This is a genomic window from Peribacillus muralis (assembly GCF_001645685.2).
In the GTDB taxonomy this organism is placed as follows: domain Bacteria; phylum Bacillota; class Bacilli; order Bacillales; family DSM-1321; genus Peribacillus; species Peribacillus muralis_A.
Map to the genome: position 1 here is coordinate 1,338,087 of NZ_CP017080.1, position 57,671 is coordinate 1,395,757.

General features: G+C 42.4%; 59 protein-coding genes and 2 riboswitches (2 of these 61 cut by a window edge). Of the genes, 44 read left to right on the plus strand and 15 right to left on the minus strand.

The genetic code is table 11. The features are described 5' to 3' along the window. On the minus strand, positions 1-89 hold the 5' portion of the coding sequence (locus ABE28_RS06430; RefSeq protein ID WP_156775698.1) for a LacI family DNA-binding transcriptional regulator. The gene continues 922 nt to the left of window position 1, outside the view; only the first 89 of its 1,011 coding nucleotides appear in the window; its start codon is at positions 87-89; its stop codon lies beyond the left edge, outside the window. 342 nt (positions 90-431) lie between these two features. On the opposite strand from ABE28_RS06430, the gene ABE28_RS06435 reads away from it, so the two are divergent. The 23 genes from ABE28_RS06435 to ABE28_RS06545 all read left to right on the plus strand — a co-directional run bounded on the left by ABE28_RS06435 (position 432) and on the right by ABE28_RS06545 (position 27,312). Beyond that, positions 432-2,117, plus strand: a complete 1,686-nt coding sequence (locus ABE28_RS06435; protein WP_064466533.1) for an alpha-amylase family glycosyl hydrolase — start codon at positions 432-434, stop codon at positions 2,115-2,117. An 8-nt stretch (positions 2,118-2,125) separates the two neighbouring features. Then, positions 2,126-3,433 (plus strand): ABC transporter substrate-binding protein, encoded by a 1,308-nt coding sequence (locus ABE28_RS06440; RefSeq protein ID WP_064466532.1) that lies wholly within the window; start codon positions 2,126-2,128, stop codon positions 3,431-3,433. A 145-nt stretch (positions 3,434-3,578) separates the two neighbouring features. Further along, positions 3,579-4,454, plus strand: coding sequence for a carbohydrate ABC transporter permease (locus ABE28_RS06445; protein ID WP_064466531.1), 876 nt, complete (start codon positions 3,579-3,581; stop codon positions 4,452-4,454). Next, positions 4,447-5,295 (plus strand): carbohydrate ABC transporter permease, encoded by an 849-nt coding sequence (locus tag ABE28_RS06450; RefSeq protein ID WP_064466901.1) that lies wholly within the window; start codon positions 4,447-4,449, stop codon positions 5,293-5,295. The genes ABE28_RS06445 and ABE28_RS06450 overlap by 8 nt, the downstream gene beginning before the upstream one ends. Before the next feature lie 37 nt (positions 5,296-5,332). Next, positions 5,333-6,391, plus strand: coding sequence for a zinc-dependent alcohol dehydrogenase (locus tag ABE28_RS06455; RefSeq protein ID WP_064466530.1), 1,059 nt, complete (start codon positions 5,333-5,335; stop codon positions 6,389-6,391). A gap of 54 nt (positions 6,392-6,445) precedes the next feature. Continuing rightward, positions 6,446-7,240 (plus strand): sugar phosphate isomerase/epimerase family protein, encoded by a 795-nt coding sequence (locus ABE28_RS06460; RefSeq protein WP_064466529.1) that lies wholly within the window; start codon positions 6,446-6,448, stop codon positions 7,238-7,240. Positions 7,241-7,255: 15 nt separating this feature from the next. Next, positions 7,256-8,290, plus strand: a complete 1,035-nt coding sequence (locus ABE28_RS06465) for a Gfo/Idh/MocA family protein (protein WP_064466528.1) — start codon at positions 7,256-7,258, stop codon at positions 8,288-8,290. Then, positions 8,287-10,515 (plus strand): glycoside hydrolase family 65 protein, encoded by a 2,229-nt coding sequence (locus tag ABE28_RS06470; RefSeq protein ID WP_064466527.1) that lies wholly within the window; start codon positions 8,287-8,289, stop codon positions 10,513-10,515. Before ABE28_RS06465 ends, ABE28_RS06470 begins: the two co-directional genes overlap by 4 nt. Positions 10,516-10,583: 68 nt before the next feature. Further along, complete coding sequence (locus tag ABE28_RS06475; protein ID WP_064466526.1) at positions 10,584-11,729, plus strand: glycerate kinase; 1,146 nt, start codon at positions 10,584-10,586, stop codon at positions 11,727-11,729. After that, complete coding sequence (pgmB, locus tag ABE28_RS06480) at positions 11,722-12,420, plus strand: beta-phosphoglucomutase (protein WP_257390729.1); 699 nt, start codon at positions 11,722-11,724, stop codon at positions 12,418-12,420. The genes ABE28_RS06475 and pgmB overlap by 8 nt, the downstream gene beginning before the upstream one ends. Before the next feature lie 498 nt (positions 12,421-12,918). Beyond that, a complete protein-coding gene (locus ABE28_RS06485; protein WP_064466899.1) occupies positions 12,919-14,556 on the plus strand; it encodes a SulP family inorganic anion transporter in 1,638 nt (545 codons plus the stop codon). Between the two features lie 83 nt (positions 14,557-14,639). Further along, on the plus strand, positions 14,640-15,062 hold the full coding sequence (locus ABE28_RS06490) for a MerR family transcriptional regulator (protein ID WP_167353386.1): 423 nt from the start codon (positions 14,640-14,642) through the stop codon (positions 15,060-15,062). A gap of 161 nt (positions 15,063-15,223) precedes the next feature. Next, positions 15,224-16,720: a carboxylesterase/lipase family protein gene (locus ABE28_RS06495; RefSeq protein ID WP_064466525.1), complete on the plus strand. Its 1,497-nt coding sequence runs from the start codon at positions 15,224-15,226 to the stop codon at positions 16,718-16,720. A gap of 141 nt (positions 16,721-16,861) precedes the next feature. Continuing rightward, complete coding sequence (locus tag ABE28_RS06500) at positions 16,862-18,211, plus strand: amino acid permease (RefSeq protein WP_064466524.1); 1,350 nt, start codon at positions 16,862-16,864, stop codon at positions 18,209-18,211. A gap of 68 nt (positions 18,212-18,279) precedes the next feature. Next, positions 18,280-18,933 (plus strand): nicotinate (nicotinamide) nucleotide adenylyltransferase, encoded by a 654-nt coding sequence (nadD, locus tag ABE28_RS06505; protein ID WP_064466523.1) that lies wholly within the window; start codon positions 18,280-18,282, stop codon positions 18,931-18,933. 477 nt (positions 18,934-19,410) lie between these two features. Beyond that, positions 19,411-20,442 (plus strand): sulfate ABC transporter substrate-binding protein, encoded by a 1,032-nt coding sequence (locus ABE28_RS06510; RefSeq protein ID WP_180319981.1) that lies wholly within the window; start codon positions 19,411-19,413, stop codon positions 20,440-20,442. 65 nt (positions 20,443-20,507) lie between these two features. Continuing rightward, positions 20,508-21,347: a sulfate ABC transporter permease subunit CysT gene (gene cysT / locus ABE28_RS06515; RefSeq protein WP_064466521.1), complete on the plus strand. Its 840-nt coding sequence runs from the start codon at positions 20,508-20,510 to the stop codon at positions 21,345-21,347. Between the two features lie 11 nt (positions 21,348-21,358). Continuing rightward, positions 21,359-22,243, plus strand: a complete 885-nt coding sequence (gene cysW, locus ABE28_RS06520; protein WP_064466520.1) for a sulfate ABC transporter permease subunit CysW — start codon at positions 21,359-21,361, stop codon at positions 22,241-22,243. Between the two features lie 11 nt (positions 22,244-22,254). Beyond that, positions 22,255-23,319 (plus strand): sulfate/molybdate ABC transporter ATP-binding protein, encoded by a 1,065-nt coding sequence (locus ABE28_RS06525; RefSeq protein ID WP_064466519.1) that lies wholly within the window; start codon positions 22,255-22,257, stop codon positions 23,317-23,319. A gap of 475 nt (positions 23,320-23,794) precedes the next feature. Next, positions 23,795-25,192 (plus strand): C40 family peptidase, encoded by a 1,398-nt coding sequence (locus tag ABE28_RS06530; RefSeq protein ID WP_064466897.1) that lies wholly within the window; start codon positions 23,795-23,797, stop codon positions 25,190-25,192. Positions 25,193-25,399: 207 nt separating this feature from the next. After that, entirely contained in the window at positions 25,400-25,846 is a 447-nt protein-coding gene (locus tag ABE28_RS06535; protein ID WP_064466896.1) for a hypothetical protein, read from the plus strand. Continuing rightward, positions 25,834-26,133, plus strand: coding sequence for a YxcD family protein (locus tag ABE28_RS06540; protein ID WP_064466518.1), 300 nt, complete (start codon positions 25,834-25,836; stop codon positions 26,131-26,133). Before ABE28_RS06535 ends, ABE28_RS06540 begins: the two co-directional genes overlap by 13 nt. Before the next feature lie 201 nt (positions 26,134-26,334). Then, on the plus strand, positions 26,335-27,312 hold the full coding sequence (locus tag ABE28_RS06545; protein WP_064466517.1) for an aldose 1-epimerase: 978 nt from the start codon (positions 26,335-26,337) through the stop codon (positions 27,310-27,312). Between the two features lie 35 nt (positions 27,313-27,347). On the opposite strand, the gene ABE28_RS06550 is transcribed toward ABE28_RS06545, so the two are convergent. After that, the gene (locus ABE28_RS06550; protein ID WP_064466516.1) at positions 27,348-28,736 is read right to left on the minus strand and encodes an amino acid permease; all 1,389 of its coding nucleotides are present in this window, start codon (positions 28,734-28,736) and stop codon (positions 27,348-27,350) included. A gap of 470 nt (positions 28,737-29,206) precedes the next feature. On the opposite strand from ABE28_RS06550, the gene ABE28_RS06555 reads away from it, so the two are divergent. The 3 genes from ABE28_RS06555 (at position 29,207) to ABE28_RS06565 (ending at position 31,060) form a co-directional block, all read left to right on the plus strand. Further along, positions 29,207-29,374: a YezD family protein gene (locus tag ABE28_RS06555; RefSeq protein WP_064505162.1), complete on the plus strand. Its 168-nt coding sequence runs from the start codon at positions 29,207-29,209 to the stop codon at positions 29,372-29,374. A gap of 170 nt (positions 29,375-29,544) precedes the next feature. Further along, entirely contained in the window at positions 29,545-30,330 is a 786-nt protein-coding gene (locus ABE28_RS06560) for a serine hydrolase (RefSeq protein ID WP_064466515.1), read from the plus strand. A 112-nt stretch (positions 30,331-30,442) separates the two neighbouring features. Beyond that, positions 30,443-31,060, plus strand: a complete 618-nt coding sequence (locus tag ABE28_RS06565; RefSeq protein ID WP_064466514.1) for a YdcF family protein — start codon at positions 30,443-30,445, stop codon at positions 31,058-31,060. Between the two features lie 62 nt (positions 31,061-31,122). On the opposite strand, the gene ABE28_RS06570 is transcribed toward ABE28_RS06565, so the two are convergent. Then, entirely contained in the window at positions 31,123-31,383 is a 261-nt protein-coding gene (locus ABE28_RS06570; RefSeq protein ID WP_064466513.1) for a hypothetical protein, read from the minus strand. A 289-nt stretch (positions 31,384-31,672) separates the two neighbouring features. Between ABE28_RS06570 and cspC the strand changes: the two genes are divergently transcribed. Beyond that, positions 31,673-31,873 carry a cold shock protein CspC gene (cspC, locus tag ABE28_RS06575; RefSeq protein WP_010331195.1) on the plus strand — a complete coding sequence of 67 codons (201 nt, stop codon included), beginning with the start codon at positions 31,673-31,675 and terminating at the stop codon, positions 31,871-31,873. A gap of 125 nt (positions 31,874-31,998) precedes the next feature. Here the strand turns inward: cspC and ABE28_RS25440 are convergent, their stop codons facing one another. Continuing rightward, entirely contained in the window at positions 31,999-32,166 is a 168-nt protein-coding gene (locus ABE28_RS25440; protein WP_167353387.1) for a hypothetical protein, read from the minus strand. A gap of 521 nt (positions 32,167-32,687) precedes the next feature. On the opposite strand from ABE28_RS25440, the gene ABE28_RS06580 reads away from it, so the two are divergent. After that, positions 32,688-33,536 (plus strand): DUF1835 domain-containing protein, encoded by an 849-nt coding sequence (locus ABE28_RS06580; protein WP_257390730.1) that lies wholly within the window; start codon positions 32,688-32,690, stop codon positions 33,534-33,536. Between the two features lie 194 nt (positions 33,537-33,730). On the opposite strand, the gene ABE28_RS06585 is transcribed toward ABE28_RS06580, so the two are convergent. Together ABE28_RS06585 and ABE28_RS06590 are read right to left on the minus strand one after the other, a co-directional pair. After that, entirely contained in the window at positions 33,731-34,963 is a 1,233-nt protein-coding gene (locus ABE28_RS06585) for an aminopeptidase (protein WP_064466511.1), read from the minus strand. A 348-nt stretch (positions 34,964-35,311) separates the two neighbouring features. Continuing rightward, a complete protein-coding gene (locus tag ABE28_RS06590; RefSeq protein WP_064466510.1) occupies positions 35,312-36,799 on the minus strand; it encodes an aldehyde dehydrogenase family protein in 1,488 nt (495 codons plus the stop codon). A gap of 229 nt (positions 36,800-37,028) precedes the next feature. Here ABE28_RS06590 and ABE28_RS06595 point away from each other — a divergent pair, with 229 nt between their 5' ends. Further along, complete coding sequence (locus ABE28_RS06595; protein ID WP_064466509.1) at positions 37,029-38,234, plus strand: MFS transporter; 1,206 nt, start codon at positions 37,029-37,031, stop codon at positions 38,232-38,234. 40 nt (positions 38,235-38,274) lie between these two features. Here the strand turns inward: ABE28_RS06595 and thiE are convergent, their stop codons facing one another. From thiE to tenA, 5 genes are read right to left on the minus strand one after another with little or no spacing between them, the layout of a single operon-like run. Continuing rightward, positions 38,275-38,907 (minus strand): thiamine phosphate synthase, encoded by a 633-nt coding sequence (thiE, locus tag ABE28_RS06600; RefSeq protein WP_064466508.1) that lies wholly within the window; start codon positions 38,905-38,907, stop codon positions 38,275-38,277. Continuing rightward, positions 38,888-39,703 (minus strand): hydroxyethylthiazole kinase, encoded by an 816-nt coding sequence (thiM, locus tag ABE28_RS06605; protein ID WP_064466507.1) that lies wholly within the window; start codon positions 39,701-39,703, stop codon positions 38,888-38,890. Before thiM ends, thiE begins: the two co-directional genes overlap by 20 nt. After that, a complete protein-coding gene (gene thiD / locus ABE28_RS06610) occupies positions 39,700-40,506 on the minus strand; it encodes a bifunctional hydroxymethylpyrimidine kinase/phosphomethylpyrimidine kinase (protein WP_064466506.1) in 807 nt (268 codons plus the stop codon). Before thiD ends, thiM begins: the two co-directional genes overlap by 4 nt. Next, the gene (gene thiW / locus ABE28_RS06615) at positions 40,475-41,002 is read right to left on the minus strand and encodes an energy coupling factor transporter S component ThiW (RefSeq protein ID WP_257390731.1); all 528 of its coding nucleotides are present in this window, start codon (positions 41,000-41,002) and stop codon (positions 40,475-40,477) included. The genes thiD and thiW overlap by 32 nt, the downstream gene beginning before the upstream one ends. 9 nt (positions 41,003-41,011) lie before the next feature. After that, positions 41,012-41,701 (minus strand): thiaminase II, encoded by a 690-nt coding sequence (tenA, locus tag ABE28_RS06620; protein WP_083231971.1) that lies wholly within the window; start codon positions 41,699-41,701, stop codon positions 41,012-41,014. A 91-nt stretch (positions 41,702-41,792) separates the two neighbouring features. Beyond that, a riboswitch (TPP riboswitch) is annotated at positions 41,793-41,896 on the minus strand. Positions 41,897-42,045: 149 nt separating this feature from the next. Further along, positions 42,046-42,150, plus strand: a riboswitch (SAM riboswitch). A 161-nt stretch (positions 42,151-42,311) separates the two neighbouring features. On the opposite strand from tenA, the gene ABE28_RS06625 reads away from it, so the two are divergent. Together ABE28_RS06625 and ABE28_RS06630 are read left to right on the plus strand one after the other, a co-directional pair. Continuing rightward, positions 42,312-42,500: a Fur-regulated basic protein FbpA gene (locus ABE28_RS06625; RefSeq protein ID WP_064466503.1), complete on the plus strand. Its 189-nt coding sequence runs from the start codon at positions 42,312-42,314 to the stop codon at positions 42,498-42,500. 261 nt (positions 42,501-42,761) lie between these two features. After that, the gene (locus tag ABE28_RS06630; protein ID WP_257390732.1) at positions 42,762-42,956 is read left to right on the plus strand and encodes an aspartyl-phosphate phosphatase Spo0E family protein; all 195 of its coding nucleotides are present in this window, start codon (positions 42,762-42,764) and stop codon (positions 42,954-42,956) included. An 83-nt stretch (positions 42,957-43,039) separates the two neighbouring features. Here the strand turns inward: ABE28_RS06630 and ABE28_RS06635 are convergent, their stop codons facing one another. Further along, positions 43,040-43,546 (minus strand): GNAT family N-acetyltransferase, encoded by a 507-nt coding sequence (locus tag ABE28_RS06635; RefSeq protein ID WP_064466501.1) that lies wholly within the window; start codon positions 43,544-43,546, stop codon positions 43,040-43,042. 217 nt (positions 43,547-43,763) lie between these two features. On the opposite strand from ABE28_RS06635, the gene ABE28_RS06640 reads away from it, so the two are divergent. Beyond that, entirely contained in the window at positions 43,764-44,465 is a 702-nt protein-coding gene (locus ABE28_RS06640; RefSeq protein ID WP_064466500.1) for a DUF459 domain-containing protein, read from the plus strand. Positions 44,466-44,514: 49 nt separating this feature from the next. On the opposite strand, the gene ABE28_RS06645 is transcribed toward ABE28_RS06640, so the two are convergent. Beyond that, the gene (locus tag ABE28_RS06645) at positions 44,515-46,326 is read right to left on the minus strand and encodes an ABC transporter ATP-binding protein (protein WP_064466499.1); all 1,812 of its coding nucleotides are present in this window, start codon (positions 46,324-46,326) and stop codon (positions 44,515-44,517) included. Positions 46,327-46,514: 188 nt separating this feature from the next. Here ABE28_RS06645 and ABE28_RS06650 point away from each other — a divergent pair, with 188 nt between their 5' ends. From ABE28_RS06650 to ABE28_RS06660, 3 genes are all read left to right on the plus strand, one after another. Next, complete coding sequence (locus ABE28_RS06650) at positions 46,515-46,997, plus strand: DinB family protein (RefSeq protein ID WP_064466498.1); 483 nt, start codon at positions 46,515-46,517, stop codon at positions 46,995-46,997. A 64-nt stretch (positions 46,998-47,061) separates the two neighbouring features. Continuing rightward, entirely contained in the window at positions 47,062-47,601 is a 540-nt protein-coding gene (locus tag ABE28_RS06655) for a M15 family metallopeptidase (RefSeq protein ID WP_064466497.1), read from the plus strand. Positions 47,602-47,738: 137 nt separating this feature from the next. Next, positions 47,739-48,296, plus strand: a complete 558-nt coding sequence (locus tag ABE28_RS06660; RefSeq protein WP_064466496.1) for an acyl-CoA thioesterase — start codon at positions 47,739-47,741, stop codon at positions 48,294-48,296. Positions 48,297-48,551: 255 nt separating this feature from the next. On the opposite strand, the gene ABE28_RS06665 is transcribed toward ABE28_RS06660, so the two are convergent. Then, on the minus strand, positions 48,552-49,187 hold the full coding sequence (locus ABE28_RS06665) for a Bax inhibitor-1/YccA family protein (RefSeq protein WP_064466495.1): 636 nt from the start codon (positions 49,185-49,187) through the stop codon (positions 48,552-48,554). Positions 49,188-49,675: 488 nt separating this feature from the next. Between ABE28_RS06665 and ABE28_RS06670 the strand changes: the two genes are divergently transcribed. The 8 genes from ABE28_RS06670 to ABE28_RS06700 all read left to right on the plus strand — a co-directional run bounded on the left by ABE28_RS06670 (position 49,676) and on the right by ABE28_RS06700 (position 56,900). Continuing rightward, positions 49,676-50,701, plus strand: coding sequence for an ABC transporter ATP-binding protein (locus ABE28_RS06670; RefSeq protein ID WP_064466494.1), 1,026 nt, complete (start codon positions 49,676-49,678; stop codon positions 50,699-50,701). After that, positions 50,679-51,605 carry an ABC transporter ATP-binding protein gene (locus tag ABE28_RS06675; RefSeq protein WP_064466493.1) on the plus strand — a complete coding sequence of 309 codons (927 nt, stop codon included), beginning with the start codon at positions 50,679-50,681 and terminating at the stop codon, positions 51,603-51,605. The genes ABE28_RS06670 and ABE28_RS06675 overlap by 23 nt, the downstream gene beginning before the upstream one ends. Positions 51,606-51,620: 15 nt before the next feature. After that, a complete protein-coding gene (opp4B, locus tag ABE28_RS06680) occupies positions 51,621-52,586 on the plus strand; it encodes an oligopeptide ABC transporter permease (RefSeq protein ID WP_064466492.1) in 966 nt (321 codons plus the stop codon). A 22-nt stretch (positions 52,587-52,608) separates the two neighbouring features. Beyond that, complete coding sequence (locus ABE28_RS06685; RefSeq protein WP_064466895.1) at positions 52,609-53,508, plus strand: ABC transporter permease; 900 nt, start codon at positions 52,609-52,611, stop codon at positions 53,506-53,508. Between the two features lie 20 nt (positions 53,509-53,528). After that, positions 53,529-55,292, plus strand: a complete 1,764-nt coding sequence (opp4A, locus tag ABE28_RS06690) for an oligopeptide ABC transporter substrate-binding protein (protein ID WP_064466894.1) — start codon at positions 53,529-53,531, stop codon at positions 55,290-55,292. 112 nt (positions 55,293-55,404) lie between these two features. Beyond that, entirely contained in the window at positions 55,405-55,593 is a 189-nt protein-coding gene (locus ABE28_RS06695) for a hypothetical protein (RefSeq protein WP_034314269.1), read from the plus strand. A 34-nt stretch (positions 55,594-55,627) separates the two neighbouring features. Next, positions 55,628-55,762 carry a hypothetical protein gene (locus tag ABE28_RS25675; RefSeq protein WP_257390733.1) on the plus strand — a complete coding sequence of 45 codons (135 nt, stop codon included), beginning with the start codon at positions 55,628-55,630 and terminating at the stop codon, positions 55,760-55,762. A 97-nt stretch (positions 55,763-55,859) separates the two neighbouring features. Then, entirely contained in the window at positions 55,860-56,900 is a 1,041-nt protein-coding gene (locus tag ABE28_RS06700) for a M42 family metallopeptidase (RefSeq protein WP_064466893.1), read from the plus strand. 80 nt (positions 56,901-56,980) lie between these two features. Here ABE28_RS06700 and ABE28_RS06705 read toward each other — a convergent pair whose 3' ends face one another. Then, complete coding sequence (locus ABE28_RS06705; RefSeq protein WP_064466491.1) at positions 56,981-57,403, minus strand: pyridoxamine 5'-phosphate oxidase family protein; 423 nt, start codon at positions 57,401-57,403, stop codon at positions 56,981-56,983. Between the two features lie 170 nt (positions 57,404-57,573). Between ABE28_RS06705 and ABE28_RS06710 the strand changes: the two genes are divergently transcribed. Next, on the plus strand, positions 57,574-57,671 hold the 5' end (the start) of the coding sequence (locus tag ABE28_RS06710; protein ID WP_064466490.1) for a cyanophycinase. It continues 718 nt past the right edge of the window; only the first 98 of its 816 coding nucleotides appear in the window; its start codon is at positions 57,574-57,576; the stop codon falls past the right edge of the window.

Here is a 57,671-nt window from a genome sequence, read left to right on the forward strand (position 1 = left end):
GAGATATTGCTTTGATTGTTGAGTACTCGTGATACGGTGGATTTTGAAACCATTGCAACACGGGCGATATCGTAAATGGTGTGTCCCAATAATGTTCCCCCCCTCCTGGTATGGTTCTGTATGATCTTTTCTTCTTGATTTTTAAGGTTCATAGTACATTTGGTTCATGAACGTGAAAGAGAGCGGTTTCATAGGGTAAATTATATGGGTGAAACGTGATGCTGGCAATAGTAATTTTATAACCGATAGGCAAGCGGGCGAAGAAAGCTGATTTAGCTTGTATGCGAAACTCATAAATAAAGCAGGAATTGCTGCTTTGGTTTTCGTTGACAGAAAGCGCTTACTGTATTATATTTTGTTTGTGGGAGCGGTACCACGAACAAAATATCAATCTATCAATTTATGGAAACGGTTCCAAGGAGGAGGCGTATATGGAATATATCAAACAAAGGCTGTCTGCAATATATGGGGAATCTGAAGCACAAAAGATATGGACTGGCCTGAGAGGGAAGCTTCTAAAAGCAAAACAAACACATCATAAAGAACGAAAACAAAGATGGGATGAAAAAGATGTTGTATTAATTACTTATTCGGATCAATTTCAAGAGGAAGGAAAGCCTACATTGGCGACTTTTGAGAAGGTATTCGATCGTTATTTGGCAGACAATTTCGAAATTGTCCATCTTCTTCCTTTTTATCCCTATTCGTCAGACGATGGTTTTTCGGTCATGGATTATAAAAAGGTCAATCCGATAGCAGGAGATTGGGGAGATATAGAAAAACTATCCAAGAAAACGAGAATCATGTTTGATTATGTGTGCAATCATATTTCGGCAAAGAGTGATTGGTTTAAAGAATACATAAAAGGCAACCCCGAATATGCTGACTTTTTTACGGAGATGGACCAGGATACAGATCTGAGTGCAGTAACGAGACCAAGACCCACTCCAGTCCTCACCAAGTTTAAACTGGAGGATGGTACAGAAAAATATATTTGGACAACGTTCAGTGAAGACCAAATAGATTTGAACTTCAAAAATCCATTTGTATTATTGAAAATGATCGATGTCCTATTATTCTATGTTGAGCATGGTGCGGAATACATCAGGCTAGATGCGGTCGGATTCATGTGGAAGGAAGTTGGAAGTACGTGCATCCATCTTGAAAAAACACACCAAATCATCAAACTATTCCGTGATATTGTTGAGGAAGTAGCTAAAGGAACGGTCATCATCACGGAAACAAATGTACCTCATGAAGACAATATTTCATATTTCGGCAATGGAAGCGATGAAGCACATATGGTTTATCAATTTCCCCTACCGCCGCTTGTGCTATATACGATCAATCGCGGCAATGGGAGCGCTCTTACGCAGTGGGCAAGAAACATACAGCCAGCGGGCGATGAAACAACCTTCTTCAATTTCCTTGCATCCCACGATGGGATTGGCTTGAATCCTATTCGCGGCATCATCCCGGAAGAAGAAATTCTTGCACTGGTATCTGAACTAAAAGAAGAAGGGGCTAAGGTGAACTATAAAAAAAATCCGGATAACACACAAAGTCCATATGAGATAAATGTGACATACTTGGACGCATTGAATAAACGGTCGGATGATGATGACTTAAGGATGAAACGGTTTTTATCGGCACATTCCATTTTATTATCACTTCAGGGAGTACCAGCGATATACATCCAAAGTATATTGGGGTCCAGAAATGATTATGATGGTGTGGCCAAAACAGGAATGAACCGTTCCATTAACCGTCAAAAGTATAGATTGGAAGAAATTGAAGCTGAGCTGACAAAACCTAGTACGTTGCGAAGCAAGATATATCGGGAATTAACGAACATCATTCAGATAAGAAAAGCGGAACACCTATTCCACCCGGATGTGCCAATGGAAGTGTTGGAAAAAGGAGAAAAGATATTTGCGCTAACGAGGGGCACTGACTCCCGTGAAAGCCTTACCATTATTCATAATATTGCAAATGAACCGGTTGATGTCGAATTATCGGGGGAATTTATCAATTTAATGACTGGGGAAGACCTGATTTTCATCAATACTGTAACACTGGATCCTTATCAATTCCTATGGTTGAAATCAAGTAACTAGGAGGCAAAATGATGAAATTCAAAATCATGGGTGTAGCGTTGATCTTTGGTTTAAGCATTGCGTTATCAGCCTGCAGCGGCGGAAGCGACAAGGCAGGCACAGATGAGAACATAACAATCGAGTTCATGCATTCCTCCGTTGAACAGGAGCGCCTGGCGGTGATCAACAAGCTGGTCGATAAATTCGAGAAAGAAAACCCGGCTATTAAAATTAAGCAAGTTCCAGTTCAGGAAGATTCATATAATACGAAGATCATCACGTTAGCAAGCGCAGGAAAACTTCCTGCAGTCCTTGAAGTTGGACAGGATTATGCAAAGGTAATGGATAAGGAGCAGCTCATTGATAAAGAGGCCGTCACCAAAACGCTTGAGAAATCGGGTAAAACGGACTTCTATGACGGCGCTTTAAAATTAGTGACTCCAGAAGATGGAAAGGGTTATACCGGAATTCCGATAAGTGGCTGGGTGCAAGGAATTTGGTTCAATAAAGAAATGCTGGCCTCCAAAGGTTTTGAAGAGCCAAAAACCTGGGATGACGTATTGAAGGTCGCAAAGGCATTTACGGACAGTGGCAGTAAAAAGTACGGCATCGCTTTGCCAACCGTTGAAGGTGGATTCTCCGAGCAAGCATTCTCTCAATTTGCGCTATCGAACGATGCAAATGTACTTGATGGCAAAGGAAAGCTGGATATGAATAAAAAATCGATGAAAGAAGCGCTAACTTATTATAAAGAACTAGCGCGATACACGATGCCAGGTTCAAATGATACCACCGAGGTTAAAGATGCTTTCATGAATGGAACGACGCCGATGGCTGTATATTCGACTTATATCCTGCCTTCCGTTCATGCGGAAGGTGATGCAGACAATATCGGTTTTGCTATTCCGCAACAAAAAACAAAAGCGGTGTATGGAACGGTTTCTGCAATCACCATTTCATCGGGTTTGGAAGATGCACAAAAAGAAGCGGCAGAGAAATTCACGGCGTTTTTGTCTGAGCCGGAAAATATGACAAATTGGGTATTGATGTCGCCAGGCGGTGCACAGCCAGTTAATAAAGCGGTTACAGAAAACGCTGCCTATCAAGAAAATGAAGTGGTGAAATCCTTTGGGGATTTATCGACGGAAATTGCGACATCTTTTAACGACATCCAAGTCTTCGGTCTGGCAGGTGGGAAAAACTACTTGAAGATGGGTGATATTACGAGCTCAGGCGCCATTTCCACATTAGTGAATGATATTACAGTTGGCGGGAAAAGCGTTGATGGAGAACTAAAAACCGCTGAAAAGAAAATCAAAGATGTCTTAAGCAAATGAGGTTCAAGGAAAGTTAACATACGGCAAGACCCTCTATTTCATTTATTAAGTCCAAGGCCAGGAAGATTCCATGATCCCTCATGGGTCATATGGTTTTGGGGCATCTCATAGGGGAAAAAAGGTATGTATTCAGGGGGGCGTGAACATGAAAAACAGAGGGAAATCGGATTTGAAGCTGGCATGGGTACTGCTTTTTCCAAGTGTCTTTTTAGTGCTTTTGCTTGTGGCATATCCAATGATATCCAATATAAAGATTAGTTTTTTTGATCTACCAATCAATCCAAGGCTAGATGCAACCTTTGTCGGGTTGAAAAACTATACGGACATACTGACAGATGTCGAATTCATTAAATCATTAGGAATTACCGTTTTATACATGATCCTGGCAGTGGCAGGGAGTACGGCATTGGGATTGGCCGTGGCAATCTTCTTTAACCGCCCCTTCAAATTCCGCAAAGCAGCCCGGTCATTAATTATCCTGTCTTATGTAACCCCTTCGATTTCCTTGGTTTTTGCCTGGAAGTACATGTTCAATAACGGATATGGCGTCATAAATCATTTAGGGGTGGACGTTTTTCATTTATTTGATAAGGCGCCCCTATGGTTTGACAATCCTGTCAGCAGCTTCATACTAGTCGTGCTTTTTGCAATATGGAGATACTTCCCATATGCATTCATCTCGTTCCTGGCAATCCTGCAGACAGTGGATTCCAGTTTATATGAAGCAGCGGAGATCGATGGGGCTTCGACCTGGGAGAAGTTCAAGAATGTGACCATCCCGGCGATCATGCCTGTACTGATAACGATAATAACACTTCGTTCCATCTGGTTATTCTATATGTTCACAGATGTATATCTGTTGACGAACAAAGTGAACATCATCGGCATTTACTTGTACGAAACGGCATTTGCCTTTAATGATCTTGGCAAGGCCGCATCCATCTCTGTCATTCTTTTCATTATCCTTTCCATCGTAATAATAGCATCAAGAAAGCGGGTGAAATTCAATGGCAATGGCTAGCAGTAAGAAGAATAAAGCAGCAAGGAAGATCGGGTTTTATACCGGGCTGATCGCCTTATTGGTCGTTTCCTTATTTCCATTTTTCATCATGTTGATGACTTCCTTCAAGAACTCCAAGGAAGCGGTTGCCACTGACCCAACTTTTTTTCCGAAGGATTGGACATTTCAGCATTATTTAGATATTTTCAATCCGGATATCTTTCCTTTCCTAGCTTATTTTAAAAATAGTTTAACAGTGGCCCTCACAGCGGCGTTGCTGTCAGTTTTAATTGGCATTTTCGGGGCCTACGCCCTTTCGAAACTGAATTTTATCGGAAAAACGACCATTAATGCAAGTTTCTATACCGTGTATATGCTGTCTGGGATTTTGCTTGTCGTGCCTCTATTCAAGATCATATCCGGTCTCGGTTTGTATGATACGAAAACAGCGTTGATCATCACAATGATCGTCCAAACGCTTCCGACTTCAATTTTCATGTTGAAAAGTTATTTTGACACCATTCCGGATGACTTGGAGGAAGCCGCGATGATCGATGGGTTGAACCGTGTCCAGATCATTTTCTATATCATCATCCCTCTAGCTCTATCAGGGATCATATCCGTTTTTGTCTATTCATTCATGGTCGCCTGGAATGATTACTTGTTCGCATCAATATTCCTGTCGGATTCTGTCAACTTCACGCTCCCAATCGGCTTGAATGCCTTGTTCAGTACACCAGATTATATATGGGGAAGAATGATGGCAGCCTCACTTATAACCGCACTTCCTGTTGTAGCAATGTATGCAATCTCTGAGCACTTCATAAAAGGAAACATGACCGAGGGCGGAGTGAAGGGATAATCGAAAACAATCAAATAAACGAGAGAAGGTATACATGATGAAAAAACTAGTTGCGATAAAACCAAGGGTTGCAGCATTGATCAGTTATGAAGAAAGTGCCGTCAAGCCGAATGAAGTGAAAATAGATGTGCAGTTCGCCTCACCTAAACATGGCACTGAAGTCATCGACTTTCGCGGAATGACACCTTTCATGGATGAGGATTTTTCTGAAGAGTGGCGGATGTTCATGCCGAGGGAAGAAGGCTCGACTAAAGGGATCGTATTTGGGGAATTCCAGCTTGGGAATATGGTTGTAGGTCGAATCATCGAAATGGGAACGGATGTAACGGAATACCAGTTGGGAGATACGGTTTGTACATATGGACCCATCATGGAGACGGTCATTGTGAATGCGGTGGATAACCACCGATTACGCAAAATGCCAGAGGGGGCAAAATGGCAAAATGCGGTTTGCTATGACCCTGCACAATTTGCCATGAGCGGTGTACGCGATGCCAATGTACGCGCAGGTGATTACGTCGTTGTGGTTGGGCTTGGTGCAATCGGCCAATTGGCAATCCAGCTGGCAAAAAAAGCGGGTGCGAGTATCGTTGTCGGTGTTGATCCCTTGAATCAACGCAGGGAAATCGCTCGGCGTAACGGGGCGGATGTTTGTTTTGATCCGACCAATGATGATATAGGGCTTGAAGTGAAAAAGCTGACTAATAAAATAGGGGCGGATTCCATCATTGAGACAAGTGGAAATGCGGCAGCGCTTCAAGCAGCTCTGAAGGGCATTGCGTATGGCGGCACCATTTCCTACGTGGCCTTTGGGAAGGCCTTTCCTGCAGGTTTGAATTTTGGGAGGGAGGCCCATTTCAATAATGCGAAAATTGTGTTCTCCCGCGCAGCAAGCGAGCCTAATCCAGATTATCCACGCTGGAACAGAAAGCGCATTGAAGAAACCTGCTGGGAGCTGCTGATGAATGGCTATTTAAATTGTGAGGATATCATCGAACCAATCGTTACATTTGACCAGAGTGCAGAAGCTTACATGGAATATATCGATCAGCACCCGGAATTAAGTATCAAAATGGGAATTGACTATAAAAAATGAATCTTTATCGGGTGAAGATCCATGTTGGAATACTTGTGAATGGGGGATATGTTAATGAAAATCGGTACACAGGATCAGGCGTTTTTTCCGAGGGATTTGAAAGAAAAATTCCGTTACTTAAAAGAGGCAGGCTTTGAAGGATTTGAAATCGATGGCAAACTACTTGTCGATAATGTGGAAGAAGTGAAGGACGCCGTTGCGGAGACAGGGATTCCAGTAACGACTGCCTGCGGGGGCTACACTGGCTGGATCGGTGACTTCAACGAGGAACGCAGGCTCAACGGATTGGCTGAAATCAAAAAAATTCTTGAGGCGCTCAAAGAAGTGGGAGGGAAGGGGATTGTCGTTCCAGCTGCCTGGGGCATGTTCACATACCGCTTGCCGCCAATGCATTCTCCTAGAAGCATGGAGGCAGATAGGAGGGCCGTAACAGATTCCCTGATTTACTTGGAAAGAATCGCGAAAGAAACCGGGACAACGATATTCCTTGAACCTTTGAATCGCTATCAAGATCATATGATCAATACGCTCGCAGATGCAAGGAGTTATATAGAAGAAAACGAGTTGAACAACGTGAAAATCATCGCGGATTTCTATCATATGAACATTGAAGAAGATGATATATCCGAGGCACTGCATATGAATCAGGATTTGGTGCGGCATGTTCATCTGGCTGATAACCACCGTTTTCAGCCAGGCAGCGGTTCATTGGACTTCAAGCGTCACTTTAATCAGCTTAAAGAAGACGGGTATGTTGGCTTTTTAACCATCGAATGCCGTATAAGGGGAAATGATCCGAAAGCGGAGTATATGAAGGCATTACATTACCTAAAGGAATCATTGGGCTAAAGGGGCTGATTAGAGATGAAGAAGAAAATTGCGATAATTGGTGGAGGGCAAATGGCAGAAAAGGTCCATGTTTCATACTACCGTACCAGGAATGAGGTTGAAATTGTCGCAGTTGTCGGCCCAAATTTCGAACGGACAAAGGATTTTGCAAAACGGAACGAAATCGCCCGATACTATACGGATGTAGAGGAAATGTTTCAAGCGGAAAAGCCGGACATCGTCAGTGTCTGCACGCCAAATAAGTACCATCATGAACATGTCATGAAGGCTTTGGAGCATGGCTGTCATGTTCTGTGCGAGAAGCCGCCTTCCATTTCAAGCCAGGAAGCAAGGCAGATGCAGGAAGTGGCTGAAGGAAATAACCTCATTCTCGCTTATAATTTTCACCATCGCTTTGCAGAAGATGTTAAAATCATGCAGCAAAAAGTGGCGGAAGGCTTACTTGGAGAGGTTTATGTCGTAAAAGCAAAAGCGCTGCGCCGAAGCGGTGTACCTGGTTGGGGGAATTTCACTAACAAAGATGCGCAGGGCGGCGGGCCCTTGATCGATTTGGGCATCCACATGCTCGATGCTGCCCTCCATGTTTTAGGTTATCCGAAAGTCGAAAAGGTAACAGCAAAAATGTTTCAAAAAATCGGCACGAAAAAATCGCACGGAACTTTTGGTGAATGGGATCCAAACAAGTATGAAGTGGAGGATTCCCTGTTTGGGTTCATAGAGCTTGAAGGCGGGTGCTTGCTGCAAATCGAGACTTCATTTGCTCTGAATATAAAAGAAACATCCATCATGAATGTGGAATTCCATGGGGATGAGGCGGGTGCAACCCTGTTTCCTGCCCATATTCATTCTGATCGAAAAGGGGAATTGGTGACGATCTTGAATAGGGAGACAGCCGATCCAGACAGGCTACAGAAAGGAATGGCTGCCTTTGTTGATAAATGTCTAGGCAAAGAGGTCATGGTGGCTGATGGAAGAGAAGGTTACTTGATCATGCAACTCGTCGAAGCTCTCTATCAATCTGCTGAAAAAGGTGAAAGCATAACCATATGAAAAAATTAGATGAAAATAGATTCGATACGCGTTATATAAATAAATTTGCAAGTTTAATGACTGTAGGCAACGGATATTTCGGTCTGCGTGCTTCTCATGAAGAAAATTATGTAGATCAAACAAGAGGAATGTATGTTGCAGGGATATATAATAAAGCTACAGCCAATGAACCGTCCGATTTAGTCAATTTGCCAGATATGGTGGGCATGAATATTGAGCTTGATGGAGAGAATTTTTCCTTATTAACAGGAGAAATCCTGTCCTATAAACGCCAGCTGAACCTTGAAAACGGCGAATTGCGACGTGATATTTTATGGAAAAGTAGAACCGGTTCACGGTTCCGCCTTACATTTCAGCGTTTTGCAGCAAAAAACGACCTCCATGTTCTTGCGACTAAATTGACGGTAACTTCTTTGGACAAACCTGCCCAAATGAAGATCGTGACTGGAATCAATGCACAGCAAACGAATTTCGGGAGACAGCATTTGATTGAAGAAAAGGTTCGTGTTGTGGAAGGGGACCTGCTCCAGGGAATCTATAAAACGACCGAATCAGGGCATATGATCGCCCTTGCCGCATGTTGCACTTGTTCATTGCAAGGAGAGGTAGGCCACGCGGCAAAAAATAGGCAGCTGCTTACGACCATTAAGCAGGATCTCCTCGCTGAAACTCCTTTCGTTCTTGAAAAAATGGGCGTCATTTATACCTCGCTGGATGGTGATTTAAGGGGGGAAAGCCCTGAAGAAGCAAGTGAAGCCGCCCTTAGAAGCTGCTCTGCTGCTGGATATGATGCGTTGCTGCATAAATCGGCAGGAGAGTGGGCGCAATTTTGGATGGAAAAGCGCATCAAAGTGTCATCCGCGAGGGTTTTTGACCAACTGGCACTCGATTTTTCCGTCTATCAGCTGGAGGTCATGACACCTGCCCATGATGAACGGTTTAGCGTAGGTGCAAAGGGTTTGACGGGAGAAGGGTATAAAGGTCATGTTTTTTGGGATACGGAAATATTCATAACACCCTTCCATCTGTTCACTGAGCCCAAAAAAGCGAAAAAGCTTTTGCGTTACCGTTATCTGCATCTGAAGCAGGCGATGGGGAAAGCTGCATCCAATGGATATGAAGGTGCTTTATTCCCTTGGGAAAGTGCTTTTACAGGTGAAGAAGAAACACCTGAATTTGCTGCTATTAACATTAAAACCGGTAAGCGGCAAAAGGTGGCCTCAGCCTTGGCGGAGCACCATATTGTTGCAGACATTGCCTATACAGTGGTGGAATATTACCAAAATACATTGGATGATGCATTCATGAAAAAAGAGGGGCTGGAGCTTCTAAAGGAAACGAGCCGGTTTTGGATCAGCCGGGCCGCGGAAGAAAATGGCCAACTTGTTATCAAGGATGTCATAGGACCGGATGAGTACACGGAGCACGTCAACAATAATGCCTTTACCAATTATATGGCTTGGTACAATGTCGAGCAGGCGCTGTTTTTCATGGGTAAATTTGGAGATGTTGATCATCAATTAAAGGATCGGGGCCATGAGTTTTTGAAACGCTTATATTTGCCCAAGGCCAATGATGATAAAATCATCCCCCAAGATGATACGTTTTTGAGCAAGCCCGAGATCGACTTATCGCGGTACAAACAAGCTCAGGGCAGTCAGGGCATCCTTATGGATTATTCACGTCAAGAAGTGAATGAGATGCAAATCCTGAAACAGGCGGATGTCGTCATGCTGCTCTACTTGTTACCGGATTTATTTCCAAAGGATATAATCTCTGAAAATCTGCATTATTATGAGGAGCATACCATTCACGATTCTTCCCTTAGTAAAGCGATTCATGCCATAGTTGCCGCGCGGGCTGGGGATATCGATAAGGCATACGGTTTTTTCCAGGAAAGCTGTTTAATCGATTTGGGACCGAATCCCCTTTCCTCTGATGAGGGGCTTCATGCAGCATCCCTTGGTGCCATCTGGATGGCGGCAATGTTTGGCTTTGCTAATATATCCATTAAGGATCAGCGGTTAAGTTTGGACCCTAAGCTTCCTTCAGAATGGTCAGAACTTACCTTTCCGTTCATTTTCCAAGGATCTCGATTACATATTTCCCTAACCCATAAACAAGTCGAGATTACCAAGGTTTCGGGTGATGATGTATGCATAGAACTAAATGGGGCTGAATTTCTCGTATCCAACAAACTCGAAGTGGAACTTCAATATATATAATTATCCATTTCAGTACTAGAAGAGGCGTTCATTCTTGCAAGCGTTCATTCATAAAATGGGAGGCAAACATGAAAGTTGTCATTGCACCAGATTCATTTAAAGAGAGTTTACCAGCAGACGAAGTGGCAAGGGCCATTCAAGCTGGATTTCAATCCATTTTCCCGCAAGCGGAGTATCATTTGCTTCCAATTGCAGACGGCGGTGAAGGTACCGTCAAAGCTTTGGTATCCGCGCATAAGGGAAGGATGGAGAGCATATTCGTTACAGGTCCGCTTGGAATTCCGGTAGAAGCGAAAATAGCATTCTCGAATGAAGGCAAGACCGCTTTTATCGAAATGGCGGAGGCTTGCGGCTTACATCTTGTACCGATTGATCGGCGAAATCCTTTGCATACCACTTCCTTTGGTGTGGGGGAGCTGATGCTTCATGCGCTGAATCAGGGGGCCGCGGAACTAATCATTGGAGTGGGCGGCAGCTCAACGAATGATGGAGGTGTGGGCATGGCTTCCGCGCTTGGTTATGAATTTTTTGATGAACAAGGAAAGACGGTGAAGGGTAATGGCAAGGATCTATTTCGAATAACTTCAATGTCTGATCGCAATCGTAATCGGCGTTTGGACTCCGTGAAAATAACAGTGGCGGCAGATGTCGATAACCCCCTGACGGGCAATAATGGTGCAACGTATATTTATGGACCGCAAAAAGGGCTGCCGAAAGAAATGTTGAATGAAATGGATCATGCCATGGGAAGGTTTTATCAAATCGCAGGCAGCTTTATGAAGGTGGATGTCTCCTCCTTGCCGGGAAGCGGTGCAGGCGGAGGGATGGGGGCAGGTCTGCTTTTATTCACAGGAGCTCAACTAAAGAAAGGTATTGATCTCGTGCTGGAGCAGCTAAAGGTGAAAGAGATTTGCCAAGACGCGGATATCGTGATCGTCGGTGAAGGAAAAATAGATGGCCAAACAATTTTTGGAAAAGCTCCTGCAGGCGTAGCTAAATGTGCGCCGCGAAAAGCAAAGGTAATAGCGATTTGCGGCAGTGTGGGTGAAGGTTCTGAAGCCCTTTACAATCATGGCTTTACTGCGATTTTCCCCACCATTCCTGCCATGCTGCCAATTGAACACATTCTAAGCGGTGCATTCGCGAATATTGAGAGAACATCTCGTAATGTTGCAGCACTGCTTCGAAATGAGAGGGACGGATTTAATGGATGAAAAATTTATAGATGCTGTAGTATTTGACCTTGATGGTGTCATAACGGATACAGCGCATTATCATTTCCTGGCTTGGCGCGAAATGGCTCGTGAGATGAACATCGAAATTGACGAAGTATTTAACGAAAGGCTAAAGGGTGTAAGCCGCATGGCTTCACTCGAGCTTATCTTAGAAGAAGGCAATCGACAAAACGACTTCACGTTACATGAAAAAGAAACCATGGCGGAAAAAAAGAATCAACATTATTGCCAGTTTCTGAACCATTTGACGCCTCAAGATATCCTGCCGGGAATAGTGGAGCTGATTTCCGCCATTAAAAGTGAAGGTGTTCCGATTGGTCTTGCATCCGTTTCCAAAAATGCACTGACAGTTTTGCGGGCACTGCAGTTGGATAATACTTTTGATTATATTGTCGATGCTTCAAAAGTTAAAAAAACAAAACCCGATCCGGAAATCTTCCTCACTGCATGTAATCGGCTTGAGGCAGACCCGGAGCGTTCGATCGGTATTGAAGATGCCGCTGCCGGCATCGATTCGATCAAGGCAAGCAAAATGTTTGCCGTAGGTGTGGGGAATACCCTTTACAAATCCGATTATCAAGTGGCTGCAACAAAAGGACTCAAGTGGGAAAATATCAAGTCTGAATATCAAACTTGGAGAAATATGCAGTCCATAAATATAACGAGCTAAAGGCTGGTTCCAACCCCGCCCCCTTCATCGGAGGACGGGGTTTTTTTTTATATTCATGAGGAAGAAGTACGTTTTGAACGGCAATTTCCACAATCATGATCTTTTTTCTGGCAGGGTGATCTGGATGGGGAAATAGCCGGAAGTTCAATCTTCCTGATTCATAGTCTATCTTTCCGATTTCAAAATAACCAGTCTGGAAGTATTGTCCTGGTTTGTAATATAAGTGTAAAAGTAGCGGAGAAGTTGTAAACAAATGTTTACATTTCTAATAATGTACAGTTTTACGTTTTACTGTATAATGTTGAAGCATGTCAAATAACTTAACAAAGGAGAGTGCACATGACGTCCATTCCTTAAACCCAATGCTCCTGCAGTCAGTAAGAAACATCGTTTCCCCCTGAGAAGTTCTTCCATTAAGCAAGTTTGATGCTTTTCAAATACCTCCTCTGTCGATGGTGGATGTTAATCAAAAAGACCAAGGATGTGAGAATGATAAAGATGATAAAAGATACTAGATTTCGAGGGTATAACATGAAGGGTTTTCAAAAAGACGTAACGGCTGGGTTGGTTGTAGGCGTCGTGGCCATTCCTTTAGGATTGGCATTCGCAATTGCTTCAGGCGTGGAACCGATATACGGATTATATACGACGATCATCGCAGGAATTCTCATTTCCATTTTGGGCGGATCCAAATATCAAATTGGTGGGCCTACTGGTGCATTCGTACCCTTATTATTCGGCATTGTCATGCAATATGGTTATGAAAGCTTGCTGATTGCCGGATTTTTGGCGGGAGTGATATTAGTGTTGATGGGTGTGCTAAAGCTGGGCAATTTGATGAAGTTCATCCCCCGCCCAGTCATCATCGGCTTTACGACAGGCATTGCCATCATTATCTTTTCGGGACAGATTGCCAGTTTTCTGGGCATGAAGGTGGAAAAGCATGAAGCGTTTATCGATAACATGAAGGAATTGGTGATTAAAGCGGACACGATCAATTTATATAGTATCGTTGTTGCGTGTATATGCTTCATCGTCATCCTGCTGGCGCCAAAAGTCCTGCCGCGAGTGCCGGGGGCATTGCTGGGCCTCCTTGTTTCGACATTGGCTGCCTTCTTTTTATTTCCGGATAAGGTAGCCACCATTGGCTCGACGTATGGGGCGATTCCGAAAGGTTTCCCGGAATTCAATGTGCCGGACTTATCATTGGAAACCATCATCACGCTCCTACCAGTTGCTTTTACGATTGCCTTGTTGGGCGGAGTCGAATCATTGTTATCCGCCACCGTGGCCGATAACCTGGGAGGAACCAAGCACGATAGCAACAAGGAATTAGTCGGCCAAGGAATTGCGAATATGGCGACTCCATTTTTTGGAGGGATACCGGCAACGGGTGCCATTGCAAGGACAGCGACCAACATAAAAAGCGGGGCAGTTTCCCCCATGTCCGGAGTCATTCACGGAATTGTCGTTTTGCTGGTTTTACTCGTACTTGCTCCTTTTGCAGAGCATATACCTTTAGCCAGCATGGCTCCGATATTGATGGTTGTTGCCTGGAATATGAGTGAAAGAAAGGAGTTCGCTCATGTATTGAAAACGAAGACGACCGATTCAGCGGTGTTAGTAGTGACTTTCCTCGTCACGGTCTTCACTGATTTAATCATGGGGGTCGGTATTGGCCTAATGATTGCGTTCGTCACTTTCATAAAAAAAATGAGCCATACATTAAAGGTCAGAGAAAGGAACGATATAACCGAAATCATCCCGACCGATGATTCGAGTTCGAAAATCAATGTGTATAACTTGGAAGGGCCGTTATTCTTTGGTTCGATAGATGTACTAGAGTCTTCGATACTGGCGAACTTGGATAATAAGACGAAAATATTGGTTTTAAGCATGCGCCGGGTAACCTATATGGATACGTCAGCAGAGGCTGCACTATTGGCAATTGTCAATCGCATCAGGAAATACAAAGGAAAACTGATCATTTCTGGAATCCAGCAACAACCGAAGGAATTGCTTCTCAGCACGGGGTTGTATCATAAAATCGAAAAACAGCATTTTTTCAAATCCAAGGAAGATGCCTTATATTTTGCTAAAAAACAGTTGAATGGAAGTGCGGATAAAGTAGTCTAATTGATTCATCCTGGAAGTCCCTTTTTGAAATCTTATGTTATAGTATCGTTAACAGTAGATTTTAAAAGAAGGTGACTATCTGGGTGAATATTTATCGAATTGGCCAGCTCGCTGAACTTGCAAATGTCTCAAGGAGAACCATTGATTATTACACACAACTAGGAATGCTGAACTATGAAAAAACTGGGTCCAGGTACCGATACTATACGGAAGATGCGCTAAACCGCCTTCGAATGATCAATCGGTATAAAGAACAAAATATGCCTTTGAATGAAATCAAGGATCGATTACAGGTCTGGAAGGCAACCACCGTCGACTCTGAACAAGTGCTCTTTAAGATGGACAAGATAGCAATGGATCTTAAAGAGCTGGAAAATGAATTGATGGAATTAAAGCCTTTACTCGACCAACTTGATGAACAGCAGGTAAAGTTTGCTGTGAAGCAGCTTTCCGTTAGAAGCAGCTCTTTATTGAGCATCATTGCCATGCTCGGCTTAAGCAGTTGACATTCAACAAAAAAAGACCCGATCGGGTCTTTTTTTGTGACGATCAATAGCTGATTTTTTATTCTTCATATTTCTTTTTTTTTTTGTAAAGATGAAGGATATGAAGGAATTGAAAAAGAAGAACTTAAGTATTCGAAACTTTTTTAAAGAGGTGAGAGTGGATGATAGGATCAATCGTAACGACGGCAAAAGGACATCTTCAGGGTACGATGGAGAATGATATATGCGTTTGGCGTGGAGTCAGGTATGCAAAGGCACCAATTGATGCCCTGCGTTTCCGCTCACCGGAGCCGGTCGAGAAATGGAGCGGTGTATTGGATGCGGTGGAATTCGGTGCCTTCCAGCCACAGCCAAACGATGGGGCAGGCAAGGGGAATATGGATGAAGATTGCTTGTATCTTAATATATGGTCACCGAGAGCTGATGATAAAAAGCGGCCCGTCATGGTGTGGGTACCAGGTGGGACATACATATCCGGTGCTGGATCCACTGGTCAGTTTAACGGACATTCCTTGGCAAAAAATGGAGATGTTGTCGTTGTAAGCATCCAATATCGGTTAGGGGCCCTGGGATTTTTGGATTTTACCGATTTGGCTGGAGAGACTGAAGAATTCGAAACCAATTTAGGTTTACGTGACCAAGTGGCATCCTTAAAATGGGTGCAGGAAAATATAGAGGTTTTTGGCGGTGACCCTGAAAATGTAACGATTTTCGGCGATTTGTCTGGGGGGAGTGCCGTAACGACCTTACTGACTGTCCCTTCCGCAAGAGGACTATTTCACAAGGCTATAGCCGAAAGCCCTTCCCCGGCATGTATAGCCGGAAAAGGAAGCGCACGGCAAGTCAGTGAAAGGTTCCTTCAGATCTTGGGGATCGGAATGGATGAAATACACCGGTTAAAAACAATTTCAGTTGCAGACATCATAGCGGCTTCCTCGCGATTACAACAGGAGAATGCACAAGCGTTCCCCGGTTTGCTGCTGCCGTTTGGACCTGTCGTCGATGGTGATTTTTTGCCAGATTATCCACTTGATTCAATTCGTTCGAAAAAAACAGAGGGAATACCCTTGCTTATAGGAATAAATCGAGACGAGGCATCATCACTCGGTCAACTTGACCCTCATCTAATCCCGTCAAATGCCGAGATGATGTTCGAAAACACTGACCCAGGGGCGAAAGAACGGATTAACAATGCTTATTGGTTCTTCCCTGAAAGAGAAGCGGCATTTGGAATAGGCAGTGATGCAGTAAACCATATATCTTCAATCAGATATGCGGAGGCATACAGTAAAATTGAAAGAACCTGGATGTATCACTATGATCGCAAAACGGCGTCCATTTGCTTAGAAAATGGGGGAGGAGCGTCTATTGTGGAAAACTCTTTTGCTTTACAAAATTTCAGTGCCACGCTTGTGGAACGGATCCATTCCATTCGTTTCAGGTCAGCAGCGCATAAGGTTTCAAACAGGATAAAGAATCATTGGGTGAATTTTGCGAAATACGGAAACCCAAATCCGCCATTAGGGGAAATTTGGCCGAAATACAATGAAGCCAATCGTTACACGATGATTTTTAATAAAAGAGATTATATTGAAAAAGATCCTAATAGAATGATAAGGTTGGCATGGGAAGGGATAGGGGGAGGAACCTACAAGTGATAGATGTCGTTTTTTGAAAAAGCGGCTCAGTGAACAAATTCGACTTTTGCAGCAATTTCTTCACTGGCCTAATGCAACCGAGCCTCGGTAGTACAAAAAATGGAATAAGAGGTAAATTATTGCGTGAGATAGGAGCAACATATGGAGAAGAATAAGCTGCGTCGTGAATTATCATCAAATCAAATCACCATGATTGCCATGGGTTGTGCAATAGGCACCGGTTTATTTCTGGGTAGTGGCCTTGCGATTTCAACAGCAGGCCCCAGTGTCCTGATCAGCTATGCAATAGGTGCCTTCATCGTCCTGCTCTTGATGGGCTGTTTGGCAGAAATGACGGTAGCCCATCCAACATCGGGATCCTTTGGAACGATTGCCGAAAAGTATATCAGTCCATTTGCGGGATTTGTTGTGAGGTATTCGTATTGGATCGCGAATGTCCTAGCGATTGGGGTCGAAGTGAGTGCAATCGCAGTATATATGAAATATTGGTTTCCTGATGTTCCAGGAAGCATTTGGATCTTTCTTTTTGCGGCCGTGCTAATTTATGTAAATGCTACAAGTGTCAATACATTCGGGAATTTCGAATACCTGTTTTCAATGATTAAAATAAGTGCCATCGTCATCTTCATTTTATTAGGAGCTTACGTGGTCGTCGGTGCCGAGCCTGCAAGCGGAATCGGAGTGGAGAATTATACCGGACACGAAGGGTTTATGCCATTCGGGTTCTGGGGGCTTTGGGTCGCCATCTTCATTTCTCTCTTCAGCTTCTTAGGAACGGAACTGATTGCCGTCACGGCAGGAGAGGCAAAGGACCCTGATATTGCCGTACCGAAAGCTTTAAAGGCTACTGTTTTCAGGCTTGCGACATTTTATGTTCTGACAATCGGGCTCATGTTAATGATTGTACCATGGCAAGACGCCGGAATTGATAAAAGTCCCTTTGTCAGGGTGATGGAAACCCTGAATATTCCTGGTGCATCCGGAATCATGAATTTCATTATTTTAACGGCAGCTTTATCTGCCATGAATAGTCAATTGTATGCCTCGACAAGGATGATATTTTCATTATCCGAGCAAAGGCAGGCTCCGGCAATTTTTCAGAAAGTGAACAGAAATGGAGTCCCGATAAGGGCCCTGCTTATTTCCACTTTAGGCATTTTCCTTGCTGCAGGCGTCAAAGTCCTGCTGCCTGATACTTCCTATGCCTTCATGATGGGAATATCGATGTTCGGAGCCATTTTAACCTGGTTCATGGTGTTCATCTCACATTTTTATTTCAGGAAGAGCTGGGAAAAATCAGGGGGACGTAAATTACCCGTGAAAATGCATGGTTTTCCGTATTTAACGATTTTGGGTGCCTTACTTTTACTAGCTTTGACGGCATCGACTTGGTTCACTGGCCCATTTAAAATCGTTCTCCAGTTCGGGATACCTTGGTTGATTTTCCTTTGCATCGTTTACGCATTCATGGTCAAAATCAAGAGAAAGTGATGATGGATAGCGACCGTACGGATAAACAGCTTTTGAAAGAAAGATAGAATGAAAGGAGGGATATATGGATGGGTAAGATTGGGATTTATGGTTCTTCCTTCGATCCAGTCACAAATGTTCATTTATGGACAGCATCCACGATAGCGCATCGTGCAAAGCTGGACAAGGTGATTTTTTTGCCTTGCGCAAATGGGCGCATCGATAAAAAGATGAAAACGAGCAATGAACATCGTTGGGAAATGCTCGTAATGGCAATAGAGGATAATCCTCTGTTCGAAGTTAGTGATTATGAAATCAATGAACGGGCAGGTACAGGGAAACAATATACTTGGTATACGATGGAATACTTTAAGACACGGTACCCTAGTGACGAAGTGTATTTCATAATGGGAGCCGATTTACTGGATGATATGGATAATCAGGATCAGCCGGTACACTTACGATGGAAATTCAGGGAAAAATTGATTGCCAATCATAAATTCATCGTCATGGCACGTGATGGGATAGACATGTTGAAGATCATTTCCAAAAGCCCGTTGCTTAGGAATTATGATGATGGAAATACCTTTCACCTTATTGATAAAGGCCTTTCCATGGAAATCAGTTCTACTTATATAAGGGATGAATTTTCCGTGGGGGGTGAGCCGAGATATTTGTTGCCTGATCGTTGTTATCAATATATTTTGGATAAGAAGCTGTATCAAAAAGATACCATGCCTTGAATGTTTGGTTTCTTTAAAAAGGTACCCTATCGGATGGACTCTTGAATAGAGTCCATCCTGTAGGGTACTTTTGCTTATATCAAGATATTTGAACGTTTTCCTCCAATTCATTCAGCATTAGAGATCCAATTGAACTCAGTTTAGGAGATTTGTTCATAGCTCGTTTCATTACACTGCAGGCACTAAGCTTTCCGGAGGCGGTCAGCTCCCGTTGCGTGAGGGAGCTGTGTTTTTTCATGGATTCGCATCCTAAGCAGAAGCGGCGTCCTTCGTTTCAATCCAATCCGACTAAAGAAGAAAGGGAAACGAAAAAAACACAGTTGACAACTTGGTATACTTTGCTTTATGGTAGTTATACGTAAATTCAGAATATTTGCTGATCAGAGAAACTGAAGGCATACCATCTCCTTGAATAAAATGAATGAGGGGGATGTTATGCCATTTTTGTTGCTTAAAGCGAAAAATAGGGGGAAGTCCATGAAAAAGTTGATGGTGTGGTCAAGTGTAATTTTAGCCTTCGGAATACTTGCGGGATGCAATTCGGAAAAAACGGAGGGAGACGGGAAAGCAAAAACGGTTGAGCTATTGAATGTGTCATATGATCCGACACGGGAATTGTATCAGGAATTCAATGAAGCGTTCGCAAAGCATTGGAAGGAGGAATCCGGTCAGGATGTAACGATTCAACAATCCCATGGTGGTTCCGGTAAACAAGGAAGGGCTGTGATTGACGGACTGGAAGCGGATGTCGTTACATTGGCGTTGGCTTATGATATTGATGCCATTCATGAAGCTAGCAACCTATTAGCGGAGGATTGGCAAAAACGCTTACCGGAAAACTCGACACCATACACATCAACGATTGTGTTTTTGGTTAAAAAAGATAACCCAAAGGGAATTAAGGACTGGGATGATTTAATCAAAAAAGACGTATCGGTCATTACACCAAATCCGAAGACTAGCGGGGGAGCTAGATGGAATTACTTGGCTGCGTGGGCTTTTGCCGAGAAGAAATACGATAATGATGAAGCAAAAGTAAAGGATTTCATGAAGAAACTATATCAGAATGTTGAGGTTTTGGATTCGGGAGCACGCGGTGCAACGACCACTTTTGTGGAACGGGGAATCGGTGATGTCCTGATTGCTTGGGAGAATGAAGCTTACTTGACGCTTAAGGAGTTCGGTGATGACAAATATGAAATCGTCAATCCTTCGATCAGTATTCTAGCTGAGCCTCCAGTAGCTGTTGTCGATGAAGTGGTCAAGAAAAAAGGAACCAAAAAAGTGGCAGAAGCTTATCTGAAATATCTTTATACAGATGCCGGTCAGGAAATTGCCGCGAAAAACTTCTATCGTCCTAGGGATGAGAAGGTTCTCGCCAAATATCAAGATCAATTTGCCGATATCGATATGGTGACGGTTGATGGCAAGTTCGGCGGGTGGAAAAAAGCCCAGGAAACACACTTCAATGACGGCGGTACATTCGACGAAATTTATCAACCCAAATAAGCACGAGGGAGAAGGTGGATCTATCTTCTCCCTCCTAATTCATAAGAAAGAACTGGGGCGAAACGATGACTTTAATGACAGAAGGAAAACGGAAGAATAAAAGGACCATTCCCGGTTTTGGATTGACGATGGGTTTTACGTTGCTGTATCTTACCATCATCGTTTTGATCCCGTTATCGATGGTTTTTCTAAATACGTTTTCGATGGGTTTTCAGGAGTTCTGGGCGACCATTACAGAACCAAGGGTAGTCGCCTCGTATAAGTTGAGTTTTATGACAGCGTTAACTGCGGCATTCGTGAACGCGGTTTTTGGTGTTTTAATTGCCTGGGTGCTTACTCGCTATGAGTTCCCGGGTAAAAGGATCATCGATGGATTGGTTGATTTGCCCTTTGCCCTCCCGACTGCTGTCGCAGGAATAACATTGACCACATTGTATTCACCGAATGGATGGATCGGACAATTTTTCAGCTTTAAAATCGCATTCACCCCTGTCGGAATCATCATTGCCCTCATATTCATCGGCCTTCCATTCGTGGTCAGGATGGTTCAGCCGGTGCTTGAGAATATCGAAAAAGGGATGGAGGAAGCTTCAGCTTCCCTTGGGGCGAATCGCATGCAAACATTCATTAAAATAATCTTTCCCGAATTGATTCCAGCGATTTTGACTGGGTTCGCGCTTTCGTTTGCGAGGGCACTGGGAGAGTATGGATCCGTAGTCTTCATTGCCGGAAACATGCCATTTAAAACGGAGATTTCGCCCCTTATCATCATGACAAAACTCGAACAGTATGATTATGAAGGGGCAACGGCAGTAGCCGCAGTCATGCTCGTCATTACATTTCTGATTTTGTTCACCATTAATGTCCTACAGTGGTGGACAGGCAAAAGATACTCAGGGAAGTAGGAGGGGACATATTGGAACACGATCAAACAGTTGTTGCAAAAACGAATGGACCAGTCATTGTGACGAAAAACGCGACTAAAGAGCCAAAATCGATTCAGTGGATCCTAATTTCCATTGTTTTACTATTTTTGACTTTGTTTTTAGTTATCCCGTTAATTGCAATCTTTGTAAAGGCGTTTGAAAAAGGTGCAGATGCTTATTTGGCGGCTATTGCCCATCCGGATTCATTGGCGGCAATCAAGTTAACATTGATCGTTGTCCTCATAACGGTGCCACTCAATGCCATATTTGGAGTAGTGGCTGCGTGGACGATTACTAAATATGATTTTAAGGGGAAAAATCTCTTAATAACGCTGATAGATTTACCTTTTTCGGTTTCACCTGTTATTGCAGGCCTGATTTTTGTCCTTCTCTTCGGCTTACATGGAGCACTTGGTCCGATGCTGCAATCGCTTGGCTTAAAAGTGATTTTCTCCATACCAGGAATTGTCATCGCCTCCATTTTCATCACTTTCCCGTTCATTGCGCGTGAGTTGATCCCGCTCATGCAAAGCCAGGGCACTTCCGAAGAAGAGGCATCACTGACACTAGGTGCAGGCGGGTTCAAGACTTTTTGGTATGTTACGCTTCCTAATATTAAATGGGGCCTTTTATATGGTGTCATCCTCTGTAACGCAAGGACGATAGGGGAATTTGGGGCGGTATCAGTCGTATCCGGCCATATAAGGGGGATGACCAACACGATGCCGCTTCATATTGAAATCTTATACAATGAATATCAATTTTCAGCTGCCTTTGCCGTTGCATCCCTGATGTCCATATTTGCCATCATCACCTTGATCATCAAAAGCTTCATAGAATGGAAAACGGACTTTAAATCGACAAAAGCGAGCTAGGAGGGGAAGAAATGAGTATCATCGTTGAAAACATCACAAAATATTATGGATCATATCAAGCTCTTTCAAGCATCAATTTGGAAATTAAGAGCGGGGAACTCATCGCCCTTCTTGGCCCATCCGGGTCTGGGAAAACATCATTACTGCGTATCATTGCCGGGCTGGAGCAGGCAGAGGCTGGAAATATCTTATTTAATGAAGAGAATTACACACATAAGCATGTCAAGGATCGAAATGTCGGCTTTGTTTTCCAGCATTATGCCCTTTTTCGCAATATGAGCATATTTGATAATATCGCTTACGGATTAAAGGTCCGTCCGAGGAAAATAAGGCCAGGTAAAAAAGAGATTGAACAAAAAGTGAATGAATTGCTTCAGCTCGTCAAGCTGGAAGGATATAAGGATCGATACCCATCCCAATTATCCGGCGGTCAGCGCCAGCGTGTAGCCTTGGCAAGGGCACTTGCGGTTGAGCCGAACATTCTATTGCTGGATGAACCATTCGGAGCATTGGATGCCAAGGTTCGCAAGGAACTCAGGCGTTGGTTAAGGAGGCTTCATGATGAGTTCAATGTGACGAGTGTGTTTGTTACGCATGATCAAGAAGAAGCGATGGATGTTGCCGATAGGGTGGTCATCATGAATGAAGGGAAAATTGAACAGGTCGGAACACCCGAAGAAGTATATGATCACCCGATAAATCCATTTGTTTATGATTTTCTTGGCAGTGTCAATCTTTTCAAGGGGAACGTCCAACAAGGCAAATTGGTAACAGGGAACGTGGAAATGAATGCCCCTGATAGTGAAGAAGGCGTGAGTACAGGATATGTAAGGGCACATAATTTCATCATTGAAAGAGAAGCAGCAGGAAAGGATTCGATAGCATCCATCATTGATCATATCCATGCAATGGGGGCCATCGTCCGCATTGAAGTGATTCGTCAGGATACGAACGAGCCACTTGAAATCGAACTGACGAAAGAACAATATATTCAGCTTGAATTAAGGAAAGGTGAAAGAGTGTATGTAAGGCCAAAAGAATTGAAAGTTTTTGTAGACTATATGGCTGGAATTTAAGCAAAGGTCGAAAAATGACGAAAAGGTTTCGGAGAACTTGTCCTCCGAGGCCTTTTTGGTATTTCATTGGAAGTGTCATTGATCGTACATGTCCTACCTGCCAATGGTCACTGGTTCCTTTGTTATAAAAAGTAGATAAAAAGTCTTGTATCAATATCTATGTTAGGGTATGTAAAATAATGGACGTTTTATCACGTGAAAAAGTCGATTTTTCACGTATTATGTTAAAAATGAAATGTAATTGTAATATTGTTATCACGCATTTGACAAAATGTGATGATATACTACGACTTAGGTAAAAAACATAGTAGAGTTTCAGAAATATATTTCATATTGTTACAACCTTGGAAATTTACATAATGAGTAAAAAAAATAGAGAAGATATCCCAGCAATTTATTTTGACTGATGATTTTTCATAGAGAAAAAGAAGTGGGTCGATGGAAATGCTCGGGGAGGAAAGCAGGGGAAATGAGCTTGAAGAAAAAACTTATCGTATTGAACACGACAATTATGCTTGGATTAGGAAGCGCTTTTGCCATTCCATCAGTGAAAGCTGAGTCCATCTCGGACATACAAACACAGCGTACAGGAATACAATCGGATATATCAGAGGCAGAGCAAGTCATTAATGAATTGAAAAAAGAACAATCGAAAATGAAATCCCAAATTGCACAGGTTGAAACGGCAATGAAGGAAAATGACGAAAAGATCAATGAGACTAAACAAGACATCAAAGATACGGAAAAAGCGATAGATTCTTTAAAGAAAGAAATTAAAGCTTTGGAAGATAGAATCGCTAAACGCGAGGAAGTCTTGAAGGAACGTGCCGTTTCATTCCAAGAAAGCGGCGGGGACGTTGATTACCTGGAAGTCGTTTTAGGTTCGAAGAGCTTTGGTGAGTTCGTTAACCGTGTTGGAGCGGTGGCAACGATCGTGGAAGCTGACCAGCAAATCCTTAGCGAGCAGGAAGCGGATAAAGCTGACCTAGAGAAAAAGCAAGATTCTGTAGAGAAAAAATTGCAAAACCTGAAGGATATGGAAGTGGAACTTAAAGGTATGCAGGCCCAAATTGAAGACCAAAAAGCGGAAATGGTCGAAATGAAGGAAAAGAGTGAAAAGAAAGAATCGGAAGCAGAAGCACTTAAACAATCTTTAGAGAATAAAGATGCTGGACTGGAAGCCCAAATTGCTTCGATTCGTGAAAATATCAAAAAAGAAGAAGAGCGTAAAGCAGCGGAAAAAGCAGATCTTGATCGTGCTGCACAAGAAGTGAATACTTCTAAGTCTTCTAGTGATGAATCATCTAAAGGAGAAGCGTCGTCATCAAGTTCTAACGCTGGATCATCCAATTCTTCCAACGCTGGATCATCCAATTCGACTAAAGAACCAGCTTCTTCTAATTCATCTAAGAGCAGTTCTGCTGACAAACCTGCAGCAAGCAAGCCAGCAGCCAATAAAACTGAAAACGTAAGCAAGCCAAGCAGTGCAAATACGGGCTCTGCCATTACAGCAGGCTATAAATATATCGGTAACTCGACTTATAAATTCGGTGGCGGAAGAACGGCATCAGATATTGCTAACGGTCGATTCGACTGTTCGGCGTTCGTTGCCTGGGCTTATAAACAAGCCGGCGTAAATCTTCCAGCAAGTACGGGGGCATTGACAGGTGCGGGAGCTCAAGTTTCTAAAAGCCAAATGCAGCCTGGGGATTTAGTATTCTTCAATACGTATAAAACGGATGGGCATGTCGGCATTTATGTCGGCGGCGGCAAATTCATCGGTTCGCAAAGTTCTACAGGTGTTGCAATCGCCAATATGTCAAGCGGATATTGGGCAGATAAATTCAACGGCCGTGTCGTACGTGTAAACTAATCATTCTTAATTAGCAGGGAGGGCAGAGGCTCTCCCGCTTTTTTTGTTTTTTTTGATAAAATATCGAAAAAAAATGAAACTTATTTTGATATCGAACGTAAATACTATAAGATAAAACAAGGATAGGTGATGTGGACTTTCAGTAAAACTGGGAAAACATATAAGGAAACAACATTTCATACTAGTAAATGGAGGCAAAAAAAGATGATGAAAAAATTAATGGCTGCATTACTTACGATTACACTAGCATTCTCGCCAGTTGGTTCTTATGTATTCCAGGACCACTCGGAGTCAGTTGATGCAAGGGGCTACAAATCCGGGAAAAGAAGCTTCAATAGCAACAACAATAATAATTCGAATTTCCAAAATAAACAAACGAACAAATCGGATGCTACGACTACCAATAAAGCAAAAACGAATACGAAAACGGGAAGTTCTTTTGCTAAAGGCGGTTTAATGAAGGGAATCATGCTAGGAGGATTGGCAGGCTTGCTGTTTGGTGGCCTATTCGCCAATATGGGAGCACTTGGTTCAATTCTTGGCCTAATGGTCAATGTGTTAGCCATCGTTGCATTAGTGGTTGTCATCCGTAAAATATTCACTTATTTCAAGGATAAGAAGAAGAAAGAGGATCCAAATCCATGGAGAGGCTAAAGATTTCCGAACAAGATATCATCAATGCCGTTTGCGTTTACATTGCTCGTAAAAAGCAGGTACAACCCAATGAGGTGGAAGTTGAATTGATGTTCGATGATGATTATGGCTTTTCGGCGGAAGCATTTGTCGATGGGCGTAAACAGGTATTGATTACCATCAACCTCATAGAAGCACTTCGTTTATGGCTTGATGAATATATGAATAAAGATCCATATTCTGGCATCGAGCTTGTGTTGGATGAAGAAGAAGGCATAGTGGCCATGGTAAGTGAAAGCAATCGATAAAAGAAAGGGTGCCGGAAAGGCATCCTTTTTTATGTGTTTAGAATTCTATGAAAAAACGAGCATGGTTACCTAAAAGGAAGATTAGTTGACTGCTGGATTTCCCTGATGCTCATGATTCATTCCATTATCACTTCCATTTGTTGCAAAAAAAGGAAAGTGGAAGTACGATGGGAATATATGAAAGCTTAAGGAGGAGAGTATGTGGCAGGTTATATAGAAGATATAACTTTCATAAACGAGCAGGCCATAAAATTCGGCAATGAACATGTGGAAGCGGTACTTGTTCCAGCTTTAGGAAGCAACCTTCTTTCATTGAAGTTCAAGAATAAGAATATTGAGGTGCTGCGAACTCCCGAGTGTTCAGAGTGCTACAAAAAACTTCCGATTTTATATGGGATGCCCATTTTGTTTCCGCCGAACCGCATTGAAGACGGTCAATTCACTTATAAGTGCACGACTTATAGGTTTCCCATCAATGAAAGGGGAAAATCCAATCACATCCACGGGTTCTTACATGATAAGCCGTGGAAAGTCATCCAAACGAAGATAGCCGGAAATCAAATCGTCATTAAGACTGAATTTTCAAGCCGGGATTTTCCTTATCTCAGGAATAGCTTTCCGCAAGATATTAAGGTCAATATGTCCCTGGTTTTAATCGATGACACCTTGGGGATTGAATTGGAAATCCTCAATGATGGCCTTGAACCCTTTCCATGGGGAGCAGGTTATCATACCGTATTCAATTTTCCTTTTGGTCCGGATAGTAAAATCGAAAATTGCCTTATTTCTCTTCCAGTCAACAAGCATTGGGAATTGAATGAACGGTCTTTGCCTACAGGAAAAATCCAGGATTCTGCCAATAAAAAAGAAATCCAAAATGGCTTCTCCCTGGAAGGCCGGCTGTTCGATGATATATTTGGCTATGATGAGGAAAGCGATTTGAAAAACGAATGCGTACTTACGGATCAAGAGGCCGGTGTGCAGGTCATTTATCGTGGTGACCAGCACTATAAGTTTTGGGTTTTATTCAATCAGGAGGGCTTCGTGTGCCCTGAACCTTATACGTGGGTAACGAATGCACCCAATCTCGATTTGTCAGCCGAATCTACCGGATTGAGGGAGTTGGGCGCAGGGGAGACGGTCAAGCTGAAAACGCAACTGGTGTTGAAGGAGATATAAGAAAAACACCCTGGCAGATGCCAAGGTGTTCGATTTTATGCTTTCTTTCTCATCCACAGCGGATATAGTAGGAGTCCTAGTACATACAGGGCAATGCCGAGTATGAATGTATGCATATCAGCTGTGCCTGTCTTGATGACCCAGATGGAGTACACTAGTGCGAGGATGGTGATGATTCCATCGCGAATCCTTGATCCCTTCATGATATCATAGGTTTCCCCAGTCAAGACCAACTTCAATTGATACAGGACAGATGCAAGATAAGGAATCAGGTAGGCAAGTGTTGCGACGATCATCGAGAATTTATAGGCTTCCAAAATCGTGCCCGAAATGGTGGAAAACAAGAAAATTTGTGTCATGATATTCGTTATTGTCATGGATCGGACAGGAGTGCCATTTTTGTTCGCTTTGCCGAAATAGGCGGGAAAAAGATTGGATTTCGCTGCCTGATATGGAACCTCAGATGCAACGACGATCCATCCGATGGTCGATCCGAATAGCGAGATGACGGCAAGAGCGGCCATCAAATAGGTGCCGTTTGAGCCAACTACGGATTGTAAGGCATCTACGAGCGGTTTCTGTGAAACTTTCAGTTCATCTTGTGAAATGGCACCCATCGTCAATAAGGTGATGCCGATATAAATGGTAACGGCGATGAGCAAGCCGATGATAGTCGCTTTTTTTACATCCGTTTGCGATTTGGCACGATTAGAAAGCATGACGGCCGCTTCGATTCCAATGAAGGCCCATAATGCAGAAATCGCAGCCGCATTAACCTGAGCGCCTAAAGAAATGGATGTACCAGCCTTATCATAAAATTCTCCGCCGTTTCCTAGGTTGGAAGAATCAAAGATGAATATCGTGATGATGATGAAAAACAAGAATCCTAGCACTTTTGTAACGGTAGCAAAAAGATTCAGTTTACCAGCGCTGTTAAAGCTCCTTACGAGGATTGCCTGAATCCCCCAAAGGACGATGGTACATACTGCAAACGTCAGCGCTCTGCCAAGCTCGAGTTGGAATGAACCCGCTGAATAAATCACTTTCGTACTATGCATCACAGGAAAAAACGTCGATAAATAGCCAGCAAATGAAATGATGACGGACGCTGTCGCAGCCCAATTCGCAGCCCAATATCCCCAAGCCATGCTATATCCCGAGATCCTTCCTTTTGAAGGAGATTTAAACAATGATTGAGCATAGCTTTGAGGGCCTGCCTTCAATTCCGGTTTCCGGACAGCCAAGTTGCCAAATACGAGTGCTATCAAGAATACCCCAAGTCCTGTAACGATCCAGGCCAATGTTGCCCCTAAAGGGCTGGATACCTGTGCTAATTGGGCAGGTAGCATGAAGATTCCGCCGCCAACCATATTTCCAACTACGAAAGTGGTTAAGATCAATAAACCCCATTTTTTATTTACCATATATAATCGAACCTTTCTTGAATGCGATGTGTGTTTGATTTCCGACAACTTATACTAATATAGTATATCTCAAACAGTTTAGTTTGGTAAAGTGGTAAATAAGTAAAACACTAAAGACTTATTAATCAGAATATTCAGCTTTGATATTGACAAAAGGAAGAGATTGGATTATATTAATCAATACCAAGTTAGTTTGTAAGAATAGTGAGCTTTATTTGGATGCTCCTTTAAATATTGCCGATTAGTCAACTAAAGGCACCCTTTCATCTAATTGATTAGATGCTGGGTGCCTTTTGTTGTTTTAGTGCAAGGGAGGGCCGATGAACGGATTATTTTTATTCGCAATAAATGGATGAAGTCCAAGTAGGTAAGCCATTTCCGCAAGAAAAAGGGCGATGGAAAGAAAATGATCTCTTTTTGACATTAGGTATGAAACGAATCTTTATTACCAGTAGTAAAGGGGAGATAAAATGGAAAAGAAAGAAGAATTGAAAATCAGGCACATCATTTCAAGTCTTGAGGATTTACAATATGGATCAGTGATAATAACGGTCCATGACGGGGAAATCACCCAGGTGGATACAACTGAGAAGAAACGGTTCCCATTAGGAAAGAGCCGTCCAGTAAAAGCCAGATGAATAACAGGTACTAAAGGAGCTTTCAAATGAAGGCTCTTTTTTCGTTCTCATATATAAATTCAATCAAATTGGAATATTGCAGGAGAATGTACTGCAATTTACATGGTAGAATAAGTTAGGGAATAGGGCAGTCATTAAAGGGACTTCGATAAAGGAGGAGTAGTGGGACCATGACATTACAAACGATTGAAAATGATATCTTGGCATTAGTTGAAGCGTTTGACGGGAAAATCGCTTATAAATTGGAAACTGATCTTGGGGATACAATTGGTTATCACGAGGAAGATTTGTTTCAATCAGCAAGCTTGATCAAAATACCAATGATCATCGAAGGTTATCGCCAAAGTGAACGGAAGAAAATCTATTTGAATCAACCAGTGACCATACCTTCGAAAGCGGTGACTGGGGGATCTGGGGTCCTGCATGCTTTGTCGAATAAAGTATTTTTGACCGTTGAGGATTTATTGACCTTGATGATAACGGTTTCTGATAATACAGCAACGAATATGATGATGAGCTTGTTGGGCTTTGAAGAAATAAATCGATGCATGAAGGATCTAGGCTTGAAGAATACCATCCTTGAAAGGGAAATGCAGGATTTTAAGGCTTTAAAGGAGGGGCGAGACAATACGATTACGGCGGAAGATGCGATTACTTGCCTAAAATCGATACATACAGGGGATTTTTTAACGAAAGAAAGCCAGGAAAGAATTTTGCGTGTTTTTGACAATCAGCAATTAAGAGATAAACTTCCATCATTGATGGGCAAAGAAGTGAAGGTCGCAAATAAAACAGGTGGCATCCGGGGCGTTTCCCATGATTGTGCAATCATTCGCTTGAAGTCTCGAACTGTTTATGCCGCCGTACTTACTGAAAATATAAAGTCAGAGGAAGAAAGCCGGCAAGTGATCAGTAAAATAGGCAAGCTGATTTATGATGATATGTTGGCCGTATAGATTTTCTCTGTAGTGCAGCGTCATCACCATTATGGAAAAAAGGTTGGGAAGTTATTGTCTATCGACTCCTCCATGGTGATGGAACTGTCTTAATGGGAGGGTATCGAGAATCATGTTTAATAATGAACGCATATCGAAACGGGGAAAAACGGTGAACAAGGCAGTGAAATTAATAATAATCGTGGTTGTATTGATAATGGTGTATTTTGGCTTCCTGCACATGAAAATCCAGGAAGGCAAGCAACAAGCAATTCCTGAGGAGGCCGATTACCTGATTATTCTTGGGGCAAGGGTCAAAGGCACCATTCCAACGTTATCTTTACAATATCGGATAGATAAAGCGGCCGAATACTTGAAGGAGAATGAGCAGACAGTAGCCATCGTATCCGGCGGCAAAGGCCCTGGTGAGGACATTTCGGAAGCACAAGCAATGCAGCAGGGGCTGATCGAACAGGGAATTGAAGAAGCACGTATTATTATGGAAGACAAATCCACGACAACTTATGAGAATATTGTTTTCTCTAAAGCACTCATTCCTGATCCGGCAGCACAGGGAGTGATGGTCAGTAATGATTTTCATATTTACCGGGCAGTTGCAATAGCGACCAAACAAGGGCTCAATATAAAGGGACTACCGGCAAAAACACCAAAAGTGGCAGTGCCGAAATCATACATCCGGGAATATTTGGCGATCACCAAATACTATTTGACCGAGTTGTCCGGGAAATGAACTCCGCTTCGTCGTGACTCAGAGTCCCCCGTTTCAAGAAAATGGGCGGGACTTTCTTTTTTTCACTCAACTTCAATAACAACATGGGGCACCTCCCGAAATTCTTTTTCTTGGTAAATCTCATGAAGTGTTTTATAAATCGGATATCCTGTATAGGAAATCTCGACTCGTTCATCGGCATCCACTTCATCCACATTTATATCATCAACAAAACCAAGTTGATCATCAATCTCCATCAAATAATATCCAAGGGCTTCATACTCGCTATTGGCTACAATGACCTTATTATCAAAACCGCTATTGGAAACTTTGTAATATTTCATTGCTTGACCTCCTCTGATGTTTACTTTAGTATGTGATAGAACTTTTTCTTATAACTCTGATATACCCGTTCATCCATATCTGAATCATGGTTGGAAAAATAAAGGGAAATAACAGAGCACATTCTAGCATGGGCCACATTAAAAAAATCAGTGGATCATTTGCTATCTTAATCATTTCATGTTAATCTAATAAAGAATTGTTTTTAATTGTAGAAGAAGATACTAGTTATTTTCCAAACGATTAAAAATAGTAATACAATGTGTGTTATGCACTAGGAGGCAACAAATAATGGAACAAGGTACAGTTAAATGGTTTAATGCAGAAAAAGGTTTTGGATTCATCGAACGTGAAAATGGAGACGACGTATTCGTACATTTCTCAGCTATCCAAAGCGAAGGCTTCAAATCTTTAGACGAAGGTCAAAAAGTAACTTTCGACGTTGAGCAAGGTGCTCGTGGAGCTCAAGCTGCTAACGTTCAAAAAGCTTAATTTTATAATTAAATCGTAACCTATATGAACAGATCCCTCCTTGGGGTCTGTTTTTTATTATGGAAAAAAAGGATAATGGACATGAAAAAACCCTCTCATGAGCCGAGTAGGGTTTAACGACATTATTAGGCCTTCTTTAATTCTTCTTCAAAGAAAAAAGTGGTAGGATGTTCTTTTACAGTATAAGAATATCTTTTCATGTTTTTCACATATGCCCATTTATTAATGGTTACTAATTCTTCAGTTTCTTGAATGGTTACCGTTTCGCCAGTATTATACTTATTGCTTTTCAATTTATGCACCCTCTTTACTAATAGTATAACATATTTGGATATGAAAAATGTGTCCAAGATATTCCAAGCGCCGATATTGTAATGGTTTTGAAGGTATTGGGTGTATATATCAATCAAGTGTTGCCATTAGGTCAGTATAAAACATTGTAGGTGAACATAATGGGTTCTTGTTAGGCGGGGAAACAATGAAAACATGATAAGCACATGCATTTCGTGAGGCTATTGTGTTTTACTATAGTAGGAGTCATTTTTTCATGCAAATATTCTTGATGTATTGTGGACGTGTATCTTGAAAAGGTTAAAAAGGTTACAAATAGGATCCCTGTTTTTCCGATGTTTAAAGTAAGGAACTAAAAAAGTTAGGTTATAAGTGGACAGATGATGAAAAATATTAGTCAGTTGATACGAGTTATATCAAAACATGATGAACGTGAGGTAAAGGTTTTTCTAAATTTAACATTTATACGTTCTGAACAATGATTCACGTTTCGAGGAATGAAGAGAAAAGAGGGCATCTACAAATGGTACATATTGTATTTGGTAATTCGGCTGGAGGTTGCTTAAAATTCGCATTTCGTAAAACTACTTATGCAAAAACAGAAGAAATCATTGTGTTACCTGATATTTTATCGGTTGGTCCTATTGATAGACTTCAAACAAAAGAAGGGATAGAAAGCCGTCTTCAATGGTTTAAGGAGAGCTATCGTGATGACTTCAATAATCTTGAAGTTTATAAACAGGGTATGCTAAAAGCAATCGAGAAAATAAAAGAGATACCACCTCATCAAAAGGTGATTATTTGGACATGTGAGAACGCTGCTGAGCAAACAGGTCTGCGTATTGTCCTTTATTTATTGCAAAATGAAGTCAATGAAGTGTTCGAACTCAATACGTTTAAAGCATTTCACGAGTGCTATACATACCCTATGTTAGAAGCGGAACAGTTTCCTCGCTCATCAGGAGAATTGATTCCCGATAAACTGCTTCAATTATATGAACAATGTGAGCTTAAACCAATGAAATTTGCAAAACGCATTGCCCTCAGTGAAGAAGGACAGAAATTATTGCTGAATGAAAATCATCTGAGAACATGGGAGTATGGTGAGCTTAGGCATTCAAATATTGAACGAGGTGATGCTTTTATCATTCATTGTGCAAAGAGATTACATAAAGTACTAGATACGCATGATTATATGAAGGCCGCACGTTTGATTGGTGAAGTCGTTGGTCATATGCAGCAATACACGGGAGATGAATGGATAGAATATCGACTCCGTGATTTAATTTCAGGAGGAATATTTGACTATCGAGGGGTTTTAAGGGCAATGAGACGATACGAAGTGAAATTAAAGGAAGAGTTACTTCTCTAACGGGTGCTAGCTAAAAACTACTGGTCATCTCAGAGCGAGTTGGACATACATCCATTCAAATTACGCTAGACAAGTATAGCCACGTGCTTCCCAGTATGCAGAAACACGTGGCTGATGATGAACATTTGTTTTATAAAGAAATTTGACCACTCAAGGTTTAAGACCTTCAAAACCCCTCTAGATCAACACTTTAATTAAAACGCCCAATCCCCATTACGGAAGACAGGTTCGGAGGTGCCGTCCTGTTTGATGCCGTCGATGTTCATGTGCTGTGAGCCAATCATGAAATCAACGTGTGTAAGGCTTTCATTCAAGCCATTTTCGGCAAGCTCTTCTTGGCTCATGCTTTTCCCGCCTTCAATACAGAAAGCGTAGGAGCTGCCGATGGCGAGATGGTTCGATGCGTTTTCATCAAAAAGGGTATTGAAGAATAAAACATTGGATTGGGAGATAGGTGAGTTGAATGGAACAAGTGCCACTTCACCTAAATAGTGTGAACCTTCATCCGTTGCAACCAATTGCTTTAGGATTTCTTCCCCTTCTTCGGCTTGTACTTCGACGATTCGTCCTTCTTTAAAAGTCACGGTGAATTTATCGATGATATTACCGCTGTAACTAAGCGGTTTCGTGCTCGAAACCGTGCCGTTAACACCTGTTTTTAATGGGACGGTAAAAACTTCTTCGGTAGGCATGTTAGCCATGAACTCATGCCCGTGCTGATTGACGCTTCCTGCGCCGACCCAAAGGTGCTTGTCAGGTAGCTCGATGGTCAAGTCGGTGCCAGGAGCTGTGTAATGCAATTTTTGGTAATGCTTTTCATTCAGGTAATCCACCTTTTCATGCAGGGTGTCATCGTGGCTTTTCCAGGCAGCTACAGGGTCTTTCACATCCACGCGAACGGCTTTGAAGATGGCTTCCCACAGCTTGGCGACGCGCGTATCTTCCGCTTCTTCCGGAAATACTTTGGCAGCCCAAGCCTCAGAAGGGACGGCGACTATTGACCAGCTTACTTTATCTGATTGCATATATTGGCGCCACTTTTTCAAGGCAGTCCCGGATGCTTTTTGGAAGTTGGCAATCCTCTCAGGCTGTACACCTTTCAATAAGTCCGGACTTGAAGAGATGACGGAAAGATAGGCAGCCCCGTTTTCGGCAAGTTCTATCGTTTCTTCTGCCCGCCACTTCGGATACTCGTTGAAAACCTCATCCGGCGCCATTTCAAATTTGGTGCGTGAAACGATATCATCATTCCAATTAACGATGACATTGCGGGCACCGCTTTCATATGCTTTTTTTACGATGAGACGAACAAGTTCCGCTCCTTCTAACGTCGTGTTTACGACCAGCGTTTGATCTTGTTGGATATTAACGCCTACCTTAACGGCAAGTTCAGCATATTTTTCTAAATTCGTTTGAAAATCACTCATCACTTCAAAACCCCTTTTCCATTTTCTGCATTTATAATTGTACGTATTGTCAGTAAAAAAAGAAACTTTTTACGACATTCTGTGGGAAATATTGATAGCTATTCCCACAAAGGGGCTGATAAACCCTACATGAGCTTTTTTTCCTGCCTACACTTCGCCAAGCCATCCCTCTTCAAAAATGGTAAACTCATGCATAGAAAAAACTTCTTTCTTTCCTATCTTTCATTCTAGCAAAATTAAAGGCGGAAAGACTATTGATAAGGTTCGAATAATCTAAATAATATGATTATTGAATTACAAAAAGAGGGCCCCTTTTGGGCCCCTCTTTGTAAATAGTCATCAAGAATATCATTTACTCAAATTGATCCAGACACTTTTCACTTCCGAATAGTTTTCGAGTGCATATGATCCCATTTCACGTCCGATACCGGATTGTTTGTAACCTCCGAATGGTGAAGCTGCGTCGAATGCATTGTAACAGTTCACCCAAACCGTACCGGCCCGGAGTTTTCCTGCGACATAGTGGGCATTCGCCAAGTCGCTTGTCCATAAGCCGGCAGCCAAGCCATATTCACTGGCATTCGCACGATTGATGACATCGTCTAAATCCTCGTATGGCATTGCGGCTATGACAGGCCCGAAGATCTCTTCCTTGGCAATGGTCATATCCTCTTCAACTCCCGCAAAAATGGTAGGGGAGACAAAGTAGCCTTGTTCACCTGGTTTATTGCCGCCGACCAAGACTTCAGCACCTTCGTTTTTACCCTTTTCGATATATCCCATTACCCGGTTTTGCTGTTCCGCTGAAACAAGCGGTCCGATTTGTGTATTGGGATCTAGGCCTGCTCCTTGTTTGATGTTTTTGGCATGACTGGCCATATCGGCCACAACATTGTCATAATGTTTCTTTTGAATATAAACCCTTGAGCCTGCACAGCATACCTGCCCTTGGTTGAACATGACTCCATTAAGCGCTCCGGGAATTGCTTTTGAGAAATCCGCATCGGGAAGGATGATGTTTGGAGATTTGCCTCCAAGCTCCAATGTGACCCGTTTCAACGAATAGGAAGCGGAACGCATGATCAATTTACCGACTTCGGTAGATCCGGTAAAGGCAATTTTGTTTACTTGAGGATGGTCGACAAGTGCTTGTCCAGCCGTTTCGCCAAAACCAGGAACGATATTGACGACGCCATCCGGGAAGCCCGCTTCTGCGAATAATTCAGCCAAGTAAAGGGCGGAAAGAGGCGTTTGCTCCGCTGGCTTCAAAATGACCGTACAGCCTGTAGCCAGTGCCGCTCCAAGCTTCCACATGGCCATCAGAAGCGGGAAGTTCCAAGGGATGATTTGGCCGACAACACCGACGGGCTCATGTTTCGTGTAATTAAAGTAGTTTCCGCTTACGGGAATGGTCTGTCCGACAATCTTGGTGGACCAGCCGGCGAAATATCTCATATGTTCAATCGCTAAAGGAATGTCGGCATTGGTCGTTTCACTGATTGGCTTTCCATTATCCAATGTTTCCAATTGAGCGAGCTCGGTTTTATTTTCTTCCATTAAATCTGCTAGTTTATACATAAGCCTGCTGCGGGCGGCTGCGCTCATCCTTGACCATGGACCTTCGTCGAATGCCTTGCGTGCAGCTTTAACGGCTAAATCAATGTCTTCTTTATCTGCTTCATATACATCGGCAAGTTTTTGTCCTGTGGCGGGATTTGGCGTGGAGAAGGTTTTTTTTGAAGCACTTTCCACGAACTGACCATTAATATAGAGCTTTTTTGGCCCTGTTAAAAATTTTTGCAGCTTTCCACTTACTTCTAACGTTAGATTTGTCATTAATTACCCTCCTAAATTTGATTTCTTGGGCAAAGCATGATGACTTCTTGTTAACGCTATGATATATGCCAATTATTATGATAAAGGAAAAAGAAGGAATATTCAAACTTTATGTCGCGGAACTTTTTTTGTCATGACATATGTATTTACTATAGCTAAAAAGAAAGTTAATAGGTAAAATGAATAAGGATAAAATACTAGAACGTCTAAAGGTTTTCAGGAGGGTTATATGGGAAATGATGCGAAAACGATCTCGCAACGAAAATTACTTGGTGTTGCGGGACTTGGGTGGATGTTCGATGCACTTGATGTCGGTATGCTTTCCTTCATCATAGTTGCATTGAAACAGGAATGGAGCTTAACCAGTGAACAGGTTGGCTGGATAGGAAGCATAAATTCGATTGGGATGGCCGTTGGAGCCGTTTTCTTTGGGATGATGGCCGATAGGATTGGAAGGAAGAATGTCTTCATCATTACATTATTATTGTTTTCTATCGCAAGCGGTTTGTCTGCCGCTGTCAGTACACTTAGCATGTTCTTGATTTTGCGATTTTTGATAGGAATGGGATTAGGGGGGGAGCTCCCGGTTGCCTCGACATTGGTTTCTGAAAGTGTTGAAGCAAGTAAAAGGGGAAGGGTCGTAGTCCTTCTTGAAAGCTTTTGGGCGGTTGGCTGGATACTGGCTGCACTCATTTCCTTTTTCATCATTCCGGCATATGGCTGGCGTGTTGCACTGCTATTAAGCGCCGTTCCTGCTCTATATGCGTTGTATTTGCGCTTGAACCTGCCGGATTCACCAAAATATACGGAGCTTGAAAAGAAGAGGCGGCCATCTGCATTCAGTAATGTAAAAGTTGTCTGGAAAAGGGAATATTTACGCCAGACGATCGTATTGTGGATATTATGGTTTTGTGTCGTCTTTTCGTATTATGGAATGTTTTTATGGCTGCCGAGTGTCATGGTTCTAAAGGGGTTCAGTATGATCCAAAGTTTCGAATATGTGCTGATCATGACGCTTGCCCAGCTTCCAGGCTATTTTTCGGCAGCATGGCTGATAGAGAAGGTAGGGCGTAAATTCGTTCTGATTACATACTTGATCGGAACGGCTATCAGTGCTTATTTCTTTGGCTCGGCAAATGAGTTAGCATTGCTTATCGCTTCAGGAATGCTTCTGTCATTCTTCAACCTGGGTGCATGGGGTGCGCTTTATGCATATACACCTGAGCAGTACCCAACCGCCGTTCGTGGTACAGGCACGGGGTTAGCGGCTGGCATTGGCAGGGTAGGGGGTGTCCTCGGACCACTCCTTGTTGGGTATTTGGTTGCTTCAAGCACTCCTATTTCAACAATCTTCACTATATTTACAATCGCCATTCTCGTGGGGGCCATAGCGGTAGCTTTCGGAAAAGAAACAAAGAATACTGTTTTGAGATAAACGCAAAGAGGGGACTTGAGTTTCAGTCCCCTCTTTGCGTTTACGTAAAATTCTTTATGATGTCCAATAGCGATCTGGATGCCATCTTCGGATTTTCCGCATTCATGATGGCTGATACGACAGCGGCACCTGCTAGCCCTTTATCAGAAAGATTGGAAATGTTTTCGGCATTGATACCTCCGATGGCTACGGCTGGAATCGACACGCTTCGGCAGATTTCCTCTAAATCACGAATCGACATTAGCGTTGCATCCTGCTTTGTTTTTGTAGGGAATATCGAACCAACACCGAGATAGTCCGCTCCATTACGTTCCGCTTCCAGGGCTTCCTCCAAAGTGGAAACGGATACCCCGATAATCATTTCTCCCGGAACCATTTGTTTGACGACGGAAAGGGGGAGGTCGTCCTGACCAATATGTATTCCTTCCGCTCCTACAGCAATCGCTATATCGACTCTGTCATTAATGATCAGGGGAGTGGACAATTCGTTCAATACCTGTTTTAGTGCCGCAGCTTTTTTATAAAAGGAGAGGGAAGAAGTGTTTTTCTCTCTAAGTTGTACAATTGAAACACCTCCAGCAATCGATTGTGACATGATTTTGAACAAATCTTCAAGTTCTAACGACTCTTCCGTCACTAAATATAGGCTTAAATCAATTTGCGATTTCTTCACTTATCTTCACTCCGTTCATCCACAATTCCTTATTCATTCTTGATATGGCATCAATTAATCGCACCCGAAATGTTCCTGTCCCGTCATTTTGTTGGAGGTTTTCGGCGGCGAGTTCCCCTGAAATGCTCATCGTCGAAATCCCGGCAACAGCTGCAGCATAATAGTCATCCGTGACGCCGGTAAAAGCGCCGATAAGAGCGGTAGCCATGCAACCAGTGCCTGTTACATTCGTTAAAAGGATGTTTCCATTATCAATAACGGTCGTATGTTTTCCATTGCTAACAGCATCGATTGCCCCGCTGACCACGATGATGCTATCCAGGAGGTTTGCTGCAGATGCGGCAAGCTCTGCATTGCTTATCTCAAGTTCCTCTGAGTCCACTCCTCGTGTTACGATTTCCCCACCTATCAAACGCTGGATCTCGCTCGCATTTCCGCGGATGACCTGGAAGGAGACCTTCTTCAGTAGCTCATTTGCTTTCTCTGTTCGATAGGGTGTGGCCCCAACTCCCACTGGATCCAATATGACAGGGATATTCCTGGAATTCGCCGTCCTGCCGGCTATCTCCATGGCCTCCAGGGATCTTTCATCAATTGTCCCGAAGTTCAGGACCAAGGCATCTGCTAAACTGACCATATCTTTCACTTCTTTAGGACTGGATGTCATAACAGGCGATCCACCGATGGCGAGCGTGGCGTTCGCACAGTCGTTGACCGTAACAAAGTTGGTGATTTGGTGAACAAGTGGTTTTCTTTCTCTTACTTTTTCAAACAAGTCAGCTATTGAAAGTTTCATAGGGATTCACTCCGCTCTTTTTTTGAAAATGAATGAAAATGATGGACAGGCCCATGTCCTGCACCTATTGAAAAGCTATTGCGTATCGCTTCAGAAATATAGAGCTTAGCCTGTTCAATCGACTCTCGCAGCGATAGTCCATTTGCCATGTTGGATGTAATCGCGGAGGAGAGGGTACAGCCTGTACCGTGAGTGTTTTTTGTATCGATCCTTTCTCCCTTGATCCAGTGAAAGTTCGTCCCGTCATAAAAAAGGTCGTTTGGGTTCCCCTCTGCATGTCCTCCTTTGAGTAAAACGGCATTTGACCCTAATTCTGTCAAGGAAAGGCATGCCTTGTAAAAATCTTGCTCGGTTCGGATCGATAAGCCAGTAAGAACCTCGGCCTCTGGTACATTAGGGGTGACAAGTGTTGCAAGCGGAAGTAATTTCGCTTTTAGGGCAGTAACGGCTCGTTCGTCCAGCAAATGGTGGCCGCTTTTGGAAATCATGACTGGATCTAGGATAGCGATGGCAGGTGAAAAGGCAGTTAAGGAATCAGCGACTGTTTCGACGATTTCTTTTGAACCAAGCATGCCTATTTTTACTGCATCGACGTGTATATCTTCAAAAATGGCTGCAATTTGATCAGTGATGATTGCAGTGTCGATCGCCTGCACGGAACGTACTTCCATTGTGTTTTGTGCAGTAACGGCCGTGATGACGGACATTCCAAAAACACCGTGTGCAGAAAATGTTTTGATATCGGCTTGTATCCCGGCGCCTCCCCCAGAGTCAGAGCCTGCGATGGTTAGTGCTTTTTTCATGAAAAAACCCCTTCATATAATCATTTTTTAATAATATTTTCAATAAAATGAAAGCGAAAATGGCACCTGAAAATGAACTGAGCAAAAAAGCAGGCAACATACCAAAAAGAGTCGCCTTTTCGCCCAATAGCAGGGCCGCGATCGGATAGCAGGCAAGTGAACCTAGAATGCCGGTCCCCGTCACTTCCCCAATACATGCGAATGTCAAGCGTTGTGTCCTGCGATAAAGGAAAGCAGCCAAGAGGGCACCGAACATGCTGCCCGGAAAGGCGAAAATTGAACCTGTGCCAGATATGTTTCTAATCAAGGAAACTAGGAAAGCTTGTGTTACCGCATAAGCAGGACCGAGTAAAACGGCAGTCAGGATATTGGCCAGGTGTTGAATCGGAAAAGCTTTCACAAATCCTACCGGGATGAATAGAAAGGAGCTTGTTAAAGTCGTTATGGCCGTGATCATTGCCGTCAGCGTCATTTTTTTAATTGGGCTAAACATCATGTCTACGACCTATAACGGCCAATCCTGCTCATTTTGAACCATATCCCAGAATAAATATTCATAGCGGGATGTAACCAAGAAGTGCTTTTCCAATCGCTGCAGTTCCTTTTCGGGCATACCTTCCGTCAATTCCTCCAATAAGGTTATCAGCCACTTGTGCGCTTCACCAAATTCTGGGGAGGAATAGGATTCAATCCATTTCGAATAGCGATTATTGTCCAAGTCTTTACCGTTTCGTTCTTTTAAAAGCAAGCCGATTTCATAATAATCCCAAGCGCATGGAAGGAGACAGGCAATCAGGTCGGCCAGTGTCCCATGCTGGGCTGCATTTAGCATATAACCTGAATAGGCAAGTGTGGTGGGAGTAGGCTCGGTATCCTCCAATTGCTTGGAGGTGATTCCGAATTCCAAGGCATATTGCCTATGGATATCCATTTCAATCTGAATCGTTTCATTCAAGATTTCCGCAAATTTTGCCATGGTTTCAACATTATGCGCTTTAATGACTCCTAAAGCGAAAAGCTTGGAATAATCCATCAAATAGATATAGTCTTGCTTTAAGTAATAAGCGAATTTATGCTCAGGAAGCGTTCCGTTCCCGATCGCTTGGACAAAGGGATGTGAATGGTTCCTTTTCCAGATTTCCTTTGCACTTTCATGAAGTCTGTCACTGAAGGTTTTTGATTTAGTATGCTTCATCGTATCCCCCTTAAAATGTATGGAAATGTTTACTGCCAAAATAAAACCCCGTTCCTGAATAACGGAACGGGGCAGATGGATATAAGGAATGGACCTATATCATCCACTTTCCTCCGCCGGTATGAGCCGGTTCAGGTTCAAAGGGTCCGGAATGACTTCCATCTCAGTCTTAAAAAGACTCCCCTAGTGGTGTGTGTTGTATGTAATTACTGACATCATATCAGAAAGCCAAGAAAATGCAACCCGGCTTTGAAGGGGGAGAGAGAAAAAAAGCGGGGAAACAGGTAATTGACTTTTGTGAATTATTGGGATATTATTATGTTCACATCATTTATATAATTGAATTCTTATCCAGAGAGGTGGAGGGACTTGGCCCTATGAAACCTCGGCAGCAGACCCGTATTGGGAACTGTGCTACATCCAACAAGCGTTTGCTTGGAAGATAAGAAGAGCCGTCCGGACCCTGTCAGCCTCTTCTTTAATTGAAGAGGCTTTTATTTTTGCAAAATAGCGTTTAAGGACATAATAGAAAAGGTATATATAATTTGGTGAAAATGAGACTTGTAAAGACAGCTTAGGCTATAAGCGGACAAGGAAAGGAGCCATTTACATGGCAGAAATATTCAAGGGTATCGAGCAGAGAAAGGCGTTGCTGATAGAGGAGCTATTGGCGAAAGGAGTATACAAAACCTCTGATGAAAGGCACCTTTATGATGCCCCTTTAAAAGTTTTGGAAGATGAATATAAGATCGTTATAAATAGGACTGATAGTGAATCTCCTACAGAGTGGATGACATAGCAAGAGGTAAGGCTATCATTTCGTCATAATGAAATAAAATATAAATGGCAAAAGCATTCACAGTGTACATGGGTGAATGCTTTTTTGACGTCTTAAGAGCGGGTGTCACAAAAAATACACATTTGAAAAAGTCATGAGTAATTTGTCACATTTAACGGGTGTGGAAACACAATTTCGCAACAAGTAAATAGTTGATTTTAACTATGAATTTCATTATGATTATAGTGTAAAAATATTGAATTTATGGGAGGTGTATATAAATTGTTTTCCCGAAAGATAACCCCTGAAATAATAGAAGAAAAAAGGCAAGAGATGATTGAATTGGCGGAGAATTTCGGTATAAACAGTCTACTGACGATTCAAGCAAGTCAAGAATTGGACACCCTGTTAAATGCGTTAACAAAGACAAGGGAAGCTGAATATTTTTCTCTTCAGAAAGTGTATAGGTATTTTTAAATACTCTGGTTCAATTAGGTTGATGGACTTCTTCGTGAAAATAAAAAGACTATTGCCTAAGGCAATAGCTTTTAAGTTAATGATTATCCATCAATGCGTTTACCAAGGATGACTAAATCCCGTTCAATGCCATCCAGCTCGGCAACTTGAGGTAAGTGTGCCCATTCTTCGAAACCAAATTTGGAAAAGAGCTTCATGCTAGGTATATTGTGAGCAAATATGAATCCTAATAGAGTCTTTACCCCTAATTTCGGGCTTACTTCAATAGCCTTTTGAATCGAAACCCGTCCGATTCCTTTTCCCCGGAAATAATCATCGATATAGATGCTGATCTCTGCTGTGGAATTATAGGCAGGCCGTCCGTAGAAAGATTGAAAGCTCATCCATCCTGCAGTTTCTCCTTCTAAAGTAATGACAAATAGCGGTCTACTTTCTGAATTATGCTCCTCAAACCAATTAACCCTCGATTGTACAGTTATCGGGTCCGTATCTGCAGTGACCATTCTTGAGGCAATTGTCGAATTATATATTTCCACAATTTTAGGCAAATCCGATAATTCAGCCTCTCTGAATTGTATGTACTCGTTCATCATCTACTCTCCAATCCATTACTTTTTTCAACATCCAGAAGTGCCCATTTCATAAATTTGTTAATGAAATGTGTATATAACCAAATCATCTGAAAGTTTTATATTATCATACACTTTCTCCTCTTTATCTGCCAGTGCATTTTTATTGTTACGAATGCTGATTTTTGGGTATTTAACATATAAAACACTTCTTAGAAAAAGATAAAAGGAGAAATAAATGAAAAAATTAACAGGTCTACTAATGATTGTACTAGTTATTTGTTTTGTAGCATTTGAATTTCAAGCTGCGGAGTCGGACAAGATGCAAAGGGTCATGGCTTTTGGCGATTCTTTAACTTATGGTAAAGGAGATAAGCATGGGGAAGGTTATGTAGAAGGCCTAAAGGATGAATTGAACAATCCTGAGACAGAACAGAAGGTTAGCTTTTGGAATTATGGCATCAAAGGGCAGGAAACGGATGGCGTCATCAAACAGCTTGATGATTACCGCATCCATACTAAATTGGATAAAGCGGACACTTTCATCGTTTATATTGGCACGAATGACTTCATCAATAGCAACGGCGGGGACTTGAAGAAAATAAACGATCGGAAAATCAATGAGGGCAAGCAAGAATATATCAGGCATCTAAAACAGATTACTTCGACACTTCTAAAGGGAAATGATCAGGCTGATATACTGGTAGTGGGTCTGTATAACCCGATAAGTGACAACCGTAAAATTGAAAAACACATACAGGATTATAACCAATCAATAAAGAAAGTAGTGCAACATGATAAAAGGATGGTATTCATTCCTACCGATGATTTATTTAAAAAGAAAAAGAAAGCCGAATATTTCAGTGATACGATTCATCCGAATGAAAAAGGGTATAAGCTGATTACAAATCGGATATTGGCAAGTTACGATTTTAAGTGAAACAAAAATGCACAGAAGCCTTTCTGTGCATTTTTGCATAAGGGGCATATCAAGTTTTAGCTTTTAATTGGGGGAACTGCAGATCATGAAGTTGCTTGTATCTGCCGTTACTTCGCAATAACTGTTCATGTGTTCCTTTTTCCTGAACGTTTCCCTTTTCGAGAACGATGATTTGATCTGCCTTTTGAATGGTTGATAATCTATGGGCAATGACGATTGAAGTTCGGTTGATCATCAAACGTGAAAGTGCTTCCTGAATTAAATGCTCTGATTCAGTATCCAATGCCGCCGTGGCTTCATCGAGAATGATGATTCGCGGATTTTTCAATAGTGCTCTGGCAATGGCGATGCGCTGCTTTTGCCCGCCGGAAAGCTTGACACCTCGTTCTCCAATTTGAGAATCATACCCATCCGGTAAGGAACGGATAAAGTCATGTGCATGTGCTGCTTTAGCTGATTCAATGATTTTTTCATCGTAAGCATCAAGCATTCCATATACGATATTTTCGCGGATGGTCCCATTAAATAAAATGATATCCTGTGAAACGATCCCCATTTGGCTACGTAAGGACTTCAACGTCACATCACGGATATCGTGGCCATCCATTGTGATCCTCCCCTGCTGTGGGTCATAAAACCGGATCAGAAGGCTCGTTATGGTCGATTTTCCTGCACCTGATGAGCCGACCAGGGCGGTTACTTGTCCAGCCTTCATGGTTAGATTTAGGTTGCATAGCACAGGCACACCTTGGTCATAAGCAAAATCCACCAATTGAAAATCGATTTTCTCTTTTATTGAAGGGAGCTCAGTGGCTGCAGCCTTGTCGATTATTTCTGGTTTTGTATCCAATATTTCAGTTATCCTCTCAAAGGCTGCAGCAGATTGCTGGACAATGCTGATTACCCGACTGAAGTTGCGAACTGGACTCTGCAGCAATCTTAAATAGGCGAGGAAGGCGACTATCAAGCCAATCGTAAATTTGCCTTCCATCACCTGCCAAGCCCCGAACACAATCACAGCGACAAGACCAATATTGTTCATTAAGTCAATTATAGGACTGAACATCGAGCGAAGCCGGACGGATTTAATGTTAGCCACCATATTTTCATGATTCCGCTCGGCAAACCGTGCCGATTCAAATTCTTCATTTGTAAAAGATTGAATGAGCCTCATTCCTGAGATCGAATCCTGCAACTGATTGCTGACATCTCCTGCTGAGCTTTGCACAGATCGAAATGACAGTCTTATCCGTTTCCCGAACACCCTTGTGATATAAAACATGAAAGGGAATGTCACCAGAAGGACGGCGGTTAGCTGCCAATTAATGAAAAGCATATAAACGGCAACGGCGAGGAAGGTCACGGTGTCCGTCACGACTTGAAGCATGCTGGATGAGATGAGCTGCTGCAGCAAATTAACATCATTGGTCAACCTGGACATTAAGTCACCTGTCCGGTTTTTATCAAAGAATTTCATATCAAGCCTTTGAATATGGTCATACATGCTATTCCTGATATCCAGGATTGCCTTTTGTCCAACCTTGGAAACGACGTAGCTGTTTAAGTAGTTCAATAAAGCCAATAATAGGGCAGCGCCAAGAATACCTGCACCAATCCAGATTAGCGAGTCATATTTTTTTTTCGGGATGACCTCATCGATCGTATACTGGGTTAGCTGGGGTATGGAAAATTCAATTAAAGAAATCAATAGCATCAAACTTATTATCAAAAAGCTAAACTTCCATTTGGATGGGACCCGATTGAACATTTGTTGAAGCATTATCCATATGCTCCCTTTAGAAGGTGCAGCATTGATTGGGCTGCGCCCCTTGTGGCTGAATGGAATATGTCCCCCGCTCATAATGATCACTCCTATTTATACAATGTGTTATATGAATGTAACCTTCATGACTATCATAGAGGTTTTCAAAAAATAGACAACTTTTTATCGGCTCTGTCTTTTTCATGAGTGTTATTATTTTACACACTACTATAGAACATGAAATAATTATTGGAGATTAATCAGGCTGATAAGAGGAGATGCTAAAAATGATTGAAAATGAAAAAATAAGGGAAGAACTTCTGAATGCAGTCAACGGGCTAACGGATGAACAATTGAATGCACATCCTGAAGAAGGCCGCTGGAGCGTAATCCAAGTACTGGATCATTTATATTTAATGGAACGAGCCATTACAAAGAGTATTGGCGATAAATTGCAAAGTGATGAAAGGATCCCAGCAGTGGATAAACCGATCGAACTTACTGTGAATCGTGAAATGAAGGTAGAAGCACCTTCGTATCTCGTTCCGTCCGATTCATACCAAACTTTGCAAGAGGTTAAAGATAAGTTGGCAGAATCACGCAGTGCATTCGTTCAACTTGTCGACAATGCAGATGAAAGTGACCTCGAGCAAAAGTCATTTCCTCATCCGTTATTTAAGGATTTAAGCTTGAAGCAATGGATTCCATTCGTAGGATTGCACGAAAAAAGGCATTTGCTGCAAATCGAAGAGATAAAATCCAAATTATAAAAGAAGAAGAAAAACTCATCCTTCCTTGGTTGAGTTTTTCACTTTAGACAGGAAGGATCGTTCTGTGAAATTTAACTGGATAAAGGCATGTCTGGTCTTGATTTCGTTTGGATTGTTGGGGGTTGTCTTGTACAAGTATATGCTGCCCCCTAACTTGGACGATATCAAACTTGCTGATGAGCTGCATCCGATCGTCGCAGAAAAAAAAGATGAACTCATTCAACGGGCCAATGAATTAGACATCCCGATAATCATTACAGCAGGATACCGTTCTTTGGAAGAACAAAATGAGCTCTATGAAAAAGGCCGTTTAAATACGGGAAATATCGTAACATATGCAAAGGGTGGTGAATCGCTTCATAATTTCGGCTTGGCGATCGATTTTGCCATCCTCAATAAACAAGGGGAAGCCATATGGGATATGGACTATGATGGAAACGATAACCGGAAATCTGATTGGATGGAGGTCGTCACCATCGCTAAAGGGCTAGGTTTCGAATGGGGCGGGGATTGGCCTGGGTTCAAGGATTATCCTCATTTGCAAATGACGTTTGGCCTGAGCTTGAGAGAGCTGCAGCAGGGCCGGCAGCCTAAAGGGCAGTGAAGTGGAATCAGCTTATTTTTCATTCCGGATAATTTAGACAAAAAGCAGGAAAATAAGCATCTGTATTGCTTTACAGGTGAGAATTCGATAAAGTGAACTAGTGAGAAATCAGACATGAATGAAGGAGTGCAGTCACCATGGAAGAAACAAAGCATTGCCGGGACTCTTTGGTCATTAAAACAAGTCTTGTCCTCCCTCCCGATACAAATAATATTGGCACGATGTTCGGAGGCAAGTTAATGGCATATATTGATGATGTAGCGGCTATATCCGCCATGCGTCATGCAAGAAGCACCGTAGTTACCGCCTCGACTGACTCGGTTGATTTCCTGCACCCTATTCACGAAGGAAATGCCGTTTGTCTGGAAAGCTTCGTGACTTATACGGGCAGGACATCCATGGAAGTCATTGTAAAAGTGATTGCGGAGGATTTAGTTACAGGCGATCGCAATTTATGTGTCATTTCATTTTTGACCTTTGTCGCCATTAATGAACAAGGAAAGCCTATGCCAGTTCCCAATTTGGTTCCTGAGACCGAAATGGAAATCAATTTAAATGAATCGGCCAAACAACGGGCGCAAATCAGGAAAAAAAGAAGAGAAGACACACAGTTCATCGCAAGCACCTTTGGCGTGAAGCTGCCGTGGACCGATCAATCGAATCCAGGATTATATAAAGATGAACAAAAGCGTTGAGTGATTTGACAAAAAGGTTTCAGAAAGGTCTCCCTTCAGGAACCTTTTTGGTTTTTTGTCGGCATTATAAACGTGTTTATCGTATTGGAGGGGAAAGTTCGGATGCTGATGTATAAAACGTTCATTCCTGTGGACAATTGGCTGTCGGACAAAAAGACTGAGGTGAAATCACTATTGATTTCACCTCAGTCTTTTTTATATGCAAATAGATTAAATGATGGATCATTTTTTTTATAAGCGTCCATTCAATCAAAATTAGTCATCACTTGCCAAAATACCGAAAAAGCGTAAGATATTTATGAAAAGGTTAATGAAATCAAGATATAAATTTAAGGCCATGAGCGGAACTTCCTCGGCCGTTACACCGTAGTGCTTCATTCGATTGAAGTCGTATAAGATATATCCGCTGAAAATTACAATCCCGATAAATGAAAAGACCAACATGGCTGTAGAGCTTAATGGGAAGAAAATGTTGAATATGCTGATGACCACTAATGCAAGCAAAGCGGCAAATAGCATCCCTCCAAGGAAAGAAAGATCCCTTTTGGTGGTTGTTGCATATAGGGCTAGACCGCCAAATACAACTGTCGTCGTGACACCGGCTAAAATCACAACATTCGCACCGGCAGCGGCTAGGTAGTGTGCGATGATCGGATAGGTGGTGATACCGGAAATCAACGTGAAGCTATATAGAAATGTATATCCGATTGCTTTTTTCCTCCGCATGATGAATGCTCCAATCAACATGGCAATCTCTAGGATCGCTAAAGGAAGGAACAAGGCGGGAGGAACAAAAGTACCTATGGCCATTCCCAATACTGAAATGGCCAGCGATAACGCGAATGTCCGCATGACGGATGGCATATAGGTTTGTACGGTTTGTGAATACATTTTTTCACCTCAGCATTTATATTTTACTTTAATACGAATTGGCTTCAAAAAGGTTTCATTGCCAGTAAAATTAAGGTTTTTTTTAAGAGTACTGAAATATATATGAAAGAAATAATTAGTTTATGTTATCCTACCTTCGGACTAATTTTTCTGAAATATTAAAATATTCACCTGGGATGTTTACCCATACAGACGGGACCTGAATTCTCGAAAAGCTAAAAATAGAGTGTGTATTTGTTATTCTGAAATATTGATTTTAAAAATGGTTGTTCGTCGCATTTTATCTAGCTTCATAGCTTTACTGTATAACAGCTATGAAGGAAATGATTTTTTATACCAGAAAATTATTCCTAAAGTTATAAAAAGAGAAAAAATTGTCATAATTTTGTATAAAAACTATTGTGTAAATGTAAAAAATTGATTAAAATCTTAACTAATTATCAGAAGATTAATTATTTTCCCGATAAAATAGTTTAGGGGGAGCAAGGATGAATAAAGCTATTCTGGAAGTGGAAAATCTGACGACTTCATTTCGAATCGGAAACAAATATCATGCAGCTGTTGATGATGTATCATTTACGGTGAATGAAAACGAAATTGTGGCCGTTGTTGGAGAATCGGGTTGTGGAAAGAGTGCATTGGCCTTATCCATAATGCAACTACATAATAAACAGAGGACAAAATCCGAAGGAACCATACACTATAACGGGCAAAACCTGATTACGTTGAATGATACACAAATGAATAAAGTCCGCGGCAAGGAATTGGGGATGATCTTCCAGGAACCTTTGACGGCCTTGAATCCACTCATGACGATCGGTAAACAAATCGAGGAGAACCTTGATTACCATACAAACCTATCCAGGGATGGAAAAAAGAAAAGGACGATCGAACTTTTAACACAGGTGGGAATTCCTTATCCTGAACGGACTTACAAACAATTTCCGCATGAACTTTCTGGCGGAATGCGGCAAAGGGCGATGATATCGATTGCCATCGCATGCAATCCTGCCCTGGTCATTGCCGATGAACCTACTACAGCACTGGATGTCACGATTCAAGCACAAATATTGGATTTACTTAAAGACATTCAGAGCAGGACAAGGATGGGGATCATTTTAATTACACATGACCTGAGCGTCGTGGCCGAGGTTGCAGATAGGATCATTGTCATGTATGCGGGACAGGTCGTGGAGACGGGGAGCGTCAAGGAAATATTCAACAATCCGCTTCATCCATATACGAGGTCGTTACTGAATTCGATTCCATCGGCAACTCATGAGAAAAACCGTTTGCATGTTATTGAGGGGATCGTGCCATCCATCGCGAAAATGGATAGGGTTGGATGCCGGTTCCAAGACAGGATTCCTTGGATTTCCAAACATGCACATGAAGAGAGGCCTGAGCTTCACGAAGTGGCCAAGGGGCATTTCGTAAGGTGTACCTGCTATAAAGAATTTTATTTCCAAGGTGAAGGGGATGAATCGGCCCATGACATTACTCAAAGTAGATAACTTAAAAGTGCATTTCCCGATTAGGGGCGGTTTTTTTCGTCGGGTGGTCGATCACGTGAAGGCAGTCGACGGCGTTTCCTTTGAATTGCAGCAAGGGGAAACATACGGTTTGGTCGGAGAATCTGGAAGCGGCAAGTCGACGACAGGTAAGGCAGTTGTCAAGCTGAATGATGTGACATCGGGACAAATCCTGTTTGAAGGCAGGGATTTGGCGGGTCTAAGTAGAAAAGAAATTAAACCATTCCGAAAAGATATTCAAATGATCTTCCAGGACCCATATTCATCATTGAACCCGAAAAAAAGGGTGCTCGATATCATTGCCGAACCGTTGAGGAATTTTGAACGGCAATCACCTGCAGAGGAAAAGAAAATCGTTCAGGACTTCCTGGACAAGGTCGGACTCAGTCCGGAATCGATTCATAAATATCCTCATGAATTTTCTGGGGGGCAGCGCCAGAGGATTGGGATTGCCCGGTCATTGACATTGAAACCGAAATTGATCATAGCGGATGAACCTGTATCGGCGCTGGATGTTTCCGTACAGGCTCAAGTGCTGAATTTTCTTCAGGATCTCCAGCAGGAGTTCAATCTGACTTATTTATTCGTTGGGCATGATCTAGGTGTCATCAGGCATATGTGTGACCGGATGGGTGTCATGTATCGCGGTAGATTGGTAGAAGAAGGGAAAAGCGATGAAATCTATGAAAATCCCCAACATATTTACACGAAACGCCTGATTGCCGCCATTCCGGATTTAGAGCCGGAAGTTCGCGGGGAAAAGGTGAAGCTCAGAAAAAAACTTACGGCAGAATACGAGTCTTCCTATTCGAAATTCTTCGATGAGGATGGGCGGGCCTATGATTTGAAGCCTATCTCGTCGACACATAGAGTCGCAATACTATAAGGAGGTGGAAAGGATATGTGGAAGTTTATCCTCAGACGATTTTTAGTTATGATCCCGCAGCTCTTTTTATTGAGCCTTATCGTTTTCATGATGGCAAAAGCCATGCCGGGGGATGCTCTCTCAGGCCAGGAGCTCAATCCTAAGGCCAACCCTGCCGAGCTTGAAAGAATCAGGGAAGAGTTGGGATTGAATGATCCATGGTACCAGCAATATGCAAGGTGGGCAGGAAATGCTGTACAAGGGGACTTCGGAATCTCCTATACGCATAAAACGCCGGTTATGGATGTAATCGAGGACAGGCTGTGGAACACGGTGTTCCTGGCGTTGGTCACGCTGATTTTTACATATATGCTGGCTATTCCGTTAGGCATACTGAGCGGCAGGTATAACGATACCTGGATCGACAAATCCGTTACAGGCTATAGTTATTTGGGCTTTGGCACACCGATTTTCATCTTTGCACTGATCATGTTATTCATTTTCGGTTTTGCCCTGGATTGGTTCCCATCTGGAGGCAGTGTCGATTCCAAGGTGGAGGAAGGGACTTTCGCCTATGTTGTCAGTAAGATCAATCATTTGATTTTACCTGCCTTAAGTACGGCATTAATTGCCACGACAAGTACGATCCAATACTTACGAAATGAAATCATCGACAATAAAATCAAGGATTTCGTCAGGACGGCACGCTCTAAGGGAGTGCCCGAATCAAATGTATATTCGCGGCATATTCTTAGAAACTCCTTTTTGCCGATTGCGGCATTTTTAGGGTACGAAATTACCGGTTTGATCGGGGGCTCTGTCATAATCGAGACCATTTTCAGTTATCCGGGTCTTGGGCAGCTTTTCCTTAGTTCAGTGAGTCTTCGGGATTTCAGCGTTGTCACGGCCATCGTCATGATGACGGGATTTGCCACGCTGCTTGGCACACTTCTTTCGGACATCATACTCAGTGCGGTCGACCCGCGCATACGGATAGAATAGGAGCGGGGTGAGTCGTATGGAAATGAAGGTAGAAACAGGAAAAAACATACAAGTGCAAGATGTGAGCCCCTCAGGCATGAAAATCATTTGGCAGGAAATCAAAAAAGATAAGCTTGCGATGGGCTCATTAATTACTTTGGCAGCTATATTGATTTTTGTTTATGGCGCGGCCTTCTTCATGGATGCAAAGGAAATTGCCAAGGTCGATTTCCTCTCGATTTATTTAGAGCCATCTTCTGATTATTGGCTCGGGACGGATTATGGCGGACGTGATGTATACGGGCAGCTTATCGTAGGTACGAGAAACTCGTTCACGATCAGTTTGTTCATTACCTTATTCACGGCCATCATCGGGCTTTCGTTCGGACTCCTTGCCGGCTATTTCGGCGGTGCGACCGATAATGTAATCATGCGAGTCATCGATTTCGTGATTGCCCTTCCGCAATTGATGTTCATCATTGTTGTAGTTACAATCGTACCTGTATTCAATGTGTATGTGTTCATCTTGATCATGACGGTGTTTTTATGGACAGGAAAGGCGCGGCTAATCCGTTCAAAAGCTTTATCAGAGCGTGAGCTGGATTATATCCATGCCTCACAAACACTTGGAACGCCGCATTGGAAGATCATCCTATTTCAGCTTCTTCCCAATGTCAGTTCATTGATAATCGTTAACTTCATCTTGAACCTGGCAGGCAATATTGGCTTGGAATCCAGTTTGACTTTCTTGGGGTTCGGCCTTCCGGAGAGCACCCCGAGTCTTGGGACGCTCATCAGTTATGCTCGAAATCCCGATGTTCTGGAAAATAAGTGGTGGATTTGGGTACCCGCATCTCTCATGATTTTGGTGTTGATGCTGAGTATAAATTTTGTTGGCCAAGCGTTAAAACGCGCCGCCGATGCAAGGCAAAGAAGAGGATAAAAAAGGGGAGTGTATTGGAAATGAAGATCAAAGGCTATATGAAAGTATTAAGTGCATTGGCAATTTCGTCCATCCTGCTTGCTGCATGTTCGGATGATACCGAGAAATCGTCAACGAAAGAGAAAAAAGGGAAGGCGGTCGAGCAGGTCGATGCTTCTAAATTCCCGACAAAAACGACTAATCAGGCAGAGCCAATCAAAGGCGGTCACCTGACATATGGTTTGGTATCCGATACACCGTTTGAAGGAATCCTGAATAAAGTTTTCTATCAAGGCGATCCCGATAACCAAGTTATCTCATTCTTTGATGAGGATTTATTGGATACTGATGAAAACTATGTATTCACGAATGACGGCGCCGCTTCCTATGAAATTTCAGACGATCATAAAACGGTTACGCTGACGATTAAAGACAATGTTAATTGGCAGGATGGCAAGCCTGTGACAGGTGCCGACTTGGAATATGCCTACCTTGTAATGGGAAGTAAGGATTATAAAGGTGTGCGCTATGATGAACAAATGGCTTTAATCGAAGGTATGGAAGAATATCATGCTGGAAAAGCGGATAGCATTTCAGGTATTAAAGTAGACGGCAAGAAAATCATCTTCACATTCAAGAAAGGGAATCCATCCGTGACGACTGGCTTATGGACATATCCGCTTCACAAAGAATACTTAAAAGATGTTCCGATTGCAGATTTGGAATCATCGGATAAAATCCGGAAGAATCCAATCGGGTTCGGACCATTCAAAGTGAAGAAAATCGTTCAAGGTGAAGCTGTGGAATTCGAAGCGAACAAGGATTATTATCGCGGTGCACCTAAATTGGACAGTGTCACTTTGAAAGTCGTGAATCCTTCCGTTGTCGTAAAATCCCTTGAAAATGGTGACCTTGATGTAGCGAAAGTCCTGGCTGAGCAATATGATCAGGCCAAGGAACTTGACAATGTCGAATTATTAGGGAAAGTTGAATTGGCTTATTCTTATATTGGCTTCAATTTCGGTCAATATGACAAGGAAAAAGAAGAAAATGTCATGGACGAGAATCCGAAATTCAAAGACAAGCGTTTACGTCAGGCAATGGCATATGCCATCAACAATGAAGAAGTCGGCGAAAAGATGTTCAAGGGGCTCCGTTTCCCTGCCAACTCCGTCATTACACCTAACTTTAAATATAACAATAAAGATTTAAAAGCCTATGAATATAATCCGGAAAAAGCAAAAAAACTTTTGGATGAAGCAGGTTTTGTGGATACCAATAATGATGGCATTCGTGAAGATGCGGATGGGAAAAAATTCAAGATCAATTTTGCATCAATGAGCGGTTCCGATGTTTCAGAGCCGCTTGCAAGATATTATATCCAACAATGGGAGCAAGTTGGCATAGACGTTGAATTGTTGGATGGAAGGCTTCATGAGTTCAATTCCTTCTATGACCTATTGAAAAAAGATAATGACGATGTTGATATGTATCAAGCTGCATGGGGCGTCGCTTCCGATCCAGATCCATCAGGGTTATGGTCAAGGTCTGCGGAATTCAACTATACTCGCTGGGTGAACGATAAAAATGATGAGCTTCTAGCGAAAGGCATCTCAGAGGAAGCCTTTGATGATCAGTTTCGGATCGATACTTATAATGAGTGGCAAGAATTGATTCATGATGAGGTTCCTGTGATTCCGACATTATTCCGTTATGAATTGGCTGGAGTGAATGACCGTGTCACTGGTTATGATTTTCTGGCAGGACGCCAATATCAATGGCATAATGTAGGCGTTACTAAATAAGATAAGCGATGAATTCAATCGGCTGCCTGAATGGGCGGCCGATTTTTTTGTGTTTCAAGCGGCTGTATTAAGGTTATATAGATAATAGTAATTAATTGGAAGGGTGATTTGGATGGAAGTGAGAAATCCTAATGAAACAAAGAGGGAGTTAGAAATTTTGTTTACTGAATCGGTTGGCCGATTATTGAAGCCGCTGGAAGAGGAAATCATTGCGGACATTGTAGCCTATCCAGATGAAAAGAGAATAGCCTTCTTGGAATATATGAAGGAAATGTCCAACAAGCAAAGACAGCTAAAATAGTCAGGTGAACTTTCATCTACAAGGAGGGTTCTTAATGAGTAGTGAACAAATGAGCCGATATAAAGTTTGGCGCGATAAGTGGAAAAGGCAAATGAATATGGAGAATACGGCTATATACGGGATTGCAACATTGGTGATGGCGATCATGCCCGTTCTTGCCCATATTTAGATAAAATGATCGAAGGACCGTCTATTGACGGTCCTTTGTATGTTAAAAGCTGGCAGGAAAAGCTATAATAAGTAGGAAGGGAGAGATATACATGAGCATGATCAACGAAAAGGAAATCGTATCATACATAAAAGAGTTAGTGACGATACCTAGTCCCTCCGGATATACAGAGGAAGCGATTAAATACGCGGCCGAGTTCATGGAGAAAAGGAAGATTCCATACGAAATCACGAATAAGGGTGCGTTACTTGCTTCATTAAAGGGCGAAGATGACAGCAGACATCGTTTGCTGACGGCACATGTCGATACGCTGGGAGCGATGGTTAAGGAAATCAAGCCGAATGGCCGCCTTAAACTGACGATGATTGGCGGTTTTCGCTGGAATTCGGTGGAAGGGGAATATTGTAAAATCCATACTGCTGAAGGGGCAATCATCACAGGGACGATATTAATCAACCAAACCTCTGTCCACGTTTATAAAAATGCCGGAGATGCGAAGCGTGATGAAGAGACAATGGAGGTCCGGATAGATGCTGTCGTGAAAACGAAAGCGGAAACGGAAGCGATAGGCATTTCCGTTGGCGATTTTGTCTCTTTTGAGCCAAGAGTGGAAGTCACGGATACAGGATTCTTGAAATCAAGGCATTTGGATGATAAAGCAAGCGTCGGCATCCTGCTTCATATCATTGACCTCATTTCTGCAGGGAAAATCACATTGGCATGTACGACCCATTTCCTGATCTCCAATAACGAAGAAATCGGTTATGGAGGCAATTCCAATATCCCTGAGCAAACAGTCGAATATCTGGCGGTGGATATGGGGGCGATCGGTGATGGCCAAGCGACGGATGAATACAGCGTCTCCATTTGCGCGAAAGACTCCTCAGGGCCGTATCATTATCAATTGCGTCAACATCTTGTCGCCCTGTCCCAAGCCAATGCAATCGATTACAGGGTCGATATTTACCCGTATTACGGTTCGGATGCTTCCGCTGCAATCCGGGCAGGCCATGATGTTGTGCACGGTTTGATCGGACCGGGAATCGACGCTTCCCACGCCTTTGAGCGGACTCACCTTTCGTCATTGAAACATACGGCCAATCTGATCTTGCATTATATCGAATCAGAGATGATGTAAACAGTAAAAAGCCCACACTTCTTTCAATCCGAGTGTGGGCTTTTAAGTAGACAAAATATATTGTCAAGACTCGTCCATTTCTATAATGATAATTCTTGTGGCGGCTCACCATTGTTATTCATCAATCGGATGCTTTCCGGCTTGATTTGCAGAATGATATAGTTGGGATCATTTGGCCCTTCAAACCAATGTTCAAACGACTCATTCCATAATTTATCCTTTAGTTCCTGGGAATCGTTCACTTTTGATGTACCTGATATTTCTAAATATGAATCGCCTAACCCTTCATTCTCATAACCGATCAGGATATGGACATTAGGGTTTTTTTCAATTTCTTCAATTTTTTCCGTCTTTGAACTGGATGGGGTGTATAAAGTCAAATCGTCGTTGAAAAATGTCATGTAACGTGAATGTGGTTTGTTATTTTCTACAGATGATAAAACTCCTGTTTTAGAATCACTGATGATATTCAATATTTTTTCTTTTAATTGGTTTTGGCTCATCTCTGCACACTCCTTTTATTTTTTACTCTATTACTTTTCCTCTTTTTTCAATAAGTTAAACAAAATTCTGCAATTTGCCAATTCAATGAATGAATACTAATTGATGATGCCATACTAGTCATTATGTGTTCTGTATAGAGCAATTAATTATGTAAGGGTGAGTATAAGGCATGAATTGTGGTGAATTACTTATCATTGGCGGCGCCGAGGATAAGTGCCTGGAAGGCGAAGTGTTAAATAAATTTGTTCAGCTCGCTCTCCGTCATTC

Bases quoted from the DNA above. Each gene is read 5' to 3' on its own strand.
- thiW (WP_257390731.1), bottom strand. From the start codon at position 41,002: ATGATGTTTAGCCCAATTAAAAAAATGACGCTGACGGCAATGATCACG.
- ABE28_RS06525 (WP_064466519.1), top strand. From the start codon at position 22,255: ATGAGTATCATCGTTGAAAACATCACAAAATATTATGGATCATATCAA.
- ABE28_RS06445 (WP_064466531.1), top strand. From the start codon at position 3,579: ATGAAAAACAGAGGGAAATCGGATTTGAAGCTGGCATGGGTACTGCTT.
- ABE28_RS06590 (WP_064466510.1), bottom strand. From the start codon at position 36,799: ATGACAAATCTAACGTTAGAAGTAAGTGGAAAGCTGCAAAAATTTTTA.
- cysT (WP_064466521.1), top strand. From the start codon at position 20,508: ATGACTTTAATGACAGAAGGAAAACGGAAGAATAAAAGGACCATTCCC.
- ABE28_RS06540 (WP_064466518.1), top strand. From the start codon at position 25,834: ATGGAGAGGCTAAAGATTTCCGAACAAGATATCATCAATGCCGTTTGC.
- ABE28_RS06460 (WP_064466529.1), top strand. From the start codon at position 6,446: ATGAAAATCGGTACACAGGATCAGGCGTTTTTTCCGAGGGATTTGAAA.
- ABE28_RS06450 (WP_064466901.1), top strand. From the start codon at position 4,447: ATGGCTAGCAGTAAGAAGAATAAAGCAGCAAGGAAGATCGGGTTTTAT.
- ABE28_RS06675 (WP_064466493.1), top strand. From the start codon at position 50,679: ATGACATTACTCAAAGTAGATAACTTAAAAGTGCATTTCCCGATTAGG.
- ABE28_RS06510 (WP_180319981.1), top strand. From the start codon at position 19,411: ATGAAAAAGTTGATGGTGTGGTCAAGTGTAATTTTAGCCTTCGGAATA.
- ABE28_RS06585 (WP_064466511.1), bottom strand. From the start codon at position 34,963: ATGAGTGATTTTCAAACGAATTTAGAAAAATATGCTGAACTTGCCGTT.
- cspC (WP_010331195.1), top strand. From the start codon at position 31,673: ATGGAACAAGGTACAGTTAAATGGTTTAATGCAGAAAAAGGTTTTGGA.
- ABE28_RS06560 (WP_064466515.1), top strand. From the start codon at position 29,545: ATGACATTACAAACGATTGAAAATGATATCTTGGCATTAGTTGAAGCG.
- ABE28_RS06670 (WP_064466494.1), top strand. From the start codon at position 49,676: ATGAATAAAGCTATTCTGGAAGTGGAAAATCTGACGACTTCATTTCGA.
- ABE28_RS06475 (WP_064466526.1), top strand. From the start codon at position 10,584: ATGAAAGTTGTCATTGCACCAGATTCATTTAAAGAGAGTTTACCAGCA.
- thiD (WP_064466506.1), bottom strand. From the start codon at position 40,506: ATGAAAAAAGCACTAACCATCGCAGGCTCTGACTCTGGGGGAGGCGCC.
- ABE28_RS06645 (WP_064466499.1), bottom strand. From the start codon at position 46,326: ATGAGCGGGGGACATATTCCATTCAGCCACAAGGGGCGCAGCCCAATC.
- ABE28_RS06625 (WP_064466503.1), top strand. From the start codon at position 42,312: ATGGCAGAAATATTCAAGGGTATCGAGCAGAGAAAGGCGTTGCTGATA.
- ABE28_RS06495 (WP_064466525.1), top strand. From the start codon at position 15,224: ATGATAGGATCAATCGTAACGACGGCAAAAGGACATCTTCAGGGTACG.
- nadD (WP_064466523.1), top strand. From the start codon at position 18,280: ATGGGTAAGATTGGGATTTATGGTTCTTCCTTCGATCCAGTCACAAAT.
- ABE28_RS06660 (WP_064466496.1), top strand. From the start codon at position 47,739: ATGGAAGAAACAAAGCATTGCCGGGACTCTTTGGTCATTAAAACAAGT.
- ABE28_RS06550 (WP_064466516.1), bottom strand. From the start codon at position 28,736: ATGGTAAATAAAAAATGGGGTTTATTGATCTTAACCACTTTCGTAGTT.
- ABE28_RS06440 (WP_064466532.1), top strand. From the start codon at position 2,126: ATGATGAAATTCAAAATCATGGGTGTAGCGTTGATCTTTGGTTTAAGC.
- ABE28_RS06465 (WP_064466528.1), top strand. From the start codon at position 7,256: ATGAAGAAGAAAATTGCGATAATTGGTGGAGGGCAAATGGCAGAAAAG.
- ABE28_RS06635 (WP_064466501.1), bottom strand. From the start codon at position 43,546: ATGAACGAGTACATACAATTCAGAGAGGCTGAATTATCGGATTTGCCT.
- ABE28_RS06535 (WP_064466896.1), top strand. From the start codon at position 25,400: ATGAAAAAATTAATGGCTGCATTACTTACGATTACACTAGCATTCTCG.
- ABE28_RS06500 (WP_064466524.1), top strand. From the start codon at position 16,862: ATGGAGAAGAATAAGCTGCGTCGTGAATTATCATCAAATCAAATCACC.
- tenA (WP_083231971.1), bottom strand. From the start codon at position 41,701: ATGAAGCATACTAAATCAAAAACCTTCAGTGACAGACTTCATGAAAGT.
- pgmB (WP_257390729.1), top strand. From the start codon at position 11,722: ATGGATGAAAAATTTATAGATGCTGTAGTATTTGACCTTGATGGTGTC.
- ABE28_RS06695 (WP_034314269.1), top strand. From the start codon at position 55,405: ATGGAAGTGAGAAATCCTAATGAAACAAAGAGGGAGTTAGAAATTTTG.
- ABE28_RS06650 (WP_064466498.1), top strand. From the start codon at position 46,515: ATGATTGAAAATGAAAAAATAAGGGAAGAACTTCTGAATGCAGTCAAC.
- ABE28_RS06700 (WP_064466893.1), top strand. From the start codon at position 55,860: ATGATCAACGAAAAGGAAATCGTATCATACATAAAAGAGTTAGTGACG.
- ABE28_RS25675 (WP_257390733.1), top strand. From the start codon at position 55,628: ATGAGTAGTGAACAAATGAGCCGATATAAAGTTTGGCGCGATAAGTGG.
- ABE28_RS06640 (WP_064466500.1), top strand. From the start codon at position 43,764: ATGAAAAAATTAACAGGTCTACTAATGATTGTACTAGTTATTTGTTTT.
- ABE28_RS06455 (WP_064466530.1), top strand. From the start codon at position 5,333: ATGAAAAAACTAGTTGCGATAAAACCAAGGGTTGCAGCATTGATCAGT.
- ABE28_RS06435 (WP_064466533.1), top strand. From the start codon at position 432: ATGGAATATATCAAACAAAGGCTGTCTGCAATATATGGGGAATCTGAA.
- ABE28_RS06685 (WP_064466895.1), top strand. From the start codon at position 52,609: ATGAAGGTAGAAACAGGAAAAAACATACAAGTGCAAGATGTGAGCCCC.
- ABE28_RS06485 (WP_064466899.1), top strand. From the start codon at position 12,919: ATGATAAAAGATACTAGATTTCGAGGGTATAACATGAAGGGTTTTCAA.
- opp4A (WP_064466894.1), top strand. From the start codon at position 53,529: ATGAAGATCAAAGGCTATATGAAAGTATTAAGTGCATTGGCAATTTCG.
- ABE28_RS06570 (WP_064466513.1), bottom strand. From the start codon at position 31,383: ATGAAATATTACAAAGTTTCCAATAGCGGTTTTGATAATAAGGTCATT.
- ABE28_RS06580 (WP_257390730.1), top strand. From the start codon at position 32,688: ATGGTACATATTGTATTTGGTAATTCGGCTGGAGGTTGCTTAAAATTC.
- thiM (WP_064466507.1), bottom strand. From the start codon at position 39,703: ATGAAACTTTCAATAGCTGACTTGTTTGAAAAAGTAAGAGAAAGAAAA.
- ABE28_RS06555 (WP_064505162.1), top strand. From the start codon at position 29,207: ATGGAAAAGAAAGAAGAATTGAAAATCAGGCACATCATTTCAAGTCTT.
- ABE28_RS06595 (WP_064466509.1), top strand. From the start codon at position 37,029: ATGGGAAATGATGCGAAAACGATCTCGCAACGAAAATTACTTGGTGTT.
- opp4B (WP_064466492.1), top strand. From the start codon at position 51,621: ATGTGGAAGTTTATCCTCAGACGATTTTTAGTTATGATCCCGCAGCTC.
- ABE28_RS06470 (WP_064466527.1), top strand. From the start codon at position 8,287: ATGAAAAAATTAGATGAAAATAGATTCGATACGCGTTATATAAATAAA.
- ABE28_RS06565 (WP_064466514.1), top strand. From the start codon at position 30,443: ATGTTTAATAATGAACGCATATCGAAACGGGGAAAAACGGTGAACAAG.
- ABE28_RS06705 (WP_064466491.1), bottom strand. From the start codon at position 57,403: ATGAGCCAAAACCAATTAAAAGAAAAAATATTGAATATCATCAGTGAT.
- ABE28_RS06665 (WP_064466495.1), bottom strand. From the start codon at position 49,187: ATGTATTCACAAACCGTACAAACCTATATGCCATCCGTCATGCGGACA.